The sequence below is a fragment of the Paenibacillus aceti genome (assembly GCF_003614185.1).
In the GTDB taxonomy this organism is placed as follows: Bacteria; Bacillota; Bacilli; order Paenibacillales; family Paenibacillaceae; genus Fontibacillus; species Fontibacillus aceti.
Map to the genome: position 1 here is coordinate 5,151,722 of NZ_KZ987724.1, position 43,529 is coordinate 5,195,250.

Consider the following 43,529-nt stretch of genomic DNA (forward strand, 5'->3'; position numbering starts at 1 on the left):
ATGGGGTGACGCAGGAGGGTAGTGACGCGAGCTGATGGATGCTCGTCCAAGCAGTGAGGCTGATGTGTAGGCAAATCCGCACATCGATAAGGCTGGGCTGTGATGGGGAGGGAAAATTTACAGTACCGAAGGTCATGATCTCACACTGCCAAGAAAAGCCTCTAGCCAGGTGAAGGTGCCCGTACCGCAAACCGACACAGGTAGGCGAGAAGAGAATTCTAAGGCGCGCGGAAGAACTCTCGTTAAGGAACTCGGCAAAATGACCCCGTAACTTCGGGAGAAGGGGTGCCCCGGTAGTGTGAATAGCACGAGGGGGCCGCAGTGAAAAGGCCCAAGCGACTGTTTAGCAAAAACACAGGTCTGTGCGAAGCCGCAAGGCGAAGTATACGGGCTGACGCCTGCCCGGTGCTGGAAGGTTAAGGGGAGTGGTTAGGGGTAACCCGAAGCTATGAACCGAAGCCCCAGTAAACGGCGGCCGTAACTATAACGGTCCTAAGGTAGCGAAATTCCTTGTCAGGTAAATTCTGACCCGCACGAATGGCGTAACGACTTGGGCGCTGTCTCAACGAGAGATCCGGTGAAATTTTAATACCTGTGAAGATGCAGGTTACCCGCGACAAGACGGAAAGACCCCATGGAGCTTTACTGCAGCTTGATATTGGACTTTGATACGATTTGTACAGGATAGGTGGGAGCCTAGGAAGCCGGAGCGCCAGCTTCGGTGGAGGCGCCGTTGGGATACCACCCTGATCGTGTCGGAGTTCTAACCTAGTACCGTGACCCGGTACGGGGACAGTGTCAGGCGGGCAGTTTGACTGGGGCGGTCGCCTCCTAAAGAGTAACGGAGGCGCCCCAAGGTTCCCTCAGAATGGTTGGAAATCATTCGCAGAGTGCAAAGGCAAAAGGGAGCTTGACTGCGAGACTGACAAGTCGAGCAGGGACGAAAGTCGGGCTTAGTGATCCGGTGGTACCGCATGGAAGGGCCATCGCTCAACGGATAAAAGCTACCCTGGGGATAACAGGCTTATCTCCCCCAAGAGTCCACATCGACGGGGAGGTTTGGCACCTCGATGTCGGCTCATCGCATCCTGGGGCTGAAGTAGGTCCCAAGGGTTGGGCTGTTCGCCCATTAAAGCGGTACGCGAGCTGGGTTCAGAACGTCGTGAGACAGTTCGGTCCCTATCTGTCGTGGGCGTAGGAAATTTGAGAGGAGCTGTCCTTAGTACGAGAGGACCGGGATGGACGCACCGCTGGTGCACCAGTTGTTCCGCCAGGAGCATAGCTGGGTAGCTAAGTGCGGAAGGGATAAGCGCTGAAAGCATCTAAGCGTGAAGCCCCCCTCAAGATGAGATTTCCCAATTTAGTAAGACCCCTTGAAGACGACGAGGTTGATAGGCCTGAGGTGGAAGTGCAGCAATGTATGGAGCTGACAGGTACTAATCGGTCGAGGGCTTATCCAAAATATCTAAATGCAAATGTAGTTTCGTATCCAGTTTTCAAGGATTAACCTTGAACGTTTGGTGGCGATAGCGGAGGGGTTCCACACGTACCCATCCCGAACACGACCGTTAAGCCCTCTAGCGCCGATGGTACTTGGACCGAAGGGTCCTGGGAGAGTAGGAAGCTGCCAAGCGACAAGAACCACTGCCGATAATCCGGTGGTGGTTTTTTTATCCCCTGTGGATAAGTGATGAAATTATGATTGCCTCTGTGTTATCCTCAAATTGTACACAGTTGTTCACATTTTCCTCTGTATATTCTCGATATGCACAGATTACATAGCACAATATACCCTTTTAGCATGAACTATGCACAGCCTTATACACATATTCAGTTGATATATCGATATTATATACTTCTGTCCACATAATTTTAGTGAGTCTGATCTTACTGAAAAATTGTTATCCACAGGTCGAAATTGTGGGTATCCTGGTATTTTACTGCCATTAAGTTGTATCACAGTAATAATAAGCAAGCCAATTGCTGAAGCTGGAATAGATATAAATTACATCGGAATAATGAAGAATAAGGCATTGACAGTCTCTCCCATGTCATGTATCATGTTCTGTGGTAATCAATATGCATCCGAACGAACAGCATACTTTTTCGTATAACCTTGCAGAGAGCTTTATTAGAGAACGGGCGAGGGTTTCTACAGGAAGCCGTAACTTCCTAACTACGAGGATAAGAATGGTATTATTCATTCCTATCAGGTGGTTAGGATTTTTTGCGTTTCTGGAATTATATATAGCTACAAGGGGGAGCATTGGGGAAATGAAATTAAAGTATTTATTAGCCGTTTTAATTGGTGCAAGCAGCTATGGGATCTTATCCACCTTCGTTGTACTTGCATATGGGCACGGATATCAGCTCGGTGAAGTGGTAGGTACGCAACTGCTGACAGGCTGTATTTTATCATGGCTATTAGCTATGTATACGAAGTTGAGGGAGAAACGGAAGCAAGGAACGAATAGTGGTGGCCGGACAGCAAATTTGACTGATTCTACAGCCAAGTCTGCGAAGAAGCTGACCTGGAAGCAAAGATTGATGCTAATGTTAGTCGGAACACCTACTGCAATTACCGGCTTGCTCTATTATTATTCGCTTCAATATATCCCGGCATCGCTGGCGATTGTGCTACTATTTCAATTTACCTGGATCAGTGTATTGATTCAAGCGATCAGCAAGCGCGAGCGTCCGAATGGAGTGATGCTGTTCACACTCGTATTGCTGTTTGGAGGTACATTGCTGGCAGCGGGGCTGATGGAGCAAGGGGGAGCTCAGTTTTCTGCGATCGGGGTAACATTTGGATTGTTGGCGGCTGTAAGCTATTCATTATTTGTTCTATTTAGTGGTAAGGCATTGCCATCCGTAAACCCGGCTTATCGCAGTGCCTGGATGATTACGGGCGGACTGGTGCTTGTATTTATTTTATTCCCGCCGCATTTCTTGTTTAACGGTTTACTGTGGAGCAATTTATTGTTGTTTGGCTTTCTGCTGGGGCTGTTCGGAGCGTTCATTCCTCCCGTTCTCTACGCGATTGGAGTCCCTCATGTGGGCGAGGGAATGACCGGAATTCTTGGAGCGGCGGAGCTCCCCGTGGCGGTAATGATGTCCTCTATCGTTCTTCACGAGCATGTTACTGCGCTGCAATGGATCGGGGTTGTCATTGTTCTGCTTGGGGTCATGTTCCCAGAACTCTATAAGAGAAGTAAGAGAAGATTAGTTACTAATTAACCCTGTATCATAAAATAAAAAAATCGACAAACTTCTTTGTTATTTTCAGGTATTATTATGAATAGTATAATGAACTGATATTAACTCGAAAGTAGGGATTGATATGGGGATCTTTGATAAATTGAAGGATGGAGCTACTAAAGCTGCTGATTTAGCGAAGGATTCAATGGAAATTGCCAAGATTAACTCGCAAATTTCAAACAAGCGTAAGGAAATCGAGAAGAGCTATCTATTAATCGGTAAGGAAGTATACAAGGCTTATACCAACAAAGAAATGGATGCGCTTGAAGCATTAGTACAAGAGCAAAGTGATCTGATCCGCGGCTTGGAAGAAGAAGTGGAGCAACTTGAATTTAAAATCAGACAAATCAAGGATGAGAAGGAATGTGTATGCGGAAGAGTGGTACCGATGGATACCAAATTCTGTCCGTCCTGCGGCCACAAATTTGAGGAGCTGCCAGCCATTATCGAGGTCGCTGAGGAGCCGTCGGATGAGACGCTTGTGGTCTTGAAACATTGCAGCTCTTGCGATGCCATTGTGAATGAGAACGATCAGTTCTGCGATAAGTGCGGAAATCCGCTCGCTCCGTAAGGAGGGCTTGGCGAGAGAACGCCTATGGGACTAGATTCATATTAGCAAACAGGTTGAAAACCGTCGTATAGATGGTTGTCGGCCTGTTTTTTGTTGATTGTTCTTTTTTGCACATATTAAATTTGTTGTTTCGTGTACAATATGACGGTATGGTTTTAGATTTTGCATATTGAAGCTGATGGGGGTTGCCTGAGGAAATGAAGCCTATTGTAGACATTGCCAAGTCGTTTGGAATTGATGAGCAGTATATTGAACTGTACGGGAAGTATAAGTGCAAAATAAACTTGAAAATCAGAGAGGACTTGCAGGATCGGCCTAATGGTAAGCTGGTGCTCGTCACAGCGATGAATCCTACGCCCGCTGGGGAAGGGAAGACGCTAACAACGATCGGTCTCTCGCAAGCTCTTAATTTGATAGGGATTCCGACCATCGCTGCGCTTAGGGAGCCATCTCTCGGCCCTTGCTTCGGTATGAAGGGCGGAGCTACAGGCAGCGGCAAGGCGGAGATTCTGCCCGCGGAGGATATTAATCTGCATTTTACGGGAGATATTCATGCGATCACTGCAGCTCATAATTTGCTGTCGGCGATGATTGAGAATCATATATATCATGGCAATGCATTGCAGATCGATACGCAGCGTATCGTGTGGAAGCATGCGATGGATATGAATGACCGCAGCCTGCGTAAGATTGTGTGTGGTATTGGAGACGGGAACGGAAGTGTACATGAGTCCGGCTTCATGATCACAACAGCTTCTGAAATCATGGCTGTGCTGTGCTTAAGTGAGGATCTGCACGACCTCAGACAGCGCCTAGGGAAGATTATCGTCGCTTACAATATGTCTGGAGAAGCAGTGACAGCAGAGCAAATCGGAGCGGTGGATTCAATGACCGTACTACTGAAGGATGCCATTATGCCTAATATGGTGCAGACGGCGGAGGGGACCCCGGTGTTCGTTCATGGCGGACCTTTTGCGAATATTGCCCATGGCTGCAGCAGTGTCATCGGTACGAAGACAGCGTTGAAGCTGGCGGATGTAGTAGTGACGGAGGCAGGCTTCGGCGCAGATTTGGGGGCCGAGAAATTCTTCGATATCAAATGCCGTCAATCCGGGCTGACTCCGGCCGCAGCGGTGCTGGTAGTTACGGTGAAGGCGTTGAAATATAACGGCGGCGTAGCTAAAAACGAGCTGGACGGATCTAACCTGGCTGCACTGCAAGCGGGATTGGGGAATATGGAGCGGCATATTGAGAATATTCGTAAGTTCGGCGTACCTGTCATGGTAGTTATCAACCACTTCGCGAATGATCACGAAGAGGAGTTGGAGCTGCTTATCGAGCATTGCCGCCAGCTCGGCGTGAGTGCCGCTGTGTCCAATGTATGGGCCGAAGGCGGTGCAGGGGGCAGACAGATGGCGGAAATGCTGCGAGATATCCTGGAGCATGGACATAGCAGCTTCGCTCCTCTATATACGCTGGACAGTAGTCTTATGGAGAAAATAGAGACGATCGTGCATCAAATATACCATGGTGCGGGAGTTCAGATGACCCCATCAGCGCGTAGGAAGCTGGAGCAGATCGAGGGTCTTGGGTTCGGCGGTATGCCGGTATGCATGGCGAAGACGCCATACTCTTTCTCCGATCAGCCGAAGCTGCTCGGCGCGCCGGAGGATTTTACCGTTCAGATCAAAGATGTTACATTGTCAGCCGGAGCCGGCTTTGTCGTCGTTCATACCGGAAATATCGTGACGATGCCCGGACTGCCGAAGGTTCCCGCAGCTGAGCGAATTTATCTGGATGAGACAGGGAAAGTTAACGGATTAATCTAAAAAAGAGTGGAACTATATGGATTTCCAAGTTACGATGTTAAATATGAGACAAACGTAACAAGAAATGAGGGAATCTAATGGAGATCAGACAACTGGTTGCCGAAGAGTTTGAGGTCAGCGCGGATTTGGGAGAATATGCATTTCAATATAAATTGTCTCCTGTTGAGCGGGCCGAACGAAGAACACATTTCAGGCCGGAGCAGGCATGGGGAGCGTTCGAGGATGGACAACTCCAGGCTCGTCTGCTGCTATTGCCGCTGCAAATTTATATTCAAGGCAAGCCCTTCGATATGGGAGGAATTGCCGGCGTGGCCTCCTGGCCAGAGAAGCGCCGTAGCGGTCTGGTACGGCATTTATTCAATCAGGTGTTAAGCGTCATGAAGGAGCAGGGTCAGACGATATCCTGCCTCAATCCGTTCTCGTTCGCCTACTACCGTAAATTCGGCTGGGAGCAAATGACCGAGCTACGGAAATATACGATTCCAGTAAATCAATTTCCAGCGCGCAAGAGCTTCAAGGGCAGAGTAAGCAGGGATACCAAGGACATCGCGCTGTTGGATGAAATATACCGCCCTTATGCTCAGCGCTATAACGGAATGCTGCTCCGTGACCATGAGTGGTGGGAGAGAAGGGTATTGGATGCAGACTCCCATGATGTCGTATATTACTCGGAGGAAGGTACTCCGCAGGGATACGCGATATATAAGGTTGCGAATCGTGAGCTAACGATCGAAGAATTTATCTATCATAATGAGGTGGCACGGGAGGCCTTATGGACCTACTATGCCAATCATGATTCCATGGTTGAACAAGCGGTCGTGGAGTGCATCCCCTTGGATGATTTCTTCCCGTTCATGCTCGATAATCCTCGCTTCAAGCAGGAGATTAACCCATATTTCATGGCTCGGATCGTCGATGCCGCTGCATTTATTAGTGAATATACCTTTCAGGCGTTTGAGGCAGAGACAAAGCTGATGCTGCGGATCGAGGATACTTCGGCCGCGTGGAATGACGGAGTCTGGGAGTTATCGATTTCGCCTGATGGAAGCGGACGGCTGGACAAGCTTGCTGGGAGCCTGGCTGAAGCTGAGCTAGATCTCGCATTTGATATCCGTACCTTGACGACGATGCTCATGGGGTACAGACGTCCGCTAGAGATGTACCGTTGTGGTCGATTAGTAGGGCAGGAGGCAGTCGTGAATACCCTGGAGCGTCTGATTCCGGTTGGTACGGTCTATTTAACCGACTCTTTCTGATTAGATCAATATCGGAACAGCTAGCTGCAAAGTGTTAGCGCGATCTTCACGCGTGCGAATCATCGGCGTTCAAGCTCGAAGCCTGCAAAAATGCAGGTTTTATCGTTCAATATCCCTAGTTCTGAAGAAAAGCCTGCAAATGTGCAGGCTTTTCTTCAGTTTTGATTGGAATCCGCCCGATTCAGAGGAAAAAACTGCATTATCGCAGGAATTTTCCAAATCAGGGCGATATATCTCGGAATTCCTGCATATTTGCAGGCTTTTGAGTTACTGGATCATGGTCGAGCCTCAACCGATCAGACTGTCGATATCCTAACGAAACTGGAGAGCGTTATATACTCAAAAATAAGCCCAGTTCGAATCTAACGAAACTCCATATCGCTATTTTGGAGAAATCAGGCTTCAAGCGCACTTATGTAAACCAATAACGTTACCTAGTTTCGTCACAAATTTCAGAGGCCCATTTTGGTGCGAATAGCGATACCACGTTTCGTTAGAACAAAAAAGGACCGCCGCAGACGGCAATCCTTTTTTGGAACTGTTCGATTAGGATTTACTCCTGCGCATGGAGCGCAAAATCATGCTTACGATAAGGACAAGCACGATGGCCCCGATCAGGGCAGGGACGAAATAGAAGCCTCCGATCACCGGGCCCCAGTTTCCTAACAGGAAGCTGCCCAACCAAGCCCCGATAAATCCGGCAATAATATTGCCGATTACCCCACCAGGGACATCTCTACCTAGAATTAATCCGGCCAGCCAGCCGAGTACACCACCGATAATTAATGACCATAAAAACCCCATTGCTAACACCTCTGCTTTTTAGTTGGTTTGTCGTTTACTATTTACCAAAAAGGGGTGTTTTAAACATGTTTTTTGAAAAAGGTGCCAATTTGGAAATCATATGCCCAGGCTGGCTTAGCGCCTTCGACGAAAGCGGGCTACGAATAAGCAAGCGAGCACAAGAATAACCAGTGAACCGGCAGCCGTGATCGCTTCTTCCATACTTCCCTCAGTCTGCCCTGTTCCTTGACCGAGCCCGCCCCATGCTCCGCGATCTCCGCCGAAGCCACCAGGGAAGCCGCCCTCGATTCCGGCTTGTCCCCGTTCTCCATTCCACGCCGGAAGGTCCGCCGGAACGTTTGTCTCATCTGGCTGAGCTTGGCCGGCTTGACTCTGCTGCCCATTATCAGCACCTTGCTGAGGCTCGGCATTTGTGGTTTGCTGTGCAGGACTGCCATCCGTACCTTGTTTCTGCGCATCTTGCTTGTTAGGCACTTCTGATGGGGTTGGGTCGGTGTCTACATCCCCGTTCGGTGTGATTGGCTGGGCTTGCTCACCCTGAACATTATCATCGCCCTGGCCCATGGTGGGTCTGCCACCGCCCATGCCGCCTCTGCCTCCCATGCCACCGCCCATACCTCCGCCGCTGCCGGAACCGTCACCTGAAGAAGGAATCGTGCCGTCCAGCTGCTGCGTTATATTCTCGACTTGGGAGGAGTTGCTGTTAATCAACTGGGGCAAAGCTTGTTCATACTGCTCATAGGTGTAGAACGCAGTCGGATCTGCTTTTACATATGGACTGATCATCTCGGACAATTGATTAATCCGCGCCGTGAAGGTATCGCTGGCAAGATAGCCTTCGGTCGCTTCCTTCAGAATTTCGTGGTACTCCTCCTTGTACTTATCGACGGCGAGCAGCTTGGCGATCAGTGGCCGTTCCGCCACCGCTCCCTCAATAAAGATCTATTGACAATGATAATTATTATCAATTACTATGGAGATAGTGTTAAATTATTTATTATTGATGATGATGCGGAGGTACTGCCATTGTTTATTATGACGAGAACGATGCTTGTCGAAAAGGGAAACAGTGATAAAATTGTCGAGCGCTTCAGCCAACCAGGTCCGATGGATGAGATGGAAGGTCTGATCGATATCAGTGTCATGGTGAATAGGAAGAGTAAGGAAGAGGAAGAAGTGGTGGCGATCATCCGCTGGGAATCCGAGGAGGCCTGGAAGAATTGGGAGAAGAGTCCTGCCCATATTGAAGGCCATCGCCAGAAGAGAGGCCAGCAGCCACCGTCCTATATCATCAGTACATCTGTGAATCTGTATCATGCTGAAGTGGTGAAGAAAGGCAAGGCATTTGCCGCGAACAACCTCTAATGAGTATATGAATTTACAATAGTGACAGTGCCGTATCCGAGCAATTAGGGGGCACTGTTTTTTGTTGTGCTTCTGCACACGGCGAATTCTATGATAAGATTAGAATATCTTAAATTTAAAGCAGGGAGAGCGTCATGAAATTAGTATCTTGGAATGTGAACGGGCTTAGAGCCTGTGTGAATAAAGGCTTTTATGATTATTTCAAAGAGGTCGATGCAGACATCTTCTGCGTTCAGGAGACCAAGCTGCAGGAAGGGCAAATTGAACTGGAGCTCGGTGAGGAGTATGAGCAATATTGGAATTACGCGGAGAAGAAGGGGTATTCCGGTACAGCTATTTTTACAAAAATAAAGCCACTTTCGGTCTGGTACGGTCTGGAGGAGAATGATGAGCCAGAGGGTCGCATGATCACGTTGGAGTTCGACAGCTTCTATCTAGTAAATGTATATTCCCCGAATGCCAAACGGGATTTAACCCGGTTGGAGTATCGGCTGGAATGGGAGGATCGCTTCCGCAGCTATTTGCTGGAATTGGACCGCCAGAAGCCTGTGATTGTATGCGGGGATATGAATGTGGCGCATCAGGAGATCGATCTGAAGAATCCGAAGTCAAATCTCGGCAACTCCGGCTTTACGCTGGAAGAACGGGGAAGGATGACGGAACTGCTTGGATCGGGATTTGTTGATTCCTTTCGGCATTTCTATCCCGATCGCGAGCAGGTTTATAGCTGGTGGTCCTACATGCCCAAGGTTAGAGAACGGAATGTGGGCTGGCGGATCGATTATTTCCTGACCTCGGCCAGATTGGCTCCGTCTCTGATCGATGCTGAAATCGATTGTCATATTATGGGCAGTGACCATTGTCCTGTGAAGCTGTATATGACAGATCCCGTTACCGCTAAGTAAGCGGAGCTTGCTCCTCCTGAGCCTCCTCAGGCTTCCAGGCGACTACATGCTTGGTTCTGCTGATCTTCTCATAGAAGAGCTGAGGCTTCTTGCGTATCACACTGACAAAGATGTGAATGAAGAAGGCGACGTCCATCGCAAAGATGAACAAGGTAACTAATACAGTGATAATCGGATGAAGATAGTCATTCAATAGCGGAATGGTCTGGTGTAGACCGAAGATTCCCCAGTATAGAATGCCATAGCGTACGATGAGGGACAGCAAGGATACCCTCTGTTTCGGTCCGGTTCGCGTGAGCCGGATGCGTACGATCCATTTGCCGAAGGTATAACCGCCAGTCAGATATGGGAGTAGCATGAAATAGATTCCCGATGACAGCAGAAAAGAGAGCGACAAATCAAGCATCTGATCCAGCATGATCTGCAGTATGGACCATATCCAGAAGTCGATAATATAGGCGATGAACCTTCTTAAATAGGTTACACGCTTGCTCGATGGGTCTACATCGGCATCCAGCCGTTCCACATTAGGGAGCAGGCTTGAGGTCCAGTCAGCAAGCAGGGCCCCCAAGATTCCGCCCAGCGTGTTCATCAAGAGATCATCCACGTCAAACACACGGTAAGGATGACTGTAAATGCCGTATAAACCCGTTAACTGCGTCTGCTCGAAGAACAGAGAGAGCAGGAACGAGAACATAATGCAGCGCAGCCAGCCTTGCCGATAATAATAACGCAGCATCATGCCGAAGGGCATAGTCAGGAAGACATTGAACACGACCTGAAGGAAAGCCCGCTCCTTGAACAAATGCAGGTAAGAAGAAGGATTGGTGATGACGATGGAGGTCTCCTTCATAATGTCGCGCAGGAAATTCAGAGGCATGAGCTGCAGTCCGCCAGAGGCCATGGCCGGGTTATCCCTGGTCGCAGGAAGCGGCAGAATCACGAGAAAATAAGCGTTCAATAAATAAAGCAAGAACAAATATAGCAGAAACGATCTGAACTTATTGATATAGCCGTATTTGCGGTATTGCACAATCAGAAACGGCATTGTGAATAAGAAGGCTACAAAAGGAAAAGAGAAAAAAGCGTATTTGATTGGAAATAAGTATGATTGAAGCATAGCTGCACCTGCCAATTATGATTTAGATTATTTTATATTGTACCACTTCTATTTATACAGGCTTAGCTGATTGGATCACAAATTTCCTGAATTGCTCTGCCGCCGGGGAGAGAAATCTGCCTTCCGCCGCAGCGATGCCGATTTCCCGGTAACAGTTCGGGTTTCTGACAGAGATCCAGGCGAGCCCGTTCTCGTCGATGCCTTCCGTTTTGGGGAGGATCGCGATACCCAGTCCGGCACAGACCAGTCCAGCGATCGTATGAATCTCCTCTCCTTCGAACAGAATGCGCGGGGAGATGCCTGCTTGCTGCAGTAGCTCATCGGTAATATGGCGCAGTCCATAGCCATCCTTGAACGAGATAAGCATCTCGTCCTGTAGTTCCTCAAGGGCTACGGAGGTTGATCCGGCCAGTCGGTGATGGACAGGAACCGCGAGATACAGCTTCTCGGTCCATAGCTTCGTCCATTCGATACTTAGGGAGGTGTCCTGCGGTGAGGACATACATAAATCTATTTCACCCGAGTCAAGCCGTTCCAGCAAGCTCAGGTTGCTATTCTGATGAAGCTGAAAGCGGACATGCGGGTAGATGTCGCGGAATCTGCCGATCAGATCCGGAATCCAGCGGACGCCAAGGGTATGCAGGAAACCCAGCGATATCTCGCCGCGTTCAGGATCGAGCAGCTGTTCAAGTTCGCGCCGCCCGGCCTGGTACTCCTCCAATATTCGATCCACCCGGGCGAGGAATAGCTTGCCGTACTGGTTCAGGACGATGGTCCGCCCTTTCCGTTCAAATAGGGGTACATTCAATTCATCCTCGAGTCTGGCAATGGATCTGCTAAGAGCAGGCTGAGTAATATTTAAAGCTCTGGCTGCGGAGGTCATATGCTGAATTCGTGCTACAGTCTGAAAGTATTCTAGTTGCTGCCACTCCATGAATCATTCTCCCTCTATCTCTGCTTATTACATCCAATATATAAGAGTGTTACTAATAATGCATTATACTATAGTATTGACCCGTCCTATACTTACTATGTGACCAATAAATAAACATAGATAAGAATTGGATTGGAGAGAGAGAAATGAATACGATAGAAGTGGGGAGTTCTGAGCATCGGAGAACTTCTATTAGCATGCTGCTCGGCAGTATTGTTACGTTTGCGGTGCTGTATAGTCCGCAGCCGTTAATCAGTCTGTTCTCGAAGCAATATCATATTTCCCCGGCGACGGCGGGCGCTTCGGTGTCTTTGGCCACGATCGGACTGGCGATTGGTCTGGTCATTGTATCGGCTGTATCTGATCGTGTGGATCGGAAGCTATTAATGAGCCTGTCGCTGCTTACTACCTCGTTATTGGCAATTTTATCTGCGTTTACCGAGCAGTTTTCATTGTTTCTTGTGATCCGTTTTCTGGAGGGAATCAGTATCGCTGGCTTCCCATCGATCGCGATGGCCTTTCTGAATGAAGAGTTCCACCCCAGCGCAATGGGGCGGGTCATCGGGATTTATGTGGCTGGTACGTCGATCGGCGGTTTTTTTGGCCGTATTGTGATCGGAGCGTTGACCGACCTGTTCAACTGGCAGATCGCCCTGATGATGCTGGGGGCGTTAAGCCTGTTGTTCAGCCTATACTTCTGGCGCAACCTGCCAGCTTCCCGTAATTTTACACCCGGAAAGACAAGCCTGCATCAATGGGAGGCGGGCCTTAAACATAACTTCACGCAGCGGAAATTACTCGGGTTATTCCTGACGGCCTTTCTGCTGATGGGCGTCTATATTATGATCTTGAATTATATCGGTTATCCGCTTACGAGCAAGCCCTATAATTTGAGTCAGACGGTATTCGGCTTTCTGTTCGTCGTCAACCTGTTAGGCACTTGCAGCTCGGTCTGGTTCGGCAAGCTGGCTGACCGTCATCCACGGCAATATGTTATCGCGCTGGCGATAGGTATTCTGCTGCTCGGGGTACTGCTGACATTAAGCACGGTATTATTCCTGAAAATACTCGGTGTCGCTCTCGTAGCCTTCGGGTTCTTCGCGGCCCATTCCGTAGCCAGCGGCTGGGTCGGGATCGTAGCCGGCCGTAAGTATAAGGCGCAGGCTTCAGCGCTGTACCTGTTATTTTACTATGGCGGATCAAGTCTGGTTGGCTGGTCTGGCGGCTTGTTCTTTCATCAGTTTGGTTGGAACGGTATGATCGCTTATGCGGGTGTACTGCTTGTCCTCGCTATACTAGTCTCGCGGCTGGCAGCCAGTTCCCCGCGTACACAATATGCACATGGGAGCAGCGTTCATTAAATCTGAGCATTTGTCCCTTTCATTAGGAGTTCATCCCGCATCTATTAATACATCAGGGAATTCTGGAAGAGGGATGTTAGATGGAACGACAAGTGATTATAAATGCAGATGATTTCGGCTTGTCCCCAGCCGTGAATCGCGGGATTATTGAAGCATTTCAGGCCGGCGGTATTACCAGCACCTCCTTAATGGTTAATATGCCGGGCTTTGAGGAGGCGGTGCAGCTGGCATTCAGCCAGCCTGCGTTGAGCGTCGGTCTGCATTTCAATCTGACCTATGGGCGGCCAGTCTCGAATCCGGCCAGCATCCCCTCGCTAGTGAGGTCGGATGGAAGCTTTCACAGCGACCCTCTCGCCCCGGCACGGGATTCGCGGGATGTGCATCGGGAGCTTACAGCCCAATGGGAGCGCTTCGTGAGGACGGGGCTGCGTCCAACGCATCTGGACTCCCATCATTTGCTGCATCAGCAGCATCCGGAAATATACAAGGTAATGGCGCGCAAGGCCTACAAGGAGGGAGTCCCGTTGCGCAGATCGCAAATACAGCATGCGATCAGCGGAGTTCCGGCTGTCAAAATGACGGATGCCATCCTGCTTGACTCTTATGGTGGTGATGAGGGAAGACAGCGTCTCGGGCAGCATTTGCTATCGGTTCAGGAAGGAATTACCGAGATCGTCTGCCATCCGGGTCATGTAGATGAGACCTTGCGGGAAATATCCCGGTGGGTGGATATTCGGGAGCAGGAGCTTGCTCTGTTTGCCAGCCCTGAGGTGGCGAATACGCTCGCTGCGATAGGACTCGTCCCGGTGAGTTACCGAGCCTTGCAAAAGGTCAGGACGAGGACGTCGATCCGTTCTCGCTCTCGTCTTCGTTCTGGTAAAGGGCTGCGAAGACCCGTTTACTATGCTGCACCTCAGCGTCCTGCGGCAAAAGGGCGGAGGTTGAGGAAAGCAAAAAGGAATGGCGTTTCAATGAATCGGTCCCACAGGGCCAGATAGATAGAAGGATAACCTCTCGATGTGAGCAGGTTATCCTTCTTTTTCTACGGGAAAGTGCCTTGATGCAGAATTTTCTCTATAATAATAGATAATTGTGAGGACATAATCCTTAGGTAGAGGATCAGAGTATGAGGACGAGGGGGGACAGAAGATGACCATCAACCGGGAACGAATGCTGGAACGGATGCAGGAGCAGGTTAGAGCGGGGGAGCATATTATAGGCGTGGCTGCCGGAGCGGGGATTTCAGCCAAATATGCCGTAAAGGGCGGGGCCGATATCATTCTGGCCCTGAATTCAGGGCGCTTTAGACAGATGGGACTGGGTTCGATTGCCGGATTAATGCCGTTCGCTAATTCCAACGAGATGGTGCTGGATTTCGGTTCACGGGAAATTCTGTCTGTCGTCAGGGGAAGACCCGTCATATTCGGTCTATGCGCCACAGATCCGACGATCGACCTGCCCTCGTATCTTGAGACGATTGAGCGCAGCGGATTTGCCGGAATTATCAACTACCCTACCTTGGGATTAATCGACGGAAAATTTCGAGAAGCCCTTGAAGAGGAAGGGATCTCTTATCTTCAGGAAGTAGAAGCGATCCGGATTGCCCATGAACGGAATATGTTCACGATGGCCTTCGTATTCCATGTCGAACAAGCGGCCTTAATGCTCGAGGCAGGGGCGGATGTAATTTGTGTTCATTTGGGCGTGACTGCAGGAGGTCTGATGGGGACGAAAAAAGTATTGTCGCTGGAGACCGGCGCGGAGCTCGCACGGCAAATCTTTGCCGTCTGTGATGCATCGGGGCGAGCTCCGCTCAAGCTGGTCTATGGCGGCCCGGTTCATACTCCGATTGATGTGCAGTATATGTATGATAATACCTCAGCGATGGGCTATGTCGGAGGCTCCAGCTTTGAGCGGATTCCGACAGAGGAAGCGATCGTAGATACGACGCACCGCTTCAAAATTACCGGGGAGTTAGAGCAGGATCAGCAGCTGATGGACAAGCTGACTCTGTTGGATGAGCCCTATGATTATGTAGCTATCGTGAAGGAGCATATCGCCCATAATTACATGAACAATATCTCCTTGACCGAGCTGGCCGATCAGATTCACGTATCACGTACGCATTTGAGCGCGCTTTTTAATAAGGAAGTAGGGTGTTCTTTTCCAGAATATTTGGCGAAGTATCGCATTCATAAGGCTCAGGATGTGATGAAGCATACGAAGCTGAGTTTGACGAGAATTGCAGAACTGGTTGGATATCCGGATTACGTGCATTTCAGCAAGACTTTTAAGAAATATACCGGGATCACTCCGCAAGCCTTCCGTAAACAAGCATCCGACAAATATACATAAACATCATACAAGCATACGATTACTTTATAGTGAAAGCGCTGTATTATGAAGCCATAGAGGTTCAGGTAACCGCCTGCAGGCGCTGATTTATTGATTTTGCTATGGAACCTCAAACCTTAAATTCAGCTGTTGAAGGAGGCTATACAGTGAAGACGATAGCCATTGCGGGGACATTCGATTCCAAGGGCAAAGAGTTTTTGTATGTGAAATCGGTGATTGAAGGGCTGGGTTTGAAGGCTTTCACGATACACAGCGGCGTGTTCGAGCCGATGTTCACTCCGGATGTATCCAATGAAGAAGTCGCAGCGGCAGCCGGGTTTGATATCCATGAAATTGCGGCCAAGAAGGATCGGGCCATCGGAACAGAGGCTTTGGCCAAAGGGATGGAGCAGATCATTCCCAAGCTCTATGCGGAAGGAAAGTTCGACGGGATTCTGTCCTTCGGGGGAACCGGAGGGACTTCAATTGTAACGGCAGGAATGAGGGGCTTGCCGATCGGCGTGCCGAAGCTGATGGTATCCACCGTTGCCTCTGGGAACACGGCACCCTATGTTGGAACCAGTGATATTATGATGTTTCCGTCCATCGTGGATGTATCGGGGCTGAATTCTTTCTCCATTAAAATATTTACGAATGCTGTGCACGCGATAGCCGGCATGGTACAGTTCGAATCTGCACCGCCGCAGGATAAGAAGCCATTGATCGCGGCGACGATGTTCGGCGTGACAACTCCAAGCGTTGATTTCGCGCGGGAGTATCTGGAGGAGCAGGGCTATGAGGTGCTCGTGTTTCATGCGACAGGTACGGGCGGTCAGACGATGGAAAGTCTGGTCGAAAGCGGATTCATCGACGGGGTGCTTGATCTGACTACGACGGAATGGTGTGATGAACTGGTCGGCGGGGTATTAGCGGCAGGACCGCAGCGGCTCGAGGCCGCGGGGCGCTGTAAGGTACCGCAGGTCGTGTCGACCGGAGCGCTGGATATGGTTAACTTCGGACCGTATGATACGGTACCGGAGCCGTTCAAGCATCGGAATCTGTATAAGCATAATCCGTCAGTTACCCTGATGCGGACGACGGTTGAAGAGAACCGTCAGCTGGGGGAGATTATCGCTGATAAGCTGAATCAGACAGAAGGGCCGACGGCTCTGATACTTCCGCTTAAGGGGGTATCGATGCTCGATGTAGCGGGCGCCCCGTTTAGCGGGATGGAAGAGGATGAGATGCTGTTCAATACCCTTAGACAGAATATCGATCGCCGCAAGGTCGAGCTGATAGAACTGGATACGGACATCAATGATCAGCGGTTCGCGGTAACGGCGGCCAAGAAGCTTGTTGAACTCATGGAACAGAACAAGTAAAGCATTGCTTGTCTTCTATAACTAACAGATGAATATTGAAAAGGAGGAAATACAAAATGAAGACTAGAGCAGAAGTATTGGCGAAATTAAAAGCAGAGGTCGCCGCGGGCAATGTACTACTAGGCGCAGGAGCCGGCACCGGTATATCCGCGAAGAGTGCGGAGAACGGCGGCGTGGATCTGATCATCATCTATAACTCGGGGCGCTACCGGATGGCGGGACGCGGATCACTGGCAGGCTTGATGGCTTACGGAGATGCGAATCAGATCGTCGTAGACATGGGGAATGAGGTGCTTCCAGTTGTGAAGGAAACGCCAGTGCTCGCCGGGGTATGCGGAACCGACCCGTTCCGGATTATGGATATATTCCTGAAACAACTGAAGGATCAGGGCTTCGCCGGAGTACAGAACTTCCCGACCGTCGGCTTGATCGATGGCGTGTTCCGGGCCAATCTGGAAGAGACGGGTATGGGCTATGATCTCGAAGTAGACATGATCCGCAAAGCCCATGAGCTTGATCTGTTGACGACACCTTATGTATTCGATGTGGATCAGGCGAAGAAGATGGCTGAAGCAGGTGCGGATATTCTTGTCGCCCATATGGGGTTGACTACGAAGGGGACGATCGGAGCCAAGACTGCCTTGACTCTGGATGATTGTGTAGAGCGAATCCAGGCGATCTGTGATGCAGGGAAGGCGATCAACCCGGACATTATGGTGCTATGCCATGGTGGGCCAATCGCTGAACCGGCAGATGCGGAATATGTGCTGTCCAGAACAAAGGGAGTGGAGGGCTTCTTCGGGGCATCCAGCATTGAACGTTTTGCTACTGAAGTCGGCATCAAGCAGCAGACAGAAGCTTTCAAGAGAATTCTCAAGTAAGCTTATTTTATATAGTGGGTAGTCTTCGCTTTCAGGCCTCTGGAAGTGCATAAAACAACCTCTATTGCTGCATCCTACAGGTGGACTCTATAGCGACCAAGGGGGTGCAGGATAAATGAGCAAGAAGAAGTCAGAACAGCTAAGCAAGTATGAAGTGCAGACGACTCCGCTGAACAGGATGCCGGTTCCCGACAAGCAGAGGGAGGAATTCGCCAAAGAAATGGTAGAAGATGCCAAGGCGGCGTTTGGACAGGAGCAATCGGAGCATAAAGAGGAATAAGGATTTGTGCAAATACAGGGTGCCTGATCGGTTCGGAGCCGAAGGGGCACCCTTCTTGCGATTCTATGATTGACAGTGAATAGATCGGAATCTATAATACATATAAATCATAGCGGAGAAGTATGTTTACTGCGAGAGCGGGAAGACGGACGATTCCGGACAAAGGAGAGGTTGAAATGGCTGCTGTACATACCTTCAAAGCGAATGCGCATCTGCAAGATGGGGTTAGAGTGAGAACAACTGCCCGGTTGGCGATACGATTGCTAACCCGGTGAATCTCAAATTGGAGAGCATTATTATAGAGAATGGATAGAGTATAATCCGCCGCCGATCATCCGGCGGTTTTTTAAATATTCTCCTCTTCGCAGCTATTATTAGACATCAGGAAGGAGAATAAGGAATAAGCTTGAATAATTAATTATGAAGAATGAGGGAGGAGAAGGAATAAGATGAATAAAGAGAAGGTCAGGCAGGAGATCGAGCGCAAGCTGGAGAATAGAACTGTAACTGATCCATTGCTGCATAATGTGTTCCTGTTATTACATTCGGATGGAGGGGATTTTCACTGGCCCATGGCTGCGGGAGAGACAGATGGACTTCCGGCCCATCCAGATCAACCTTATCACACCGCCAGTATTGGGAAGACCTTCACCTCGGTGATCCTAGCCATTTTTGCCGAAAAAGGCCTTATTCAATATGATGACCCCATCGCCAATTACCTGCCGCCGCAACTTCTTAAAGACCTACATATCTACAAAGGTAAAGACTATACATACGATATTCGGATTAAGCATCTGTTAAGTAACACATCGGGTTTGCCTGATTATTTCGAAGAAAAACCGAAGAACGGACAATCCTTCCTTCAACAGCAACTGGCTCAGCCTTCTCGTTTCTGGACAGCGGAAGAGACGATCCAGTGGTCGAAGGAGCATCTGAATCCCCATTTTCCTCCAGGTCGAAGAGTCCATTACACCGATACGGGATATAATCTGCTAGGTTTGATCATTGAGACGATTACCTCTAAGCCTTATCATGAAGCACTTCACGATTATATTTTTACTCCACTGCAAATGAACCACACTTATCTATGCCAGTATTCGGAACCAGCCTTGAAGAGCGAACATCTCGTAGCCAATTTATATCTGGATAAGCAAACCATCCCTGTTGAGGAACATCGCAGCTTTAGCGCTTTTTATGCGGGGGGCCAGACCGTTTCGACCTCGGAGGATTTACTAATCTTCATGAAATCCGTCGTTAATCACCAGATTATCCGTAAGGAATCCTTAGACACAATGCAGCAGTGGAATCGAATGTGGATCGGAATGGATTATGGCTATGGGCTGATGAGATTACATTTTATCCCTTGGAGTCAGAAATATATCGGCTGGGGACATCTGGGCTCGAGCGGCGCTTCTATGCTCTATCTTCCCAATCTGGATATGTATATGATCGGCAGCTTCAACCAAACGGCCTATAGCAGGAAGGGAATGAATTTTCTCTTTAGTCAGGTTTTGCGAAAAATGTCGAAGTGATAGGTCTATAGAGCTATATTTAAAATTGTAAATTTATTTTGGGTTTTTATGTATTTTGATGTAAATGTTTCATATCGAAATCTTGTTTAGAAATTGTTCAGAATCAGCTGATATAATACTACGTAGAGTGATCATAAAGGCCCCTCAGACAGTTAACCACCTCATTATTTCCTTATAATTACCATTTCTTTTTGTTTAAAAAAATGAAAATCTCTGAAAAAGATAGAAAGTAAGTGAAATAGAGAATCACGGATTTTATTGCTAGATTCTGTCGTTTTTTCATGATTATAGGGGCTTTGTGGATCATATAAAATTTGAAGTTATCGGACTAAAGGAGTGGGAGACATGGACGATAAGTGCATATCGGTAGTAATCCCTGCTTACAATGAGGAGGAGGTCATCCGGCAGTGCTATGATGCACTCACGGACGTGATGCTCGATTCAAACTATCCATATGAGCTAGTCTTCGTAAACGATGGAAGCAAGGACCGTACGATGAGTATTTTGGATGAATTGGCCAGACTGGACGAGCATATACGGATCATTAATTTTGCCAGGAATTTCGGTCATCAGGCGGCGGTAACGGCAGGGATCAATCTGTCCAAGGGAGATTGTGTCGTCATCATCGATGCGGATTTGCAGGACCCTCCACAAGTGATTCTCGAGATGCTGGAGAAGTGGGAGGAAGGCTATGAGGTGGTGTACGGTAAGCGCAGGCACCGTAAAGGCGAGACGCTGTTTAAGCTCGCTTCAGCCTCCTTGTTCTACCGCTTCCTGCAACGGATGTCAGACACTCATATTCCAAGGGACACGGGTGATTTCCGTCTGATTGATCGCAAGGTTGTACATGTATTTAACCGTCTAACGGAACGAAATAAATTTATTCGCGGGATTATAAGCTGGATCGGATTTAATCAGACCTTTGTGGAATATGACCGGAGTGAGCGGTTAGCAGGAACCACGAAATATCCGCTGCGCAAGATGCTCGCCTTTGCCTCTGACGGAATTTTCTCGTTCTCATCCAAGCCGTTGAAGCTAATTACCCGGATGGGGATGCTGACTGTTGTGCTGGCTTTCATTGTCCTTGTGTACTCTCTATGTGCGAAGCTGCTCGGCCTCCCGGAGGTGGAACGGGGCTGGACGTCGATCATGATGGCTATTACCTTGTTCAGTGGTGTTCAAATGCTGTCATTAGGCGTCATCGGCCAATATATTGCCCGCATCTATGACGAGAGCAAGAATCGGCCTCAGTATATCGTTAGAGAAACCGTCCATTATCCTCATGAAGAAGTACATGCAAATCCATCCTATCAGTATTATCATTCTACGGAGATGGTTACTAAATGACAATTGAGAAAGTTGTGGTGCAGGCTTGAACAAGAGCAGTGGAGTAAGAAAATATGGGACAAGCGTTCTCTGCATTATTTTACTGTGGAGTATTGCACTTACAGCTTGCGGGAATACGCCGCTCTCGCCTGAACAGGCGGCTAAGCCAGAAGGAAATAAGGCGCCAGACAATCAGACAGCTGCTAAAGAGGCGGATGTTGATGGCGATTTTCATAAGCAGGTTAAATCGAACCGGGAGCTTACGGAACGTTTTGTGCTGGATAAAATGTATGGAGCGAACGGGGTATATACGAATTATCTGGATACTGGTGAGACGGATACGGTTGCTACAGGGCATGAGGTGTTAAGCGAATCCGCTGGTTTAATGCTGCGCTATGATGTGTTAATGAACCGGGAGGATGCGTTTCAGACGGAATGGGAGCAGGCCCTGCGTGTTTTTGAACTGCCCTCAGGCTTTAGCTACCGGTATAGTCCCAAGCAGGACAAGAAATATACGATCAACGCAGCAGTAGATGACCTTAGGATCATCAGGGCCTTATATGAGGCGGGAGAGCGCTTCTCTCCGGATTATACGAAATTGGCTGACGCCTATGGCAAGCTGTTCTCCAACTTCAACATCAAGGGGGATCGGATGTATGATTTCTACGATGAGGTATACAAGATCAACAATAAGTTTGTGACACTATGCTATATTGATCTGTCGACATTGAAACGATTGCCCATTCCTTCAGAGCAGCAAGCTGACTTGATCGGCAATATGCAGACAATTATGCAGAACGGATACCTATCCGATGCGTTTCCTTTCTACGAGACAAGATATGAATACGATACGAGTTCATACCATTCGGAGGGGATCAATACCGTTGAATCGCTACTTACGATTCTGGCCTTGTCTGAAGCGGGTATTCAGCGCCCCGAGAGCATCGCTTACCTGAAGGAACATGTGCAGAGCGGAACTTTGTACGGCCAATATGATAAAAAAGGCAAGGCGCAGAACGAGATTCAGTCCACGGCTATTTATGCCATTGCGGCGATGATCGGTTCTGTACTCGGGGACGAGGATTTGTATAAGGATAGTATCCGACAAATGGATAAATATCAGGTCCAGGATCAGACCAGCCCGCTATACGGTGGTTTTGGAGACCCTGCGACACAGCAAGCATATTCATTTGATAATTTGATGGCGTTGCTCGCCTATGCTCATTAGAGCCGGGGATTCGCGGGCATGAAGGCAGGTGTAGTCAATTGGCAAAGGCTCCTTGGTTCAAAAAGCTCGGTGATTGGATGAAGATCCTCAGCCGATATGTTTCTCCATCTCTGTTGGCGACTTCATTGGTGCTGTTAATTACGGTGTTCGTATTGTTCGTACCGCCATATGTCGGGATGGCAGATAACGGCGACTACTTTCGAATTTTGTATAGCAATGGGCTATATTTTAATACTCCTGACTATGACAGCTTATATTTCGGCTATTTCAATAAAGAGTTCGGAATCTTCCAATACTTCAACGAAAATGCATCTATGTATACTTCCTCACAAGCTCTTCTTATACGTGTATCTATCTGGATCAATCAGTTATTTAATCAGCAGGTGTTCGATATCCGGGTTCAGGCGGTACTACTCACGTTAATGTATACTGGAGCGGTTTATCTGTTCGTCGAAGCATTAACCTGGAGGATGAAGCCCAAGTATGGATATATCGTGGCAGTTTTAGCGGTGTTTTTATTTGCAGATACGGCATACACGGCTTTCTTCAACTCGTTCTTTGGTGAAAGTATAGTCTGGATTATGCTTACTTACTTATTCGCTTCGGGATTGCTTCTATTCCGCAAACGTTACTCTGATTACGGGATGATGGTTATTTTCTTCATAAGCGGGCTCCTGCTGACGACGAGTAAACAGCAAAATGCCCCTGTCGGCATCATTATTGCTGTAATGGGAATCATTCTGATCTTTGTTCGCAAGCAGCGAAGCTTTCGCTTGATGATGGCTTCCTCGCTTGCACTGCTTATGATTGCAGGTATCGCTACTTATGTGCTGATCCCGAAGGAATTTGTCAATGTGAACAAATATCATGCCATGACGCGCGGTATACTGATGCAGTCGGAAGACCCGGAGAAGACGCTGGAATCCTTCGGGATTAACCGACAGTACGCTATTCTTAGAGGCACTATTCATTACGAGCCGTATACTACTGTGGACGTGAACTCTCAGATTTTAGAAGACAGCTTTTATAATCATTACGGGTTTGTATCAATTCTTAGCTATTACTTGGCTCACCCGGATCAGGCGGGAAAAATAATGAATCTGGCTGCGAAAAGTGCGTTTACGATTCGTCCACCAGCCATGGGCAACTATGAGAAGTCGGTGGGTAAGCCCTTTGGGGCGCAGACGAAATTCTTCTCCGTATATAGCCAGCTAAAAAGGGCGCTTGCCCCGAAAACCTTTGGCTTCATCATCATTTGGATGTTAGTTATTATCGGGTTATATGCCCCTCATTTTGTCGCTGCTATCAAAGCGAAGCATGTACGGAGCATGACTCGGCTGCCTTTGATGCTGATGATGATGTTTATGGGACTGTCCGGCATCTTCGTATCGATTATCGGTGCCGGGGATGCGGATTTGGCGAAGCATGAATTTTTATTCACAGCGGCTTTTGATCTGGTGACATTCGCTGCGGTTGCCGATGCCATATGCCGAAATTTGTGGCAGAACAAGCCGGAAGCTGATCATGAACCATGATGAAATGACAGTAAAATCAAAAGAAAGGAGGAACGATCCGATTGAGGCGAAATTTTCATATATGTATCGGGCTGCTGGTGCTGCTAATGTCTGGTGTAATTTATCCAGCATCGGTTCAGGCGGCTACTCCCTCCTCTTTTGATTCGGTTCTTATCGTCTATGACAGCTTGGGGATCGGCTCGAGGCAAGAAGGTAATGTGGAGGCTTTGAAGCGGCTGCTTGCCGCATTTCAGGTTCAGGTTACGACGGAGTCGATAGATTCCTATAAGCCGGGGATGCTAGCGAATTATTCCAAGCTGATCGAGGTGCATAACCGCTCCGACCTTGCTGAGGAAGACAGTGAATATTTAACGGACCTGCAGTCCTATCAAGGTGACTTTCTCTACATTGGAGGGATGCCGCGGGACAAGCTGGTTCGATCATTAGGCTTGCAGATTCAAGAGGTTGAGAAGATAGCGGATTTGACCATCGGTCCGTTCGTGGAGAAATCGATCCGTCTCAGGACGGTATTTGATTCAGAGCAGCCTGGAGTTCGGAAATACGGGGCTTTGCAGCTTCAGAATGTAAGCTATCCTTACGGGATTCAGCAGGGTGCGCTTGCTTATGTACCTTTTATGGAAAAAGACACTCTCAGTGAAATTGCATTGTCTTACATACTTAAGGATTGGTTGCGGCAGGCGCAGGACAGTCACAATTACCTCGTGTTCAAGGAAATCTATCCATTCTCGGATTTGAGTTTACTGGAGCGAATGTCAGACGAGCTATATGATGCAGGGATTCCATTTATCGTAAGCGTGCATCCGGTATTCAGCAATACGGATTATCCTGCTATGAAACGATATATCAACAGTTTGAAGTATGTGCAATCCCGCCACGGTACTGTGCTGGTAGAAGCCCCGTTCGTGGCCACGATTCGGGATGACGGGCGTGACTTATACCGCCAAATGGAGCATTTTATTGATGTTCTGGCCGCGGAAGGTGTCGTGCCACTTGGCATGGGAGCCGATATGTTCTGGACCTATGATGATTATTTTTCTGCGGAGGGGATGGCTTTTTTTGACTCGGTTGTGCTCTTCCCGGATACACGCCAGATTTACAAAGCGAAGCGAAATCGCTCCGAAGCCTTCTCTTCCTCCGTCTACAGTGTAGATCCGTTGTTCATACAGCGTTATCTTTTGGATAGGCATCTGTTCGAATCGCTTCCGATGGATACGGCATTTACCTTAGATTTTGTACACGATGATTCTGAGCTTGACCATTTGATGCAGGGGCTGAAGGATAGCTGGATTAGGTTTGAGGATTACAAAAAAGGGGATCACCGAGTAAAAACGGCGAACAATGAGCTAACATCGGAGCGCGGCCTGCTTGTGCTGAATGGAGTTAGTCTAGGGACTCAGGCCAGCCATGTGGAGACGAGCTCTGATTATGAATATAAGCAGCAGGAGAAGAAGAGCTTTGAAACCTGGTTTACGGTGCAGAACAAAATATTTATCATCATTATTCTGATTACTTTGTTTGTATTTTCCGGTTTTCTGATTATTGGATATCGTATGTATAAACGGAAATTTTACAAGTAAGGAGGCAGCTATGACTGTTGTAGACATCTTGATGCTGATCGCTGTCATCTGTATATGGTCGCTGCTTCTCGTAAATGTCGTGCTGATTATTGCCGGCTATCTGTATTACATGGAGAATGAGAAGCGTGAGGTGCCACCGCTGCCGGAGGATGCCCCCTTCGTTACGCTGATGGTTCCTGCTCATAACGAAGGCAAGGTCATTACCCAGACGGTAGAAGCTCTGCTAGCGTTGGATTACCCGCATGATCGTTATGAGATTATCGTCATTAATGATAATTCGAGTGATAATAGCAGCGAGCTACTGGCCAAGCTGCAGGCCAAGCATAAGGGACGGAATTTGATCGTAATTAACACGGATAGTGTTACGGGCGGAAAAGGCAAGTCCAATGCCCTCAATATTGGCTTCAAGCAGAGCAGAGGAGAATATATCGCGATCTATGATGCCGACAATACGCCGGAGAAGACGGCGCTGCGCTATCTGGTCGCGGAAATTACCCATGATCCTACGCTTGGAGCGGTGATAGGCAAATTCCGTACTCGTAACCGTAACGCCAGCCTGCTGACCCGATTTATTAATATCGAGACGCTGTCCTTCCAATGGATGGCTCAGGCGGGGAGATGGAAGCTCTTCAAGCTGTGCACCATTCCGGGCACGAACTTCATCATGCGCCGGGAGATTATAGAGCATATCGGGGGCTGGGATGTCAAAGCGATTGCCGAGGATACAGAGATCAGCTTCCGCATTTATTTGATGGGCTACCGCATCAAGTTTCAACCCAAGTCGGTAACGTGGGAGCAAGAGCCCCAGACGCTGAGGGTGTGGTTCAAGCAGCGAACCAGATGGGCTAAAGGGAACATTTATGTTATCGTCAAAAATTTACCGCTATTGTTCGACCGATCGGCGAAACGGATTCATTTTGATCTGATCTATTTTTTATCTATTTATTTCTTATTGCTGACTTCGCTTATTATGTCGGACTCGCTGCTTATTCTATATGCGCTTGGGCTTGTCCATACGACGATCGCCGGGCTCAGCTCGTTCTTATGGCTGCTCGCTATCATTTTATTCGTGACGGGGACCTTCATTACGATCATTACGGAAAAAGGGGAGATGAGATTATCCAATCTGTGGATCATCATGCTGATGTACATTTCCTACTGCCAATTATGGATGATTGTAGCCGCTAATGGTCTATATAACTACTTCAAGGATTTGATATTTAAAAGAGAAGTTAAGTGGTACAAAACCGAACGTTATTAAGACAAGGGGGAGAAACGTGAATACAAGATCCATGATCTCCGGTATTCTATGCTGTTTGATATTCGTCATTTCCTGTGGTCAGGTATATGCTGAGCCTGCTCCAAGTGCAAATGGCAGCCGCTATACCTACGAAGCGCCGATCACTTCGTCCAACATCTCGCTATCAGGGGTAACCGCAGCTCGCAACATGTATATCCAGCTTGAGGAATACTGGAATGTCAGCACGCTTACGCTTAACTTGGATTATCAGGCGACCCAGCTGACAAGAAGGGAAGAGTCCAGTGTGACTCTCAAAATGAACGGCACCAAGTTCTATTCATTCCGTCCTGTAGTGGATGACCAGAAAAGACAGACCTTAACGGTGTCAGTTCCTAAAGATTTACTGGTTCGAGGCGGGAATACGCTCTCGATTGAAGGTTATATTTTAACCAATAAGCTAGAAGGGGTCTGTCTAACCGCGGAGAAGCGGGACAATTGGCTTGAGCTGTACAAGACCTCTTATGCTACGGTCAATTATTCGAAGCAAGATATCGGGGCTAGCATCCGAAATTTTAATCAGCAGTTTGTGGGCCTGGATTCGTTAAAAGAGAAGCTTAGCGCCTTAGGCGTTCCAGCCGGCAGCGAACCGGCAGAGCTTGAAGCCGCAGTATACGCGCTTTCCGGTTTTGCCAAGGGCAATCACTCGGGAGAGGAAACCATTCCGATGCTGCCTATGGATGATTCAACATTTAATGGGCGGGAGAATGTCGTTATTGTCTCCTTGTATAACCATCTGCCTGACAAATGGAAGCAGGCGCTAGGACAGGTTAGTGTCAAGGATAAAGCGCTGATCCGCGTAGTGAATACAGGCGAGCAGACGGCTCTGATTGTCACGTCGGACGATCCTCTCATGCTGAAGAAGGCTGGCCGTTTAATTGGCAATCAGACTATGATGGAGCAACTGGACGGTGCGGAGAAATGGGTCGATGCGGGCACGAATGTGGACACGCCGGAGATCAATGTCAGCCGCAATGTAACGCTCACGGAGAGAGGGGACAAGCTGACGGGATTGATGCATCAGGAGCAGAGCTATTTTGTGTCGCTGCCAGCGAACCGCTTCATTGCCGATTCGAGCAAGCTGAGTCTTGATTTCCGCTATTCGGATAATCTCGATTTTGATCGTTCTCTTGTGACGGTTCTGATTAACGATACACCGATTGGCAGCAAGAAGCTGACGAGGGAAGCGTCGAATCAGGATCAGCTTACGCTGACGATTCCGAAGAACCTGGAGGTTTCGGGTAATTTCACGGTTACTGTAGCTTTTGATCTGGAGCTAATCAGCGCAGGTTGTATCGATCTCCAGGATCAGATGCCATGGGCTTTCATTACGAAGGATTCTCTGCTTCAATTGAACACGAAGGATGGCTTGGACTTACTGTTCAATAATTATCCGAATCCATTCCTGAGGGATGCAAGCTTCAATAAGGTCGCTGTGCTGCTGCCAGCGAAGATGGATTCTTATAGCTATCTCGCACTCGGCAATCTGTTCCATCTGCTGGGCAAGTATGCGGAAGCTAATACAGGCGAAGTAACTTTCTATACAGGTGGAGAGCTTCCCGCTGATTCGGAACTGCAGCAGCATAATCTTATTTCTATCGGCTCCTACCAAGCGAATGCTTGGCTGCAAAAGAATAACGACAAGCTATTCTTCCAATACGGCCCGGACGGTGGCGGAATTCAATCCAATGAGAAGATGAGCATCGAGGAGGACTACGGCAAGCGGATCGGGACGCTGCAGTTGATGGAATCCCCATATGCGCCAGGCTATGGCTGGCTCGCGGTGACTGGTGCAAGCTCCAAATATGATTATTTGGCCTCTGGCTTGTTGGCCACGGACAGTGGAAAATGGAAGATCTACGGAGATGGCGTAGTGACCGATGCAGATGGAAATATCAAGCCCTTCCGTTTCAAGAAGCAAGCTGAGCTAGAGGAGAATAGCCTGGCCACTCAGATTGCGGAGCGAGGGGATGTCATGGCCTTCATTGTCGTGCTGGGACTGACCTTCATCCTGGTAGCTGTATCGCTTGTTCTTCTGCTTCGTAAGTACAGAAAGAGAGCGAGGGAAGAATGATGAAACGCTATCAGAGCAGTTTATTGTCGGATGCGGCTTTTCTGCTGCTGTTTGTAGTATGCTTCATTCATGTCGTGTTCACGGCAGGAGATCCGGATCGTTATCTGATCAACATGATCTTGTTGAATATGTCGTTCCTGATCGCGGTATTGACTTACTTCACCAACATTACTGTCGGGTTGATCCTGAATATTGTGTTCATCTTCGGATACGGTACTTATACGATTTACCAGACGCTTATTGTCGGCGAGCCGCTGCAGAGCTATCATTACTATTGGCTGGTGATGACGCCTGTTCTGACGGTGGTTATCGCTCTGCTGACGAATGCCAATCGGCGTCTTCAGCAGGAGAAGGAGCTGCTTCAGGCCAAGAACGCTTCACTGGCTACTCTTGATGAACGCACGAATCTGAAGAATACGCGCTCCTTCCAGAGCGATGCGACAATATTCATGGCGCTGTCCAATCGTTATCAGATCCCGTTAACACTGCTGGTAATGACGGTCAAGCATTGGGATGAATTGAGCCGGATGGTCAGTGAAGCCCAGATCACGGATATGATCTATGATATTTCGCGGCTAAGCGAGACGAGTATCCGCATGAATGACTCTCTGTATATGCTTAATGCGGATCATCCTACCTGGGGGCTGCTGCTGTTCACGGATGAGGACGGAGCCAAGGTCGTTGTACAGCGTCTGAAGGAGAAGGTAGAATCATTCAACAATATCGAGTTCTCTAACAAGTATAAGCTGGATATGAAGCTGACGGTCGGGGCGGTTCAGTATACTGAAGAGGTTGAGACTCCGCTCGATTTCATCGCGAAGGCTCGTCAGAAGATGGAGTATGACGTATAGATATAATAGATAGAAGGTGAGGTCCCTATGAAGTCTAATATGCTATCTGATTCGCTGCGTTCCTTTATCATCTTTGGGCTTGTAGGGATCGTGAACACCGGCGTAGACATCGGGGTGTTTACACTATTAACCTGGTGGCAGCTGCCCTGGCTTGCAGCGCAGATCATCGCTTACGGCTGCGGGGTGCTGAACAGCTTCCTGATGAATAGGAAGTGGACATTCAAGCAGCAGGGTCCGCTTGCGAAGGGACTGCTGCGCTTTGTCCTGCTGAACCTGGTCACGCTAGGCGTAACCTCCGTCTGTATGCTGCTCATGCATGAGCATCTCGGCATCTCGCTATGGATGAGCAAAGGGGCAGTTACGCTTCTTGGGGTCGTGCTGAACTTTGCCGGAAGCCGCCTGTGGGTGTTCCGGGCAGAACAGGTCCATGTGAATGTGAGGAATCATCGATGAACATTGTGGGGGTTGTTCTGCCGCAGGCTTTAGAAATCTGCGGTGGGGGCAACCCTGTTTGTTTTGTGGGCCGTGCTGTGATCTGTAGGCTTTTTCTCGTGCAATCCCCCCTCCTTAATTTAGATATTCCGCTTAGTTGCAGAAATACAACTATTCCGAGGGAAATCAGCCTGTAGTCTGGCAATAGATGCGAATATACAACTATTATCTGACTTTGGCCCGGATCGAGGGGGGAATCCCCCAAATAGTTGTATAACTGCAGTTATATTCCCCGTTGAGGGTATAAACCGGGCAGATAGTGGTATATATGCATCTATATTCCTTCCACCCCTTCCCCCCAAAAAAATGCCAGCGCATAATGGAGTACCTGGACTACCACCCTATCGTCTCATGAAATCATTCAGATTCCTATCCATATTTTAGGCGGCCACGTTATAATAGGGCTACCTAGAAGAAGAGGAGAGGGAGAGGAATGGCTCATATTGTCATAGCGGATGATGATGCGCATATTCGCGAGTTGATCGGCGTTTATTTGCAGAATGAAGGGTTTGAAGTGACGGAAGCAGAAGATGGCGTGGCAGCACTGGCAGCGGTGAAGAATGTACAGGCGGATCTCGTCATTCTCGATATAATGATGCCCGGGATGGACGGCTGGGAGCTATGCAGCACGCTGCGTGCGAAGTACCCTGATTTGCCACTGCTGATGATCTCCGCCAAAGGTGAACCTGCTCATAAAGTAAAAGGATTCCGGCTTGGAACCGATGATTATATGACGAAACCGTTCGATACGCTGGAGCTAGTCATGCGGGTCAAGGCGTTGCTGAAGCGTTACCGAATTACATCTGCGCAGACCGTTCAACTTGGTAAGCTGCAACTGAACCGTCAGGCTTATAAAGTATTCCGCGGCGATGAGTCGTTCACTCTGCCGTTGAAGGAGTTTGAGCTATTGTATAAGCTGGCCAGCTTCCCCGGGCAAATTTTCACAAGGGATCAATTGATCGAGCAAATCTGGGGGTTCAATTATGAAGGCGATGAGCGGACGGTAGATGTCCATATTAAAAGATTGCGTGAACGGTTCGGGGAAGATGCTGATGTGTTTCGAATCGAGACCGTACGTGGCCTTGGTTATCGACTTGAGGTGAACGGATGATCCGCTCATTATACACTCGTGTCGTTCTGACCTTCCTACTTGCGGTTATTGCCGGGTTGAGCATCGCTTTTGTAGCGACCTGGACGATCTTTCAGACGCGGCTAGAGAAGGAAATCGAGGAGGAGGTCTTGGCGGTCTCCAGTGATCTGGTTGAGAGCTATGCCCAAGCTTCAGACCAGAGCCTGGATTCACTTCGTAATCATGCCCGTGCTCTGCGCAACTATTCGATCCGCATCATTGACCAGAGCGGTGATATCCTGGTTCTTAATTCTCCATATGCTGATCATGGGATTGCCGTACCATCTGAAGAGTCCAGACGTGTATTGAACGGGGAGACGGTGGTATTTACAGATCGTGGAGCGAAGATCGTGGGACGCCCCTTTGAGCGGAGTGGCGAATCCTACGCCTTATTCGTAAAGCCAGCAGATAACAGTAGCTTCCCCTTGGCGCGCATTCTGGTCACCTTCCTGCTAATTATGTTTTGTATAGGTGGTTTTATATTCCTGATTGCTTCCCGATTTATGGTCAAGCCCATCCGTAGAATGACTGATGCCACGGAACGAATGGCCCGCGGTGACTTCGATGTTGAGCTGAACTTGAACCGCAGGGACGAGTTAGGTGTATTGGCACAGAGCTTCGATCATATGTCAAAAGAGTTAAAACAGATTGAGCAAATGCGTCAGGATTTCGTGTCTAATGTGTCCCATGAGATTCAATCACCACTGACCTCGATCACCGGATTTGCCCAAGCGCTGCGCGATGGTGTCGTATCCAGCGAGCATCAGACGAGATATCTCGGCATTATAGCGGAGGAGAGCAAGCGGCTCTCCCGGCTTAGCGATAACCTGCTCCAGCTAGCTTCCCTGGATTCAGACCATCATCCGTTCGCACCGACTACTTATGCGCTTGATGAGCAAATCCGCCAAGTTATCGTCTCTCTGGAGCCGCAATGGTCTGGTAAGCGAATCGTCATCGAGCTTGAATTGCCGGCAGTTCAAATTGTTGCCGATGCGGATCAATTAAATCAGGTATGGATCAATCTGCTCAGCAATGCTATCAAGTTCACGCCCGAGGGGGGCAGAGTAGGTATCGAGCTGCGTTTGACCACCAACGAGATTGAAGTGATGATTGCTGATACAGGAATAGGTATTTCCCCGGAGCAGATTAACTATGTGTTCGAGAGATTTTACAAGGCAGATCAGTCTCGCAATCGTGTCAGCAAAGGCAGCGGACTAGGGCTTGCCATCGCACGTAAGATCATTGAACTGCATGAAGGGCAGATCTTCGTCGCCCATAGCTCTCCTGACGAGGGAACTACGATTAAAGTTATCTTGCCGGCCGGGAGATAATGGCTAGCAAAGTCTCCGGTACGGAATTTTCCGTTGGCGGAGGCTTTTTATTTTCCTCTGTTCATATTCAGTTCATATTGGGTTCATGATCCGTTCATGACCACAGGATAAGATGGTGCCGAATAAAATATTACAGCCAAATAGGAGAGTTCGAGATGAGAATTTTTGAGGTGCTTCTTCTTTTATCCAGTGTGGTTTTACTAGTGATGATGTTCTCTAAGAGCATCCATTGTAGGACGTTATTTTTGGCTAGCGTGTCGGATATGGTACTGCTCATTATTCACTTGGTAGTGGAGGGCTATAGAGTACAGCTGCTATTTCCTTATTGTCTTATTGTCATTATATTTAGTATTTCGCTGTATCGATTGCTTCGGAAAGAAGAGGCCCGCAGGGTACCGCGCTATTTATCCGTGCCACTTACCAGCATAGCCACTTTGTTGTTGGTTCTCACGGCGGCTCTTATGTATGCGTTCCCGGTATTTCCATTACCAGAGCCGACAGGCAGCTTTAAGGTAGGTACGCAGACCTTTCATTTTATTGATTACGGAAGGAAAGAACAGTTCGGAGAGCAGCCAGGGGTACAGAGAGAGCTGATGGTTCAGGTATGGTATCCGGCGCAAAATACAACGGGCAGACCGCTGCCTTTTATCCCCGAGAGCACTAGAGTGCTTAAAGAGGAACCGATGTCTCAGACGATGGGGATTCCGCGGATTTTCATGAATTATCTGAAATATATTCAGACCCATTCCTATGAGGGGGCCGAGGTGGCGAGCTCCAATTCTTCTTACCCGTTAGTTCTTCTGAATCATGGCTTCGGCTCATCGAAGATTTACCAGACTTCACAGGCCGAAAATATGGCAAGTCACGGTTATATCGTGGCCTCGATTGACCATACTTACAGCACATTTGCCACTGTATTTCCAGATGGGCGCACGACGACGATGAGAACCGATGATGAACAGGTTGGAGACAAGCCGTATCGGGATAATGTAGGAAAAATGTGGACGGATGATGTCACTTTTACTCTAGACCAGCTTGAACAGATGAATGCCGGGCTCATTCCTAGTGGGTTGGAGGGGCGAATGGATCTGAAGCGTGTGGGTGTATTTGGTCATTCCTTTGGCGGAGCCGCTTCCTATGATGCGGCTAATGATCCGAGGATTATGGCGGGGATCGATCTGGACGGAGCGCTCTATCGTTATGATCAGGCTCCATTAACGAAGCCGTTTATGTTCATGTTCTCGGAACGCACCTTCGACCTCTACAATAAAGTGAGGGAACATTATATCTATACCGATGAGGAACTGGCGGAAATGGGGGCGACAAGAGAAGGGTTCGAGGAGGCTCTAACTGAGGTTGAAACCCAAGTGGAGCATCTTGTATATGTGGCTCAGCATGGAGGTCAAGTTTTGTATATCGAGAATACGGAGCATTATAATTTTGCCGATCTGCAGTTCATTACTCCATTTTTGCGCCAATTCCAGCTCATAGGGACCATCAGCCCTGCTCGATCTGCGGCTCTAGTGAACGCATATACGCTCGATTTCTTTAACAAGTACTTGAAGGGTGAGGGTGGGAGCTTGCTTGAAGGGCCGAGCAGCGAATATTCCGAAGTGAAGTTTGCGACATCGCTGTTTGCTGGGAAGGAGTAATAATTGAGTGAGGGGGCAGTGCTGCAAATATGCAGCCTTTTGCCCCCTTGTTCAAGGATCAGGTCGATATGGTGAAAATAACGGCATTATCCTTACGGAGTTGTTCACCACGGGTCGGAACAGTTGCGAAATTCCTGCATAATTGCAGGCTTTGGCGAAACCTGGGGTGTAGATAGATTCTAACGAAACCTGGTATCGCTATTCGCGCCCAAAAGGGCCTCTGAAAATTGTAACGAAACAGGGTAACGTTATTGGTTTACATAAGAGTGCTTGAAGCCTGAATTCTCTCAAATAGCGCTATGGAGTTTCGTTAGATTCGATCCGGGCTTGTTTTTGAGTAATTAGCGTTCTGTAGTTTCCTTAGAGTTGTATCCTATAGTTATATGAACCTACATAACCGTGAAATTGATTTCGTAGAAGGACAAGTCCTTCCATGGTAACAAAATGAACGAGGAGAACTTCAAAACTTTTGAGTATAATTGAAAATTCCTGTTCTCCACTTGCCGAATAGAACGCTTGATCGTACTGGGATTACAGGATATGAGGCAACGCGAATAACTACAAGAAAAAGTAAAAACCCACCCCAAGGTTGCACGCCGAAGGTGGGTTTCTAACGTCCTTTAACTTGAAGGGATACCCCATCCAAGCTAATTGTACAGGCCGAGTGTTACCAGCACTCGGTCTTTCTGACGTTATTTTACCATAATAGACCCCCATTTCACCTTCTTTATACATTCGGATATCCATGCAATCCTCTATTGAATAATTGGGCTTATGGCAACTGTTTTAAATTGTCGCTTTAAGTTTCGCCCTATGGTGGCTACAATAACATAAAAAGGGAAAGAAATATGGGGGCGAGTTTTATGAATATCCAGGAATTGAGGGAACACCGGCAGTACCCGGACAATATCGGGCAAGAAAATAGTCGCGCGACCTTTGAACGCGATTATTCGCGGTTGATTCATTCGCCGACCTTCCGCCGATTGCAGGGCAAGTCGCAGGTATTCGGGGCGGGGACCGGTGATTATTACCGGACGCGGCTGACGCATTCGCTGGAGGTGGCGCAAATCGCCAGAGAAGCGGCGCGGAGCTTGCTGCGATCCTATCCGGATGTTGCTGTGGAACGCGCAGACCATCCCGGATTGATCATCGATCCGGAGGTCGTTGAGTGTGCGGCCATCTGCCATGATTTTGGACATCCTCCATTTGGCCATAAAGGCGAAGAGGTGCTGGATCATATTTTGGAGAAGCTGGTGGAAGAGAAGATAGAGCAGGCTTTGAAGAATACCGACCCAACACCTGATGAAGTACAACGGGTTCGGGTTGCTATCCGGCAGAAGTATGAGCATTTTGAAGGCAACGCCCATAATTTTCGGCTGATGATGTTCCTGGAGAAACGGGAAAATATCGACGGCCTTAACTTGTCAGACGCCGTGCTGCTCGGGACGAACAAATATCCTTACCCCGGCACTGTTAATAAAAAAGGCCTCTATCTGCATGAGTGGGAATATATCTCCTACATCCGCGACCGTTGGGGCATTCCGGAAGGGAAAAAAACGTTCGAGGCACAATTGATGGATTTATGCGATGATATCGCTTATTCAGCACATGATCTCGAGGATGGCATTAAAGCGGGTAAAATTGAGGTGCATGAGCCTTTTCTCAAGGATTCGCATATTCAGCGGCTGATCGTCGAGAAAGTCATGACATTGGAGGATTCCTTCTGGGACGGTTGGACGCCAGATCAGATTCTGGTCAAGGTAGAAGAGGTGCTGAATTCATTCTTACGCGTCTGGAATGAGAAAATGCCGATTTGTAATCATGAGTATTCCCGGACACGTCGCGAAGTCAAGGCGTATTGGGTCAGCCTGTTCGTGTCCAGCCTTGGTGTAGTTCCTGACGGTAACTGGCAGAAAGTAACGTTCGTGAAGGAAGGTCTGGAGGATGAGGATATGCTGCGGACGGTGAGCGTGTTGAAAAGCTTTGCTTGGGTGACCATGATCCGCGACTTACGGGTGCAACGGCTGCAGAAGCGCAGTGCTTGGGTTATTAAGCGGCTATGGGATGCTTTTGTCGATCCCGAGACATCCAAATCGATTATCCCTGGCGACTGGCTGCGCCGTTTTGATCGCGATCAGGCGAGGGAGAAGCCGATATGGACCTGGGAGCATATGATCATCGATTATATCGCTGGCATGACAGACGCTTATGCGGAGAAGATCTATAATGAGCTGTACGGACTGAAGGTAGGGACAATTTACGAGATGGATTAAAATAAAGAAGAGGCTGGCTCATAAGCATAAGCTGGCCTCTTCTTTATTTCTAACGAAACCTGGTATCGCTAATTGTGCTCAAAACGGCTGCTGAGAATTTTAACGAAACGGGGTATCGTTATTAGTTTACATAAGTGGTTATAACACCGAAATCCTCTGAAATAACGATATGGAGTTTCGTTAGATTTGATTTGCTGCTAATTTGGGGACAATAGCGATCTGTAGCTTCGTTAGAGTTCTAAAGCGGTGGGTTTGCATGGCATTTGCGGCATACTGGATAGTAGGTATCGTTACCGCCGATTTGAATTTGCTCCCCAGTATAGACGGGTTTGCCGTTCTCTACCCGCAAATTCATCGTTGCTTTGCGCGCACAGAACCAGCAGATCGTCTTCATTTCCTCGATCTTATCCGCATAGATCAACAGGAGGCGGCTCCCCTCGAAGAGCTGATTCTGGAAATCATTCTTCAGCCCGAACGCCATTACGGGAATGTCCAGCTCGTCGACGATCCGAACGAATTGCTTAATGCTGGACTCACCTAGGAATTGGCACTCATCCACCAGTACACAGTAAAGCCGTGGGGTATGGTTTTTTACAATCTCGAATACGTCCGTATCCTTGTTCATCGGTATAGCCGGGCGGCGCAGCCCGATCCGGGAGGAAACGAAGCCGACCTCATCCCGGTCATCCACAGCAGGAGTGAAAATAAGCACGGGTTTGTTCTGTTCCTCGTAATTGTGCGCCACCTTCAAGATTTCAATCGATTTGCCGCTGTTCATTGCCCCATATTTGAAAAATAATTGTGCCAATCTATGTCGCCCTTTCTCTAATTCGTATCTTAACCAATGATTATTCTATCATATATCGGCGAGTTGCATAGAGAACAGCACGGGTGCTCACGACTTTCGGTATAGGGGGAATATTCAGAGGGGGATGGGCTCGGGTGTGGACGGATGGGGGCATATCAGTCAAGATTGAACGTTAAAGACAAGTTAGCTGCCGAGAAAGTCTCGACAGCCTGATGCAACCCCCTTTGGATTTCTCCTACGAGCCAGTTATATTTTGCGAACCGCAAACCAGAGTTCGATATAGTTGAGGCCGTCTTTTGTCCCGTTCATTTCGAACTCTACCCCGTCTACCTGCTCGTAGCCAGCCGTAGGGAGCCATTCGGTGTAAAAGCGACGGTAAAGCGTTTCGATCGTCTCTCCAAACTGCTCCCATTGATGTGGCTCTGACGGAAAGATCGCCCACGTATATGCGGGAATCGTTACCGTGGTGTATCCGTCTGTGTTGCTGTTTTCTTCCTTAAATGCGCACAGCATGTAAGGAAACGTATCCGGTCCAGTCTTCCTGTAGCTGCAAACCGCATTCACAGGGTATAGATCTTGGCTCACGAAAGTTGGCAAAACGCCCGCACGTGCTTCAAGTTGCTTCACTTCGCCGTTTGCATGGCTCTGCTCCCAAAGCTTGGCCGGCGTTTGAAGTGCCTCTCCACCTCCGTCGGTGCGAAAAATACCTTCAATTCCGAATACCTCAAAACGTTCCTTCGTCTCAATCCGATAATTCATTGCATCTGCCCCTTTGATCGTGATAAGGAAGGACAGACGGGGGTAGGCTTTTAGCACAATTCCGTCTTGACGAGCCATGGCCGGAGTGATCCCGTGTAATGCATGAAACGCACGCGCGAAAGAGACCGGAGAGTCGTAACCGTATTTAAGCGCAACATCGATTACCTTCGCTACTCCCCTATGCTGTAGCTCCAGCGCAGCAAGTGTCAACCGTCTCCGCCGAATATACTCCGCCAGCGTCACGTCCGTAATGAATGAGAACATTCGCTGGAAATGGTACGATGAACAGCAGGCCATGCGAGCCGCCTCGCTAAGCTCAATCTCCCCGGTTAGGTTCTCCTCAATGTAGTCTATCGCCCTGTTCATTCGCTCCAACCACTCCATCTTATTCCCTCCTCTTTAGTTCAAGTATAGTCGGAGCAAAAAATCGCTTCGCAACGTTTTGTGCACAAAGAAGTTGCTTCACCGTGATTGGGCCGCGTCGCCGTGATTCATGCCTTTTCGTAGCGACATTCTATTCTGTGTAGATATCTTCTCTGGGGTTTGTTCAGTAGGACGTGATATAACTTGAAGTTATACGAGAATAGGGGTTGAAGAAACAGGACACTTGATCGCATGCCCGATAAACTTTAAGATACGGTTGTATAATTGAACCTTGGGTGGGCGTAGTTTCCCTTCGAGCATATGCTTTCGAAGTAAGTTTCCTTCGGAAACTTTGTAGGAGGTGGAGCCCATGGAACCCATCCAAGCCAATTGTATAGGCTTAGTGTTCGTAGAACTTTCGATTTCAACATATGCGCTAGCGCATATACAAGTGATTGTCACAACCCCAAGCTCGCGTCCAATCGCGTGCTGGCTCTCGCTCCCTACTCTTCTCCCGTCGCAATCGGATTCTCGGGATACGAGATCCAGTCGCTCCAGCTTCCCGCATATAGTTTAATTTTCTCATAGCCGGCTTCCTTCAGGCCGATGAAATTCGGACAAGCGGAGACGCCTGAACCGCAGTATACGATGATCTCTTGGTCGGCGGGAAAATCCTTGTAGTGCTCTGCAAGCCGGTCGGAAGGTATCCATTTGCCATCCTGTTCCACGAGTAGCTTCCAGAACTTATTCTTCGCTCCAGGAATATGCCCAGCAGCTTTATCCATCGTTTCCTCTAACCCTTGATAGCGGCGAGGATCACGTGAATCAATGACAATTATCTCGCTATTACTGGATGCGCTGCGCACTTCATCCATGCTGGCAAGCATTTCGGGACGCAGGCTATATGTATAGCTTGCAGGCACACGGATGGGTTGGTCGGCGGTCACCGGATAATTGGCGTTTTTCCATGCTGTGAAGCCTTCGTTCATAACATGGGCCTGCTCATGCCCTAAATAACTCAGCAGCCACCATAATCGGGAGGCATTCATTCCGCCTTGATCGTCATAGACGATCACCCGCGTTTCAGGTGTTATACCGAGCTTAGCCAATGTCTGGCTCAACTGCTCCGGATCGGGAAGTGGATGGCGGCCGCCATGCTCGCGGATCGGGGAGGAGAGGTCTTGTTCGAGATCGAGATAGACCGCGCCGGGAATATGCTCCTCTTCATAAGCTTTACGTCCAGCATCGGGCTGCCCCATTTCAAAGCGGCAATCGACAATCGTTACGTCGGGCTCGTACATCCGTGCCAACACCCAGGCCTTGCTTACTATAATGCTCATAATACAAAACACCGCCTTCAAGTAATATTGAATAAAGCCAGTATACACCGTTTGCAGTAGAGAAAAAATAAACGGGCTTACATGCGCGTAGCCAGCCATACGAAGCATCTGTACATAATAAATGAGAGAAGGTATGATTAGGACGGTTATCCAGACTTAACGGCGATATACGATGCGAATATTCAGGTGGTGGTAGGTCTCTTCGGTATAATGCTGATGGGGGCAGCTCTTGATACAGCGATGGGAATCTGATTCGACATGAAGCTTCTCATTACAATCCGGACAGCGGTCCTGAAATAAAGATTTGAGTTTGCTCAGCATGTCAATCCTCCCTCTATATTTTTCATATTGAATTACTTGGTTTTATTTATTGTAACCCATCTTGATTCATTCGTATATGATTCGCGCAAAATGAGATGAGCAGCTTAGGAGGCATACATACGTGGATACAGCAGGATATTTCATTATGTTCTTGATTGGCCTGATCGGGGCTTTTTTTTCCGGATTGCTGGGTATCGGAGGGGCGATAATTAATTATCCGCTGCTGTTGTACGTTCCTGATTTGCTTCAGGTAGGCAACTTTACTCCGAAAGAAGTGTCGGGAATCAGTATGTTTCAAGTTTTCTTCTCGTCCTTGGCCGGTGTCTTGGCCTACAAGAAGCATAGCAAGACCGCAGAATCATTGATGCACAAAGGGCTAATAAGCAATATGGGGGTCAGTATCCTGATCGGTAGCTTGGCAGGCAGTATTAGCTCCAAGTATTTGCCTAGCGAAACGATCAATATCATATACGGAGTATTGGCAGTAATTGCAGTTATTATGATGATGGTTCCAAACCGGGGAAGTCGGGAAGCGGTGGAGCTTCAAGAGATTTCCTATAACCCTGCTACGGCTTCGGTTGCGGCTCTCTTGGTAGGAATCTTATCCGGGATCGTTGGAGCGGGTGGCTCGTTCATCTTAATCCCCATCATGCTGACCATCTTGAAGATTCCCACCCGTGTTACGGTGGCGTCTTCGCTGGCCATTGTATTTATATCGGCGATCGGCGGTGTGTCAGGCAAGCTCATCGGCGGAGGTATTCCGCTACTGCCGACCATCTTTGCCGTGCTGGGCAGCGTTCTTGGCGCTCCAATGGGTACTCGGGTCAGCCGTCTTTTGAACGTGACATCTCTTCGAGTGGGATTAGCTGTACTGATTGCCGCGACTGCCATCAAAATCTGGTGGGGCATCATAGCATGAGTTAGGTAAGGTGGATGGATCACAGTAATGTGATGTTAGCGTGTTAACTATACATATTTTTTGGATCGAGGGACTATTAAAATGCATTCCAGAGCTAAATCATCTGTGTCATATGAAATTCTTTATATTATCGGCATTATAGCCATATCATTCTCTTCCATATTCGTCCGCTGGTCCAGCGCAGAAGTATCTATTATTGCGATGTACAGATTATATCTTACGAATCTGCTCATGCTTCCCCTGCTATGGAAGTATCGCAAAGAAATGCTTCAGTTGACCTCCAGACAATGGCTCATGATAATTTCGTCGGGACTCATGCTGGGGCTGCATTTTTTGTTGTGGATGGGCTCGCTGCAGTTCACGACCGTAGCAAGCTCGACGGTAATATTAACTTTGGAACCGATTATTGTGATGTTCGGGTCGTTCTTTCTGTTCGGCGCTCGGATCAATCGGGCTATGCTGATCGGTCTCAGTCTCGCTCTTATCGGCTCGATTGCTATCGGCTTTGGAGATTTCCAGCTATCACAGGCGGCGATTCGTGGAGATATTCTGTCTCTGCTTGGGACAGTGGCGGTAGCAGCACATATGCTGTTAGGCAAGCATTTACTCTCAAGCCTTAGCGCCTATGTTTATAATTTCTGGGTGTTTGCGATCGCTGCAACGTTCCTGGCCGGGTACAACTTGGTACTTCATATTCCTTTTACCGGGTATGCACCGAGAGAATGGGGAATCTTCCTGTTGCTTGCTGTAGTGCCGACCTTATTCGGTCATTATCTGTTTAACTGGCTGATGAAGTACATTAGCGCGGCGGCTGTATCTATGGCGGTATTAGGTGAGCCGGTCTTCGCATCGTTACTGGCCTGGTTATTGCTTAAAGAGAGCCTTGGTTCCCTCCAGCTAGGAGCTGGATTCGTTATATTATGCGGTGTGGCGATCTTTATCCGCTATGGGAAGGACGCACCGTCCGATCAGGTGGATCAAGCGCGGCAGGAGAAGGCTGCTTAATCCTCAAGACATTTCCCTTGATTCGTTTATATCATTTTTCAATTAACGGTGATTGGCTTATACCAATGCTTCTTTCTCTTAATAGGATAGATTAGCAAAAGAGAAGGGAGCATCAATATGAAAAAACAAGTACATGTATCGCAAACTTATCCGAGATTAACAGTTTACAGCGAAGAGAACTTCCGGGGAGCGAGGCGGGTTTACACAGGGAATTTAGGAATCCGTAATACGGATAATATCCTTGATGGAATCGAGAGCCTGCGCTTCTTCTCTACGAGCAGCAATGCTACGCTGGTGCTGTTCACCAGAACGCGGTTCAGAGGCAACTTCCGCGTCATCCGCGGCAACCGCAGCCTTGCTGATCTGGATGATCTGATCAACGGCAATGATGTGGAATCGATTATCTCCACTAACCAGCGTCTGACTTTGCAGCAAATTCGGAATATCCGCAGCAGCGGCAATCTTCCTCCCGGCTATAGATTAATTTAACTTATCATCAAAATATTAAGCTAGTACCCTACCATCAGGCGATCCGGGAGAGGAGTTTCCTTACCTGGACGCCTGATTTTTACATAGAGAAAATCGCTGTGCCTACCGTTATGACTTCTTCAATTCAAAAAACTCACATTCCAGACGTGAATGATACGTTAAATCGCTGACGCTGGATTGGGTAATAATCTTGTCCTCTGTGAAGCGGATGATGGTCGCCCCGCTCTCCACCATATGGCTATTGTGAAATACACGAATCCGCAGCTGACGGTCCAGCGCATCCTGGAAATCTCGATCGGTGGTGAGGCGTCTATTGATCGGCATGATGTCCGTTCTCCTTCTTTTTCCGGAATGAATACTTGAAATAGCATAGCAATCCAACCAGGTCGTTGTCCAGTCCCGGGATAATCAGGAAGTCTCTCCACAATGAGAGGAAAAAGCCCAGTCCCTTCTATAGGTCATTTCCATACACTATAACAGTCTAGAAGCGCCATAAGAACATTTGGAATAACTGCTATAAGGGGATGATGATATGGGGAAGCATAGAGGTAAGCAGCGGCACACCGCTCTCGCCCCGACGGGAACGATACTGCAGCGGATTGCGCGGCAGATGCTGCCTTTCTACAAAGCGATTGCCTGTAATCGAAAATATGCCGCAGCCTGGAGCAGAGCGATCGTCGCGGCTGATCTCGATGCGATGATTAAGCTGCTGCGCAAGGTATCACCTGTCTTAGGCAAGCAGGGGCTGGGGACGAATGCGATTGGTTACTTTATCTCTTTTGAATTTTGCAAGTTGGGCTATTCGAATGGTGTAACGATTCCGCCGGGAACGGTGCAATTCAAGTTCGAGACCCGGGTAAATCAGGCGATGACGAGGGCTTTTCTGCCGCTATATCGCAAACTGGCTTTGAGTCGCTCCTTCGCTGATAAGCTGGCCCGGGCGATCCG

Annotated in this window: 39 protein-coding genes, 1 rRNA gene, 1 riboswitch and 3 other annotated features; of the genes, 31 read left to right on the plus strand and 9 right to left on the minus strand. The window is 48.4% G+C overall.

Going from position 1 to position 43,529, the window contains the following annotated elements; all coding sequences use genetic code 11:
* Positions 1-165 (plus strand) — a sequence feature (23S ribosomal RNA rRNA prediction is too short).
* A 61-nt stretch (positions 166-226) separates the two neighbouring features.
* Positions 227-577, plus strand: a sequence feature (23S ribosomal RNA rRNA prediction is too short).
* Positions 578-586: 9 nt separating this feature from the next.
* Positions 587-1,448: a sequence feature (23S ribosomal RNA rRNA prediction is too short), on the plus strand.
* A gap of 68 nt (positions 1,449-1,516) precedes the next feature.
* The 5 genes from rrf (at position 1,517) to BFJ94_RS23075 (ending at position 6,914) form a co-directional block, all read left to right on the plus strand.
* Positions 1,517-1,633, plus strand: a 5S ribosomal RNA gene (rrf, locus tag BFJ94_RS23055).
* A gap of 453 nt (positions 1,634-2,086) precedes the next feature.
* Positions 2,087-2,199, plus strand: a riboswitch (purine riboswitch).
* A gap of 75 nt (positions 2,200-2,274) precedes the next feature.
* Positions 2,275-3,237, plus strand: coding sequence for an EamA family transporter (locus tag BFJ94_RS23060; protein ID WP_120464740.1), 963 nt, complete (start codon positions 2,275-2,277; stop codon positions 3,235-3,237).
* 103 nt (positions 3,238-3,340) lie between these two features.
* The gene (locus BFJ94_RS23065) at positions 3,341-3,829 is read left to right on the plus strand and encodes a zinc ribbon domain-containing protein (RefSeq protein ID WP_120464741.1); all 489 of its coding nucleotides are present in this window, start codon (positions 3,341-3,343) and stop codon (positions 3,827-3,829) included.
* 197 nt (positions 3,830-4,026) lie between these two features.
* A complete protein-coding gene (locus BFJ94_RS23070; RefSeq protein WP_120464742.1) occupies positions 4,027-5,658 on the plus strand; it encodes a formate--tetrahydrofolate ligase in 1,632 nt (543 codons plus the stop codon).
* A gap of 77 nt (positions 5,659-5,735) precedes the next feature.
* A complete protein-coding gene (locus tag BFJ94_RS23075) occupies positions 5,736-6,914 on the plus strand; it encodes a GNAT family N-acetyltransferase (RefSeq protein WP_120464743.1) in 1,179 nt (392 codons plus the stop codon).
* Positions 6,915-7,460: 546 nt separating this feature from the next.
* On the opposite strand, the gene BFJ94_RS23080 is transcribed toward BFJ94_RS23075, so the two are convergent.
* Both BFJ94_RS23080 and BFJ94_RS23085 read right to left on the minus strand, forming a co-directional pair.
* A complete protein-coding gene (locus tag BFJ94_RS23080; protein WP_120464744.1) occupies positions 7,461-7,718 on the minus strand; it encodes a GlsB/YeaQ/YmgE family stress response membrane protein in 258 nt (85 codons plus the stop codon).
* A 114-nt stretch (positions 7,719-7,832) separates the two neighbouring features.
* Positions 7,833-8,642 (minus strand): CotH kinase family protein, encoded by an 810-nt coding sequence (locus tag BFJ94_RS23085; RefSeq protein ID WP_229717052.1) that lies wholly within the window; start codon positions 8,640-8,642, stop codon positions 7,833-7,835.
* 102 nt (positions 8,643-8,744) lie between these two features.
* On the opposite strand from BFJ94_RS23085, the gene BFJ94_RS23090 reads away from it, so the two are divergent.
* Both BFJ94_RS23090 and BFJ94_RS23095 read left to right on the plus strand, forming a co-directional pair.
* On the plus strand, positions 8,745-9,083 hold the full coding sequence (locus BFJ94_RS23090) for an antibiotic biosynthesis monooxygenase (protein ID WP_120465379.1): 339 nt from the start codon (positions 8,745-8,747) through the stop codon (positions 9,081-9,083).
* A 134-nt stretch (positions 9,084-9,217) separates the two neighbouring features.
* Positions 9,218-9,988, plus strand: a complete 771-nt coding sequence (locus BFJ94_RS23095) for an exodeoxyribonuclease III (protein WP_120464746.1) — start codon at positions 9,218-9,220, stop codon at positions 9,986-9,988.
* Here BFJ94_RS23095 and BFJ94_RS23100 read toward each other — a convergent pair.
* Positions 9,981-11,108, minus strand: coding sequence for a VanZ family protein (locus tag BFJ94_RS23100; RefSeq protein WP_120464747.1), 1,128 nt, complete (start codon positions 11,106-11,108; stop codon positions 9,981-9,983). The two genes, BFJ94_RS23095 and BFJ94_RS23100, sit on opposite strands and share 8 nt — an antisense overlap.
* A 52-nt stretch (positions 11,109-11,160) precedes the next feature.
* Positions 11,161-12,042, minus strand: a complete 882-nt coding sequence (locus BFJ94_RS23105; RefSeq protein WP_120464748.1) for a LysR family transcriptional regulator — start codon at positions 12,040-12,042, stop codon at positions 11,161-11,163.
* Positions 12,043-12,188: 146 nt separating this feature from the next.
* Between BFJ94_RS23105 and BFJ94_RS23110 the strand changes: the two genes are divergently transcribed.
* The 20 genes from BFJ94_RS23110 to BFJ94_RS23205 all read left to right on the plus strand — a co-directional run bounded on the left by BFJ94_RS23110 (position 12,189) and on the right by BFJ94_RS23205 (position 36,577).
* Positions 12,189-13,403, plus strand: coding sequence for an MFS transporter (locus tag BFJ94_RS23110; RefSeq protein ID WP_120464749.1), 1,215 nt, complete (start codon positions 12,189-12,191; stop codon positions 13,401-13,403).
* A gap of 80 nt (positions 13,404-13,483) precedes the next feature.
* Positions 13,484-14,401: a carbohydrate deacetylase gene (locus tag BFJ94_RS23115; protein WP_120464750.1), complete on the plus strand. Its 918-nt coding sequence runs from the start codon at positions 13,484-13,486 to the stop codon at positions 14,399-14,401.
* 151 nt (positions 14,402-14,552) lie between these two features.
* Entirely contained in the window at positions 14,553-15,758 is a 1,206-nt protein-coding gene (locus BFJ94_RS23120) for a phosphoenolpyruvate hydrolase family protein (protein WP_120464751.1), read from the plus strand.
* Positions 15,759-15,904: 146 nt separating this feature from the next.
* Positions 15,905-17,119, plus strand: a complete 1,215-nt coding sequence (locus BFJ94_RS23125) for a Tm-1-like ATP-binding domain-containing protein (protein WP_120464752.1) — start codon at positions 15,905-15,907, stop codon at positions 17,117-17,119.
* 56 nt (positions 17,120-17,175) lie between these two features.
* On the plus strand, positions 17,176-18,000 hold the full coding sequence (locus tag BFJ94_RS23130; protein ID WP_120464753.1) for a phosphoenolpyruvate hydrolase family protein: 825 nt from the start codon (positions 17,176-17,178) through the stop codon (positions 17,998-18,000).
* Between the two features lie 115 nt (positions 18,001-18,115).
* Positions 18,116-18,280 carry a hypothetical protein gene (locus BFJ94_RS25505; protein WP_162944382.1) on the plus strand — a complete coding sequence of 55 codons (165 nt, stop codon included), beginning with the start codon at positions 18,116-18,118 and terminating at the stop codon, positions 18,278-18,280.
* Positions 18,281-18,402: 122 nt separating this feature from the next.
* A complete protein-coding gene (locus BFJ94_RS25510) occupies positions 18,403-18,555 on the plus strand; it encodes a hypothetical protein (RefSeq protein WP_162944383.1) in 153 nt (50 codons plus the stop codon).
* 174 nt (positions 18,556-18,729) lie between these two features.
* On the plus strand, positions 18,730-19,812 hold the full coding sequence (locus tag BFJ94_RS23140; protein WP_120464754.1) for a serine hydrolase domain-containing protein: 1,083 nt from the start codon (positions 18,730-18,732) through the stop codon (positions 19,810-19,812).
* Positions 19,813-20,157: 345 nt separating this feature from the next.
* Positions 20,158-21,159 (plus strand): glycosyltransferase family 2 protein, encoded by a 1,002-nt coding sequence (locus tag BFJ94_RS23145; protein WP_120464755.1) that lies wholly within the window; start codon positions 20,158-20,160, stop codon positions 21,157-21,159.
* Between the two features lie 25 nt (positions 21,160-21,184).
* On the plus strand, positions 21,185-22,366 hold the full coding sequence (locus BFJ94_RS23150; RefSeq protein WP_120464756.1) for a hypothetical protein: 1,182 nt from the start codon (positions 21,185-21,187) through the stop codon (positions 22,364-22,366).
* A 38-nt stretch (positions 22,367-22,404) separates the two neighbouring features.
* The gene (wsfD, locus tag BFJ94_RS23155; protein ID WP_188831451.1) at positions 22,405-23,901 is read left to right on the plus strand and encodes a glycan biosynthesis hexose transferase WsfD; all 1,497 of its coding nucleotides are present in this window, start codon (positions 22,405-22,407) and stop codon (positions 23,899-23,901) included.
* A 41-nt stretch (positions 23,902-23,942) separates the two neighbouring features.
* Positions 23,943-25,478 (plus strand): hypothetical protein, encoded by a 1,536-nt coding sequence (locus tag BFJ94_RS23160; RefSeq protein WP_120464757.1) that lies wholly within the window; start codon positions 23,943-23,945, stop codon positions 25,476-25,478.
* Between the two features lie 10 nt (positions 25,479-25,488).
* Positions 25,489-26,739: a glycosyltransferase family 2 protein gene (locus BFJ94_RS23165; RefSeq protein ID WP_120464758.1), complete on the plus strand. Its 1,251-nt coding sequence runs from the start codon at positions 25,489-25,491 to the stop codon at positions 26,737-26,739.
* A gap of 16 nt (positions 26,740-26,755) precedes the next feature.
* Positions 26,756-28,849 (plus strand): cellulose biosynthesis cyclic di-GMP-binding regulatory protein BcsB, encoded by a 2,094-nt coding sequence (locus BFJ94_RS23170; RefSeq protein ID WP_120464759.1) that lies wholly within the window; start codon positions 26,756-26,758, stop codon positions 28,847-28,849.
* Positions 28,846-29,700 carry a GGDEF domain-containing protein gene (locus tag BFJ94_RS23175; RefSeq protein ID WP_229717053.1) on the plus strand — a complete coding sequence of 285 codons (855 nt, stop codon included), beginning with the start codon at positions 28,846-28,848 and terminating at the stop codon, positions 29,698-29,700. Before BFJ94_RS23170 ends, BFJ94_RS23175 begins: the two co-directional genes overlap by 4 nt.
* Positions 29,701-29,727: 27 nt before the next feature.
* Positions 29,728-30,153, plus strand: coding sequence for a GtrA family protein (locus BFJ94_RS23180; protein ID WP_120464760.1), 426 nt, complete (start codon positions 29,728-29,730; stop codon positions 30,151-30,153).
* Between the two features lie 472 nt (positions 30,154-30,625).
* Entirely contained in the window at positions 30,626-31,303 is a 678-nt protein-coding gene (locus BFJ94_RS23185; protein ID WP_120464761.1) for a response regulator transcription factor, read from the plus strand.
* Positions 31,300-32,652, plus strand: coding sequence for a sensor histidine kinase (locus BFJ94_RS23190; RefSeq protein WP_120464762.1), 1,353 nt, complete (start codon positions 31,300-31,302; stop codon positions 32,650-32,652). Before BFJ94_RS23185 ends, BFJ94_RS23190 begins: the two co-directional genes overlap by 4 nt.
* A gap of 155 nt (positions 32,653-32,807) precedes the next feature.
* Positions 32,808-34,304, plus strand: a complete 1,497-nt coding sequence (locus BFJ94_RS23195; protein WP_120464763.1) for an alpha/beta hydrolase family protein — start codon at positions 32,808-32,810, stop codon at positions 34,302-34,304.
* Between the two features lie 863 nt (positions 34,305-35,167).
* The gene (locus tag BFJ94_RS23205) at positions 35,168-36,577 is read left to right on the plus strand and encodes a deoxyguanosinetriphosphate triphosphohydrolase family protein (RefSeq protein ID WP_120464765.1); all 1,410 of its coding nucleotides are present in this window, start codon (positions 35,168-35,170) and stop codon (positions 36,575-36,577) included.
* 238 nt (positions 36,578-36,815) lie between these two features.
* On the opposite strand, the gene BFJ94_RS23210 is transcribed toward BFJ94_RS23205, so the two are convergent.
* From BFJ94_RS23210 to BFJ94_RS25515, 4 genes are all read right to left on the minus strand, one after another.
* The gene (locus BFJ94_RS23210) at positions 36,816-37,385 is read right to left on the minus strand and encodes a thymidine kinase (protein ID WP_120464766.1); all 570 of its coding nucleotides are present in this window, start codon (positions 37,383-37,385) and stop codon (positions 36,816-36,818) included.
* A 246-nt stretch (positions 37,386-37,631) separates the two neighbouring features.
* Positions 37,632-38,528 carry an AraC family transcriptional regulator gene (locus BFJ94_RS23215; RefSeq protein ID WP_120464767.1) on the minus strand — a complete coding sequence of 299 codons (897 nt, stop codon included), beginning with the start codon at positions 38,526-38,528 and terminating at the stop codon, positions 37,632-37,634.
* Positions 38,529-39,010: 482 nt separating this feature from the next.
* Positions 39,011-39,847 (minus strand): sulfurtransferase, encoded by an 837-nt coding sequence (locus BFJ94_RS23220; protein ID WP_120464768.1) that lies wholly within the window; start codon positions 39,845-39,847, stop codon positions 39,011-39,013.
* 156 nt (positions 39,848-40,003) lie between these two features.
* The gene (locus BFJ94_RS25515; protein WP_162944384.1) at positions 40,004-40,168 is read right to left on the minus strand and encodes a hypothetical protein; all 165 of its coding nucleotides are present in this window, start codon (positions 40,166-40,168) and stop codon (positions 40,004-40,006) included.
* Positions 40,169-40,289: 121 nt separating this feature from the next.
* Here BFJ94_RS25515 and BFJ94_RS23225 point away from each other — a divergent pair, with 121 nt between their 5' ends.
* The 3 genes from BFJ94_RS23225 (at position 40,290) to BFJ94_RS23235 (ending at position 42,581) form a co-directional block, all read left to right on the plus strand.
* Positions 40,290-41,087 (plus strand): sulfite exporter TauE/SafE family protein, encoded by a 798-nt coding sequence (locus BFJ94_RS23225; RefSeq protein ID WP_438803696.1) that lies wholly within the window; start codon positions 40,290-40,292, stop codon positions 41,085-41,087.
* Positions 41,088-41,168: 81 nt separating this feature from the next.
* Positions 41,169-42,092: a DMT family transporter gene (locus tag BFJ94_RS23230; protein ID WP_120464769.1), complete on the plus strand. Its 924-nt coding sequence runs from the start codon at positions 41,169-41,171 to the stop codon at positions 42,090-42,092.
* A 117-nt stretch (positions 42,093-42,209) separates the two neighbouring features.
* Positions 42,210-42,581: a hypothetical protein gene (locus BFJ94_RS23235; protein ID WP_120464770.1), complete on the plus strand. Its 372-nt coding sequence runs from the start codon at positions 42,210-42,212 to the stop codon at positions 42,579-42,581.
* Between the two features lie 108 nt (positions 42,582-42,689).
* Here the strand turns inward: BFJ94_RS23235 and BFJ94_RS23240 are convergent, their stop codons facing one another.
* Complete coding sequence (locus tag BFJ94_RS23240; RefSeq protein WP_120464771.1) at positions 42,690-42,905, minus strand: hypothetical protein; 216 nt, start codon at positions 42,903-42,905, stop codon at positions 42,690-42,692.
* 208 nt (positions 42,906-43,113) lie between these two features.
* Between BFJ94_RS23240 and BFJ94_RS23245 the strand changes: the two genes are divergently transcribed.
* A partial coding sequence (locus tag BFJ94_RS23245) for a hypothetical protein (RefSeq protein WP_205571048.1) occupies positions 43,114-43,529 on the plus strand: 416 nt, incomplete at its 3' end.

Bases quoted from the DNA above. Each gene is read 5' to 3' on its own strand.
- BFJ94_RS23060 (WP_120464740.1), top strand. From the start codon at position 2,275: ATGAAATTAAAGTATTTATTAGCCGTTTTAATTGGTGCAAGCAGCTAT.
- BFJ94_RS23065 (WP_120464741.1), top strand. From the start codon at position 3,341: ATGGGGATCTTTGATAAATTGAAGGATGGAGCTACTAAAGCTGCTGAT.
- BFJ94_RS23070 (WP_120464742.1), top strand. From the start codon at position 4,027: ATGAAGCCTATTGTAGACATTGCCAAGTCGTTTGGAATTGATGAGCAG.
- BFJ94_RS23075 (WP_120464743.1), top strand. From the start codon at position 5,736: ATGGAGATCAGACAACTGGTTGCCGAAGAGTTTGAGGTCAGCGCGGAT.
- BFJ94_RS23080 (WP_120464744.1), bottom strand. From the start codon at position 7,718: ATGGGGTTTTTATGGTCATTAATTATCGGTGGTGTACTCGGCTGGCTG.
- BFJ94_RS23095 (WP_120464746.1), top strand. From the start codon at position 9,218: ATGAAATTAGTATCTTGGAATGTGAACGGGCTTAGAGCCTGTGTGAAT.
- BFJ94_RS23100 (WP_120464747.1), bottom strand. From the start codon at position 11,108: ATGCTTCAATCATACTTATTTCCAATCAAATACGCTTTTTTCTCTTTT.
- BFJ94_RS23105 (WP_120464748.1), bottom strand. From the start codon at position 12,042: ATGGAGTGGCAGCAACTAGAATACTTTCAGACTGTAGCACGAATTCAG.
- BFJ94_RS23110 (WP_120464749.1), top strand. From the start codon at position 12,189: ATGAATACGATAGAAGTGGGGAGTTCTGAGCATCGGAGAACTTCTATT.
- BFJ94_RS23115 (WP_120464750.1), top strand. From the start codon at position 13,484: ATGGAACGACAAGTGATTATAAATGCAGATGATTTCGGCTTGTCCCCA.
- BFJ94_RS23120 (WP_120464751.1), top strand. From the start codon at position 14,553: ATGACCATCAACCGGGAACGAATGCTGGAACGGATGCAGGAGCAGGTT.
- BFJ94_RS23130 (WP_120464753.1), top strand. From the start codon at position 17,176: ATGAAGACTAGAGCAGAAGTATTGGCGAAATTAAAAGCAGAGGTCGCC.
- BFJ94_RS25505 (WP_162944382.1), top strand. From the start codon at position 18,116: ATGAGCAAGAAGAAGTCAGAACAGCTAAGCAAGTATGAAGTGCAGACG.
- BFJ94_RS25510 (WP_162944383.1), top strand. From the start codon at position 18,403: ATGTTTACTGCGAGAGCGGGAAGACGGACGATTCCGGACAAAGGAGAG.
- BFJ94_RS23140 (WP_120464754.1), top strand. From the start codon at position 18,730: ATGAATAAAGAGAAGGTCAGGCAGGAGATCGAGCGCAAGCTGGAGAAT.
- BFJ94_RS23145 (WP_120464755.1), top strand. From the start codon at position 20,158: ATGGACGATAAGTGCATATCGGTAGTAATCCCTGCTTACAATGAGGAG.
- BFJ94_RS23165 (WP_120464758.1), top strand. From the start codon at position 25,489: ATGACTGTTGTAGACATCTTGATGCTGATCGCTGTCATCTGTATATGG.
- BFJ94_RS23175 (WP_229717053.1), top strand. From the start codon at position 28,846: ATGATGAAACGCTATCAGAGCAGTTTATTGTCGGATGCGGCTTTTCTG.
- BFJ94_RS23180 (WP_120464760.1), top strand. From the start codon at position 29,728: ATGAAGTCTAATATGCTATCTGATTCGCTGCGTTCCTTTATCATCTTT.
- BFJ94_RS23185 (WP_120464761.1), top strand. From the start codon at position 30,626: ATGGCTCATATTGTCATAGCGGATGATGATGCGCATATTCGCGAGTTG.
- BFJ94_RS23190 (WP_120464762.1), top strand. From the start codon at position 31,300: ATGATCCGCTCATTATACACTCGTGTCGTTCTGACCTTCCTACTTGCG.
- BFJ94_RS23195 (WP_120464763.1), top strand. From the start codon at position 32,808: ATGAGAATTTTTGAGGTGCTTCTTCTTTTATCCAGTGTGGTTTTACTA.
- BFJ94_RS23205 (WP_120464765.1), top strand. From the start codon at position 35,168: ATGAATATCCAGGAATTGAGGGAACACCGGCAGTACCCGGACAATATC.
- BFJ94_RS23215 (WP_120464767.1), bottom strand. From the start codon at position 38,528: ATGGAGTGGTTGGAGCGAATGAACAGGGCGATAGACTACATTGAGGAG.
- BFJ94_RS23220 (WP_120464768.1), bottom strand. From the start codon at position 39,847: ATGAGCATTATAGTAAGCAAGGCCTGGGTGTTGGCACGGATGTACGAG.
- BFJ94_RS25515 (WP_162944384.1), bottom strand. From the start codon at position 40,168: ATGCTGAGCAAACTCAAATCTTTATTTCAGGACCGCTGTCCGGATTGT.
- BFJ94_RS23230 (WP_120464769.1), top strand. From the start codon at position 41,169: ATGCATTCCAGAGCTAAATCATCTGTGTCATATGAAATTCTTTATATT.
- BFJ94_RS23235 (WP_120464770.1), top strand. From the start codon at position 42,210: ATGAAAAAACAAGTACATGTATCGCAAACTTATCCGAGATTAACAGTT.
- BFJ94_RS23240 (WP_120464771.1), bottom strand. From the start codon at position 42,905: ATGCCGATCAATAGACGCCTCACCACCGATCGAGATTTCCAGGATGCG.